Origin of the sequence: [Clostridium] aminophilum (assembly GCF_900101295.1) — a bacterium.
Classification (GTDB): Bacteria; Bacillota; Clostridia; order Lachnospirales; family Lachnospiraceae; genus Clostridium_R; species Clostridium_R aminophilum_A.
In genome coordinates this window covers 1-45,207 of record NZ_FOIL01000026.1, presented here as the reverse complement: position 1 = coordinate 45,207, position 45,207 = coordinate 1, and the positions used below count along the sequence as shown (strand labels likewise).

General features: G+C 45.3%; 39 protein-coding genes and 1 pseudogene. 39 read left to right on the top strand and 1 reads right to left on the bottom strand.

Going from position 1 to position 45,207, the window contains the following annotated elements; translation table 11 throughout:
* Positions 1 to 594: 594 nt before the first annotated feature.
* The 39 genes and pseudogenes from BMW41_RS08240 to BMW41_RS08050 all read left to right on the top strand — a co-directional run.
* Positions 595 to 1,416, top strand: coding sequence for a glycosyltransferase (locus BMW41_RS08240; RefSeq protein WP_074649685.1), 822 nt, complete (start codon positions 595 to 597; stop codon positions 1,414 to 1,416).
* A 275-nt stretch (positions 1,417 to 1,691) separates the two neighbouring features.
* Complete coding sequence (locus BMW41_RS08235) at positions 1,692 to 3,131, top strand: flippase (protein ID WP_074649684.1); 1,440 nt, start codon at positions 1,692 to 1,694, stop codon at positions 3,129 to 3,131.
* Between the two features lie 156 nt (positions 3,132 to 3,287).
* Positions 3,288 to 4,424 carry a glycosyltransferase family 2 protein gene (locus BMW41_RS08230; protein WP_074649683.1) on the top strand — a complete coding sequence of 379 codons (1,137 nt, stop codon included), beginning with the start codon at positions 3,288 to 3,290 and terminating at the stop codon, positions 4,422 to 4,424.
* 21 nt (positions 4,425 to 4,445) lie between these two features.
* The gene (locus BMW41_RS08225) at positions 4,446 to 8,408 is read left to right on the top strand and encodes an RHS repeat domain-containing protein (protein WP_074649682.1); all 3,963 of its coding nucleotides are present in this window, start codon (positions 4,446 to 4,448) and stop codon (positions 8,406 to 8,408) included.
* 104 nt (positions 8,409 to 8,512) lie between these two features.
* On the top strand, positions 8,513 to 9,952 hold the full coding sequence (locus tag BMW41_RS08220) for a sugar transferase (protein ID WP_207646876.1): 1,440 nt from the start codon (positions 8,513 to 8,515) through the stop codon (positions 9,950 to 9,952).
* The gene (locus tag BMW41_RS14145) at positions 9,949 to 11,088 is read left to right on the top strand and encodes a glycosyltransferase (RefSeq protein WP_083378842.1); all 1,140 of its coding nucleotides are present in this window, start codon (positions 9,949 to 9,951) and stop codon (positions 11,086 to 11,088) included. The genes BMW41_RS08220 and BMW41_RS14145 overlap by 4 nt, the downstream gene beginning before the upstream one ends.
* Positions 11,089 to 11,173: 85 nt before the next feature.
* Entirely contained in the window at positions 11,174 to 12,556 is a 1,383-nt protein-coding gene (locus BMW41_RS08210) for an oligosaccharide flippase family protein (protein ID WP_083378841.1), read from the top strand.
* Positions 12,553 to 13,674 (top strand): non-hydrolyzing UDP-N-acetylglucosamine 2-epimerase, encoded by a 1,122-nt coding sequence (gene wecB / locus BMW41_RS08205; RefSeq protein ID WP_074649679.1) that lies wholly within the window; start codon positions 12,553 to 12,555, stop codon positions 13,672 to 13,674. The genes BMW41_RS08210 and wecB overlap by 4 nt, the downstream gene beginning before the upstream one ends.
* 68 nt (positions 13,675 to 13,742) lie before the next feature.
* The gene (locus tag BMW41_RS08200; RefSeq protein WP_074649678.1) at positions 13,743 to 14,561 is read left to right on the top strand and encodes a sugar transferase; all 819 of its coding nucleotides are present in this window, start codon (positions 13,743 to 13,745) and stop codon (positions 14,559 to 14,561) included.
* A 22-nt stretch (positions 14,562 to 14,583) separates the two neighbouring features.
* On the top strand, positions 14,584 to 15,372 hold the full coding sequence (locus BMW41_RS08195) for a glycosyltransferase family 2 protein (RefSeq protein ID WP_074649677.1): 789 nt from the start codon (positions 14,584 to 14,586) through the stop codon (positions 15,370 to 15,372).
* Between the two features lie 110 nt (positions 15,373 to 15,482).
* Entirely contained in the window at positions 15,483 to 16,565 is a 1,083-nt protein-coding gene (locus tag BMW41_RS08190; protein WP_074649676.1) for a glycosyltransferase family protein, read from the top strand.
* A 353-nt stretch (positions 16,566 to 16,918) separates the two neighbouring features.
* A complete protein-coding gene (locus BMW41_RS08185) occupies positions 16,919 to 18,337 on the top strand; it encodes a YveK family protein (RefSeq protein ID WP_074649675.1) in 1,419 nt (472 codons plus the stop codon).
* A 208-nt stretch (positions 18,338 to 18,545) separates the two neighbouring features.
* Positions 18,546 to 20,504 (top strand): polysaccharide biosynthesis protein, encoded by a 1,959-nt coding sequence (locus BMW41_RS08180; protein ID WP_074649674.1) that lies wholly within the window; start codon positions 18,546 to 18,548, stop codon positions 20,502 to 20,504.
* A gap of 156 nt (positions 20,505 to 20,660) precedes the next feature.
* Positions 20,661 to 21,971 carry a DegT/DnrJ/EryC1/StrS family aminotransferase gene (locus BMW41_RS08175; protein WP_143050835.1) on the top strand — a complete coding sequence of 437 codons (1,311 nt, stop codon included), beginning with the start codon at positions 20,661 to 20,663 and terminating at the stop codon, positions 21,969 to 21,971.
* A 239-nt stretch (positions 21,972 to 22,210) separates the two neighbouring features.
* Entirely contained in the window at positions 22,211 to 23,869 is a 1,659-nt protein-coding gene (locus BMW41_RS08170) for an acyl-CoA carboxylase subunit beta (RefSeq protein WP_330386967.1), read from the top strand.
* A gap of 16 nt (positions 23,870 to 23,885) precedes the next feature.
* Positions 23,886 to 24,530 carry a PglD-related sugar-binding protein gene (locus BMW41_RS08165; RefSeq protein ID WP_074649672.1) on the top strand — a complete coding sequence of 215 codons (645 nt, stop codon included), beginning with the start codon at positions 23,886 to 23,888 and terminating at the stop codon, positions 24,528 to 24,530.
* The gene (locus BMW41_RS08160) at positions 24,527 to 25,111 is read left to right on the top strand and encodes an acyltransferase (RefSeq protein WP_242870317.1); all 585 of its coding nucleotides are present in this window, start codon (positions 24,527 to 24,529) and stop codon (positions 25,109 to 25,111) included. Before BMW41_RS08165 ends, BMW41_RS08160 begins: the two co-directional genes overlap by 4 nt.
* Positions 25,081 to 25,746, top strand: a complete 666-nt coding sequence (locus tag BMW41_RS08155) for a sugar transferase (protein ID WP_278280333.1) — start codon at positions 25,081 to 25,083, stop codon at positions 25,744 to 25,746. The genes BMW41_RS08160 and BMW41_RS08155 overlap by 31 nt, the downstream gene beginning before the upstream one ends.
* A gap of 4 nt (positions 25,747 to 25,750) precedes the next feature.
* The gene (locus BMW41_RS08150; protein ID WP_074649669.1) at positions 25,751 to 26,680 is read left to right on the top strand and encodes a UDP-3-O-(3-hydroxymyristoyl)glucosamine N-acyltransferase; all 930 of its coding nucleotides are present in this window, start codon (positions 25,751 to 25,753) and stop codon (positions 26,678 to 26,680) included.
* Between the two features lie 21 nt (positions 26,681 to 26,701).
* Positions 26,702 to 27,463, top strand: coding sequence for an SDR family NAD(P)-dependent oxidoreductase (locus tag BMW41_RS08145; protein ID WP_074649668.1), 762 nt, complete (start codon positions 26,702 to 26,704; stop codon positions 27,461 to 27,463).
* 25 nt (positions 27,464 to 27,488) lie between these two features.
* Positions 27,489 to 28,187 (top strand): PIG-L deacetylase family protein, encoded by a 699-nt coding sequence (locus BMW41_RS08140; RefSeq protein ID WP_074649667.1) that lies wholly within the window; start codon positions 27,489 to 27,491, stop codon positions 28,185 to 28,187.
* A complete protein-coding gene (locus BMW41_RS08135; RefSeq protein WP_074649666.1) occupies positions 28,184 to 28,831 on the top strand; it encodes an acetyltransferase in 648 nt (215 codons plus the stop codon). Before BMW41_RS08140 ends, BMW41_RS08135 begins: the two co-directional genes overlap by 4 nt.
* A 4-nt stretch (positions 28,832 to 28,835) precedes the next feature.
* On the top strand, positions 28,836 to 29,762 hold the full coding sequence (gene fabD / locus BMW41_RS08130; protein WP_074649665.1) for an ACP S-malonyltransferase: 927 nt from the start codon (positions 28,836 to 28,838) through the stop codon (positions 29,760 to 29,762).
* Positions 29,759 to 30,379 carry an MBL fold metallo-hydrolase gene (locus BMW41_RS08125; protein ID WP_074649664.1) on the top strand — a complete coding sequence of 207 codons (621 nt, stop codon included), beginning with the start codon at positions 29,759 to 29,761 and terminating at the stop codon, positions 30,377 to 30,379. The genes fabD and BMW41_RS08125 overlap by 4 nt, the downstream gene beginning before the upstream one ends.
* A 12-nt stretch (positions 30,380 to 30,391) precedes the next feature.
* The gene (locus BMW41_RS08120) at positions 30,392 to 31,480 is read left to right on the top strand and encodes a 3-oxoacyl-ACP synthase III family protein (protein WP_074649663.1); all 1,089 of its coding nucleotides are present in this window, start codon (positions 30,392 to 30,394) and stop codon (positions 31,478 to 31,480) included.
* A 40-nt stretch (positions 31,481 to 31,520) separates the two neighbouring features.
* Positions 31,521 to 31,742: a phosphopantetheine-binding protein gene (locus BMW41_RS08115; RefSeq protein ID WP_074649662.1), complete on the top strand. Its 222-nt coding sequence runs from the start codon at positions 31,521 to 31,523 to the stop codon at positions 31,740 to 31,742.
* Positions 31,743 to 31,752: 10 nt separating this feature from the next.
* On the top strand, positions 31,753 to 31,992 hold the full coding sequence (locus BMW41_RS08110) for an acyl carrier protein (protein WP_074649661.1): 240 nt from the start codon (positions 31,753 to 31,755) through the stop codon (positions 31,990 to 31,992).
* Between the two features lie 17 nt (positions 31,993 to 32,009).
* Positions 32,010 to 32,759, top strand: a complete 750-nt coding sequence (locus BMW41_RS08105; protein WP_074649660.1) for an SDR family NAD(P)-dependent oxidoreductase — start codon at positions 32,010 to 32,012, stop codon at positions 32,757 to 32,759.
* A gap of 101 nt (positions 32,760 to 32,860) precedes the next feature.
* Positions 32,861 to 34,237, top strand: coding sequence for an AMP-binding protein (locus BMW41_RS08100; RefSeq protein ID WP_242870316.1), 1,377 nt, complete (start codon positions 32,861 to 32,863; stop codon positions 34,235 to 34,237).
* 16 nt (positions 34,238 to 34,253) lie between these two features.
* Positions 34,254 to 35,516 (top strand): glycosyltransferase, encoded by a 1,263-nt coding sequence (locus BMW41_RS08095; protein WP_074649658.1) that lies wholly within the window; start codon positions 34,254 to 34,256, stop codon positions 35,514 to 35,516.
* Complete coding sequence (locus tag BMW41_RS08090; protein ID WP_074649657.1) at positions 35,516 to 36,676, top strand: glycosyltransferase WbsX family protein; 1,161 nt, start codon at positions 35,516 to 35,518, stop codon at positions 36,674 to 36,676. Before BMW41_RS08095 ends, BMW41_RS08090 begins: the two co-directional genes overlap by 1 nt.
* A gap of 15 nt (positions 36,677 to 36,691) precedes the next feature.
* Positions 36,692 to 37,984, top strand: a complete 1,293-nt coding sequence (locus tag BMW41_RS08085) for a hypothetical protein (protein ID WP_074649656.1) — start codon at positions 36,692 to 36,694, stop codon at positions 37,982 to 37,984.
* On the top strand, positions 37,944 to 38,378 hold the full coding sequence (locus BMW41_RS08080; protein WP_074649655.1) for a sugar 3,4-ketoisomerase: 435 nt from the start codon (positions 37,944 to 37,946) through the stop codon (positions 38,376 to 38,378). The genes BMW41_RS08085 and BMW41_RS08080 overlap by 41 nt, the downstream gene beginning before the upstream one ends.
* Positions 38,379 to 38,404: 26 nt before the next feature.
* Positions 38,405 to 39,469, top strand: a complete 1,065-nt coding sequence (locus BMW41_RS08075) for a DegT/DnrJ/EryC1/StrS family aminotransferase (protein WP_242870315.1) — start codon at positions 38,405 to 38,407, stop codon at positions 39,467 to 39,469.
* Positions 39,470 to 39,594: 125 nt separating this feature from the next.
* On the top strand, positions 39,595 to 41,046 hold the full coding sequence (locus tag BMW41_RS08070; RefSeq protein ID WP_074649653.1) for a glycosyltransferase family protein: 1,452 nt from the start codon (positions 39,595 to 39,597) through the stop codon (positions 41,044 to 41,046).
* Between the two features lie 34 nt (positions 41,047 to 41,080).
* The gene (locus BMW41_RS08065; RefSeq protein ID WP_074649652.1) at positions 41,081 to 42,520 is read left to right on the top strand and encodes an oligosaccharide flippase family protein; all 1,440 of its coding nucleotides are present in this window, start codon (positions 41,081 to 41,083) and stop codon (positions 42,518 to 42,520) included.
* A 14-nt stretch (positions 42,521 to 42,534) separates the two neighbouring features.
* Entirely contained in the window at positions 42,535 to 43,155 is a 621-nt protein-coding gene (locus BMW41_RS08060; RefSeq protein WP_074649651.1) for a CatB-related O-acetyltransferase, read from the top strand.
* Positions 43,156 to 43,185: 30 nt separating this feature from the next.
* Entirely contained in the window at positions 43,186 to 44,223 is a 1,038-nt protein-coding gene (locus BMW41_RS08055; protein WP_074649650.1) for a hypothetical protein, read from the top strand.
* Positions 44,156 to 44,613, top strand: a pseudogene (locus tag BMW41_RS08050) (sugar nucleotidyltransferase); the annotation flags it as partial. The gene BMW41_RS08055 and the pseudogene BMW41_RS08050, both read left to right, overlap by 68 nt.
* A gap of 250 nt (positions 44,614 to 44,863) precedes the next feature.
* Here the strand turns inward: BMW41_RS08050 and BMW41_RS08045 are convergent.
* Positions 44,864 to 45,207 (bottom strand): transposase (locus BMW41_RS08045; protein WP_177171197.1); only part of this gene is annotated, 344 nt, incomplete at its 5' end.

Below are 45,207 nucleotides of genomic sequence, written 5' to 3'. Positions count from 1 at the left end.
TGCCATGCACCTGCCTCGTCCTTCTCCCAACCAGCGGCGAAGGATGTCATAGATGCGCCCATAGCAAGAAGAGCTGCTGCAGAAAGAACTGCAACATATTTAGTCTGCTTTCTCATTTAATGCACACTCCTTTTTCCTTTGTGTTTTTGTAAATGCTTTTTCTCAAAACGCACAAAAGAACAAAGGTAAAAAACACAGAACAGAATATAGATGTTCATAAGCGAAGCGGATACAGAGAGGCGATGAATTTAACAAGTGCAAATGCCAGATGGCTTTCTGTTTCGCAGAAATAATAAACTATAAAAATGCGAAATGAATCAAATATCAAGGTCAAGGCCCATTTTTTAAAACGAAGGGAGGGCGCTGACTGAAAAAGACAGATCATCCGGTTGCTGTCTGTGCTCGATTCACATGGAAAAAAACACTGATTTAGGTTAGAATTGAGAGTGTTGGGTTTGAATATTCGGACTTTTTTTACTCAGACTGGCAAACAGATAGTTTCGGCGGGCTTCATACGGTTTGCCCGTTTTTTTCAGAGCTGAGTGGTTTTTGATAGTTTTGGGTGATAACAGACGGTTGGGGTAGGTGTGGCGTATGAGTTTAAAATATTCCGTCCTCATGAGCGTTTACTATAAAGAAAAGCCGGACAATCTTCGGACGGCCATGGACAGTATATGGAACCAGACAGCCGCGACAGATGATTTTGTACTTGTCTGCGACGGGCCGCTGACGAAAGATCTGGATGAGGTGATTGCAGAAATGTCGGAGCAGCACAGGGAACTGAATGTTGTTCGACTCAGCAAAAACCTTGGCCTCGGCCGGGCGCTCGATCATGGACTGAAAAAATGCAGAAATAATCTGGTCGCGAGAATGGACAGCGACGATATCAGCAGAAAAGACCGCTGCGAAAAGCAGCTACGAGTGTTTGAGAATCATCCGGACGTAAGTATCTGCTCCGGAACGGTGGAAGAGTTTTCAGAAACGATACAGAAGATCAGTGCGCGGCGTATCCTTCCGGAGAAAAATGCGGCAATCCGGGAGTTTGCCGGACGGAGAAATCCGTTCAATCATCCCTGCGTGATGTACAAAAAGAGCGCGGTTGAGCAGGCGGGAGGATATCGAGACTTTTACCTTTTGGAGGACTATTATCTCTGGATCCGGATGCTGCAGATGGGGTGCGTCGGATACAATATTCCTGAGCCGCTGCTGTGGATGCGTGCCGGTTCCGGGATGTATAAGCGCCGGTCCGGTTGGAAATATGCTAAAAGTCAGATTCGCCTTTTCCGATACATGAGAGATATTGGATTTATCGGCAATGCAGTGTTCGTGAAATCCGCATTGCAGCGAGTGATTGTATCCATTGTTCCCAACCGGATGAGGAAGCTTATTTTTCGGATTTTTTTAAGAAAAGAGTAACTCAAATAATAAAAGAAGTGTGCGATAGTAGGGGACGTAGGTGTCGGAACGTAGGTGTCCTGATAAAAATGAAAGTGAACATCTGACATATACATTGATCTTATGGGCTTGAGCTTGTGTGTGAACCGGTGCGTTTGAAATTGACAATGGGAAGATTTAATTCATTATGCATGTGGAATGTACGAAGCACAATGCGACAGGCACTCGAAATGGATAGAAATTACTCTTTGCACAGAGAGTACTTCGTATTTTGTAAAACATGACGGTACAGGAAAATGGCGAGAGGAAGTATTAAAAAAAATTACATACTAAACGTCAGCAATCAGCTGATGAATATACTGGCTCCGCTGATCACGACGCCATACACGTCGAGGGTTCTCACCACGGAAGGTGTCGGTGAGTATTCTTATTCCGAGTCAATCACGTCCTATTTCGTCCTTTTTGCGATTTTGGGAACCGCGACCTATGCCCAGCGGGAGATTTCCTACGTCCAGGATAATGAAAATGAACGAAGCAGGGTGTTTTACAACACGCTGGCGCTTCGACTATTGACGACGGCGCTGATGCTTGCGGTCTATCTTGTCGTACTGCACGACAAAATTTTATTTGTCATCCTTGCGATCAACATTCTCAACGTCGCCTGCGATGTCACCTGGTTTTTTCAGGGAATGGAAGAATTTGGCAAAATCGCGGGGCGAAATGTTGTATTTAAGCTGATCAGCATCATTTATACCTTTGCAGTTGTAAAGACAGAAAAAGACCTTCTTCTGTATGCGATCGGCATGGTCGGACTGAATCTTCTGGGCAATGTGTCTTTATGGCGGCATGTCGGCGGATATGTTACAAGACCGAATTTATCGGCGATTCGGCCGTTCGAGAACGTTTATGCGATTCTGTCGCTGTTTGTGCCGACGATCGCGATACAGATCTACACTATTTTTGATAAGACCATGTTGGGGCTTTTTACGGAGACATCCTATGAAAACGGATGCTACGAGCAGGCCATGAAGGTCGTGCGTGCGTTGCAGATCATCGTCTGCGCGATCGGCACGGTGATGGCGCCGCGGATCGGGTATTATTTTGCGAAGGACGACCGGGAAAAAGTCCGGGAGTATATGCTGAAAGCGTACCGCTTTGTCTGGCTTGTCGGCATTCCGATGGCGTTTGGGCTGATCGGCGTGTCGGACAACATGGTTCCATGGTTTTTCGGAAACGGTTATGACAAAGTGAAGATTCTTTTGAAAATCCTGCCGGTTCTGGCGGTGGTTATCGGCATGAGCAACGTCACCGGTATCCAATATCTGATTCCGACCAAACGGCAGAACATTCTCACCGGGACTGTTGCCTCCGGAGCAGTTGTGAACTTCTGCCTGAATCTTATTCTTATTCCGCGATTCTTCTCTGTCGGCGCGGCATTGGCATCGGTTGCCGCGGAGACGGTGATCACGGCCCTTCAGCTGTGGTATGTCCGAAATGAGATTGACCTGAAAAGCATCTTCCGGTCCGGACAGAAATACATTCTGGCGGGGGTGATGATGCTTGGAACGCTGCGGATGATGAGCCGGTGTCTGTCGGGATCGCTGCTTCATACCGTCTGCATGATTGTCACCGGAACAGCAGTGTACGTCGGTGGGCTGCTTTTGACGAGAGACGAGTACTTCCTGGAAAACTGCCGGATGGTTGCGGACCGATTGCGCAGGATATGGAAAAGATGAAGGTTGACGAATCATTTTGAGAAGATTGATTGTTCCGATGCGAGAGGGATGGAAGGGAACACAATCCTTCATCATCGAGGTCAAGTTGAAGAAAAGACAGACATCCAATACAGGCGAATTTGCAGATTAAACATTACAACAAAGGAAACACAGAAAATGAATAAACTACTGACCGTTGTGGTACCTTCTTACAACGCAGAAAAATATCTGAGACACAATCTTGACTCGTTGTGTCTCGAAGAGGTGCTGGGAGAACTGGAAATTATTGTAGTCGATGACGGCTCCACCGATTTAACTGCGCAGATCGCAGATGAATACGCGGAAAAGTTCCCGGGGACGGTTGTGCCGGTACATAAGGAAAACGGAGGCCACGGCTCCGGAATCAACACCGGGATCCGGTATGCCACCGGCATGTATTTTAAGGTGATCGATGCAGACGATTGGGTGGATGCGGAAGATTTAAAGAATCTGATCTGCTTTATCAGAGAGAAGTGCAGGAAACATCTTTGTGAAGCGCCCAGGAGCAACAATCCAGAGTTTGTTTCAGAAGATATTACAAAAAAAACGGACAATAACCCGGATAACGACACGGATATAGCCAGAGAAAATGACATAGCAGAATCGCTCCCGGATATCATTGCGGGCGGTTACTACTGGGTTTACGGACAGAGCGAAGATGCTCCGAAAAAAGAAGAATTTGATAAGCCGTTTGAGGGAGTGGAATACGGACACATTTATTCTTTCGATGAGATCGCGGAGAAAGCTTATATCAAGATGCATTCCATGACGATCCGCACGGATATTTTAAAGGAAAAAAATATCCGGATCGACGAGCATCGCTACTATGTGGATACGGAGTACATCCTGTACCCCATCCCGTATGTGAAAACAGTGGTTTTCCTGAACGATCATCTGTACCGGTATTTCATCAGCCGGGAAGGTCAGAGCATGAGCCCGCAGCAGATGACGAAGAATAAGGTTCAATACGACGGAGTACTCCAGTCATTATACGAATTCTACAAAAATGCTCTCACAAAAAAAGAAATGACGGATGCAAAGAAAACATACATCGAGCATCTGATTGCCAGAGTGTATGCCAGCCGAATCAAGATCCTTCTGTGGGACCGGATCGCTCCGGCGACAAGGCGCGAACTGATGACAATGGAGCAGGAATTGAAGAAGAACTATTCGGGGATCTATCACAGCAACCGGAACAAAGCGGTGGCGATGCTCCGAGCAAGCGGATATTGGCTGTATTATCCGGCGGCAATGGCACTGAGGATGAGAAAGTAGAAATACGAGGTAACGAAAGTGTTGGAAATCGGGAATTTAAAAGACAAGGCAGAAAACTTTCTCGGCTATGTTCTGGTTACGGCGATCATTCTGGAGTGTAATTCTTTGCTTCGGCTTGTGACCTGTGAGGAGAGCAGCATCAACATGACATACATCTTCGCCATGGTGATCGGCGGAGCTGCATTCTGTCTTCTGACGATCAAACTGATGAATCCGGAAATCCGAAAAGCGTTCAAAAGAGAATTTCTTCCGGTTTTGATTCTGTTGGAAGGATATGTGATGTTTTACTTTCTGTTCGGCGTTGTTCGTACTGGGAGTATCAAGAGCATTGCAGATTATGCGGCAAAATTTATCATCGTGCTGCCGGTTCTGGCATCGGTTCTTTTTCTGGACAGAAAAGAAGGTCATGCCGCAAGACTGCTGAACCGGTTTGCAAATGTCATGTCTGTGATCGCATTTCTGAATCTGATTGTCTACTATACCTCGACATTCCATGTGAATGAAGTATATTCAGAGCAGACCTATCTGCACTGGTATAATCGCGGAAACATTTCTTCCCTGGTCAACTGCCTCAATTTCTGCTTTTTGAAACCGGGGGCAATGGCCCAGTCTTTTAAACTTCAGAATTTGCGGGATTTTGGTCCGTTTTCCGAGCCGCTGATGTTTCTGATTCCGCTGGGGACGGCATTATTTACCGTACTCTTTTTGTGCCCGGAGACGGACAAATGGAGATTTTGGAAGCAAATCCTCCTCAGTGTGACGATCTTTACCGTCCAGTCCACCAATGGCCTTCTTATGCTGGTGATCGCCTGGGGATTAAAATTTCTGTCGATGTGCAGCAAAAAGGAATGGAAGTTATCCCTGATACCGGTTGCCGCGGTGATCGCAGCGGGAGCCGGATATTTTGTGAGGTATAAAGCCGGACAGAGAAGTTATGGAAATGTGATCGAATTCATTCAGAAGAATAAACATTTTACCGACTACGTCTATGCCATGAAGTCCTTTTGGCATAAGCCGTTTTTGGGCGGCGGATATCTGAACGATGATTATATCCTCTCATTTTTTGAGGACAATGCAAAGGGCGACGCCGGACTGAGCAATACCATCTCTGTCGTTTTGGGACAGGGAGGCATTGTACTCGGTCTTCTGTGCATGATTCCGTTTGTGCTGTGTCTTCTTCAGCTGCGCAGTAAAGAAAACCGGAATATCGCCGTTTGGGTATTGGGGCCGCTGTATCTGTATACGGTCACGATCTTTCATTATCGTTTCCTGCTGATCCTGATGCTGGCGTTCGGATATTCTCTTCTGGAGGCAGGGAGAATCCGTAAGAATGCAGGGATTTCGACCGAAGAAGACGAGAGGGATGCTGTTGCTGAGGGCTGGAGTGCGTCCGTTCCCAAAAAACACAAAGTCACAGACCATATCATAACAAAGGGGCTGCAGCTCCGCATCGTAAACAGCGAACCGATCGCAGCGTATGGAGCAAACGAAGGATCTTTTTGGAAAAATCTCAGAGCGGAATTCCGGAATACCGGATGGAAGCGGCCGCTGGCTTTGGGGATTGCCGCTGTCGTTCTGGTATTTTATGGTACAGACGTCTGGAATGAGTGTTTCAAACTTCTGTACACATTCCAGCTTACGATCGGTCAGTCCGCGCTTCGTGTTTTTTATGCCGTAATTTCGCTGATCGCGTGCGCTTCGTGGTATCATTTTGTCTGGGATGCGGGTTCTGCAGCTTCGGAAGATACCGAAAATACACTGCCGATGGAGGAACATAATTCAACGGATACTGCAAATCGGACGTTGAATGCCGGATCGCACAGAATTTCCGGAAATTTTCCGGGAATTCTGTATGTTACCGTATGCAATGTCTGTTACGCGCTGTTCTATCCGATCCTGTACTCCTATGTTGATACTGCGACCGCAATCTGGCTTCGGGATATCGAACTGATCCGGGAAACGCTGATGCTTCTTATGTATTTCGTGTTTATCACAGCAGCGCAGCTTCTTTTTGCGAATGTGTCTGCTCTTATGAGAAAAGATGAAGCAGAACCGATGGCGAATCAGAATCCGGATATGAATGAGAATCAGAACCAGAATAGAATTGGGAGTCCAAGCCTGAATCAGAACATGATCCGGAACCAACACCAAGATCAGAACCGGAAACCGGATCGAAATCCGAATTCGAAGAAAAAGAACCTTCTGATCGTATCCTGCATTGTTTCGTGCACAAGCGTTTGCCTTGTCATTGGCGTCTCGGTGAACCATCTTCTGGATTCCAAGGCAACCCTGATCGCGGATGAACTGGAGCCGATGAAGAAAGTCCTTGAGGTGTCAGACGGGAAGGTTTACTCGGATGTACTGCCGGTGCTGTATCGGCGTGCGATTCCTGGAATGTCCGGTTCCGCGGCCAAAGGAAACGGATATCGTTTCTGCAGAAATGCAAGCATTCTGGAACCGATGGGAAAAGAACTGACGCCGTTATTCCAGGAAGGATATCAGGTTACAAAAATATCCGAGGACTCCATTCTGTATTCGAATGATGAAAACGTCATCACGAAACTGACCGGAGAGGGATACACTTTTTATCGGTATTATGCATTGGCGAGGGAGTATGAGTTTAATCCGATTCCGCTGACCGATGAGTTAAATGATCAGGAGAATGTGGCGGATGATTCGCTGAAAAAGGGAGAGAACGGCATTGTGTACTCGGCTCAATCCGGCGATCTTCTTCAGACCGGACGGTATACTGTTACTTTTGAATTAAAGAGCGACTTGCCAGGAATAGAGAATACGGATAAGGATACTGTCGTCTGCCGGGCACAGATCACTCATGGTGACGGCAAAACGATTGACCGGACGGTTGACGTCACAAAAGGCGATTTTGATGAAGCGGGAAACGCAAAGATCGAAATCGTACTGACAACCAAAACCGTTACCGAGAAATATGAGTATCTTGTGAAGCCGGAAACGGATTATGATGTCGAGGCAGATAAAGTCAGCGTTCAGCAGACTCCGCTTCAGATCACACTTTCCAAGTATAATGTGCATCAGCAGCCGATCTATGAGGCGTATTACGATAAGACCGGAACTCCGACATTGACTTCCAAAGGATATGCAGCCAGAGAATGCAGTTATAATCCGGCGGATAAAGTGACGGAGATCCGATATCTGGATGCGAAGAATCAGCCGGTCATGACAACTGACGGGTATGCGGAAGTACGCTATGAATACGACTCAAAGATGAGAGTGACGAAGGAGGCTTGCTTTGATGCAAACGGCGAGCCTGCAACTCTGGAAAAAGGGTATTCCTCCATATCGTATCAATATGACAGTAAGGGCAACCGGATTGAATACCGGTATTGTGATGCACAGGGAAATCTTGTGAACCGGACCGATGGATATGCAATGATGCGTTATCAGTATGATGACAAGAAACGCTGGATCCGTCGCACTTACTATGATCGGGATGAGAACAAAGTCCTTCTCGAAGCCGGATATGCAAGTGAAGCCTGCGAATATAATGAGAAAAACCAGAGAACGGTGATACGGTATTACGGAACAGAAGATGAGCCGATTCTCAGGCCGGAGCTCTATTCGGAAATCCATTACCGCTACGATGACAAGGGGCGGATTCTTCGAACGGAGTATTATGATACCGAAGGAAACCGCACCAAGTTAAAGAACGGTATCTCCGCGATCGAATACGAAAGAGACGGCAATGGAAATCCGGTATACGAAGAGTACTTTGGAACAAACGATGAGAAAATCGCTGCTTCTTCCGGTGTCTCGTCGGTGAAGAGGAAGTACAATAACAAGAATCAAAAAATATCCGACAGCTATTATGACATTGATGAAAAACCGCTTCTGCTGTCGAAGAAGTATTCAACCATAGTGTATACGTATGACAGTGCCGGAAAACTGATCAAAAAGACGCTGAAGAATCCGTCGGGCAAAGTGGTTGGAGAAATCGAAGTAAAGTAAAGCAGATAAGTTAAATATACCCCATTGGCTGCTGTGAAGGCTGATTACGGGAAGAAACTGCAACGAGGGAAAGAAACGTGAGTAAGGAACAGGCAAAACAAAATGTGAAAAGAGTATATGTGCTGATCAGCAGTATGATTGCATTCTTTACCGCTGTCGCGCTTTGGTATTGGAATGTCGCGCCGGGATGGGAGAAGGGATATTTTGGCGTCCGGACACTGCTTGCGGTAGGCGTTCTCTATACCGTAGTCTACACCTTTTTTGCCCGGATGTATGACGCCCACAAGATCGGACTCTACCGGCTGGCGGAACTGCTCTTTTCGCAGATGCTTTCCTTTGTCATCGCGGACACGTTCCTCTTTGTGGCTGCCTTCTTCTGGTTCCACAATTTTTCCAGAATCCGGATCAGCATCTTTCTGTTCGGCGTGCTGATCCAGTTTCTCGGTGCCGGATTCCTGATCTTTGTGATGAACCGGCTCTATGCGCGCTACGATGAACCGAGAAAGATCATGATCGTGTACGGAAATGAAGAGTATAAATACTTTCTGCCGAAGCTTGGCGAGAAGAGACGGTACCGGATCACGGCGTGTCTGAGCGAACAGGAAGGACCGGACAGGATTCTGGATTGCCTTGCGGATTGCGAGGATGTCTATCTGATCAACGTGGGACGGGAATTGCAGAATCGATTGATGCTTTATTGCGATGAGAATGGAAAAGACATCCATCTCTCGATGTCGCTGAATGATCTTCTCCTGTTTCGAAGCGACATTTCCCATTCCTTTGATACTCCCTTCCTTCGCAATAAGCGCAATCCGGTGGCATGGTATTATCCGATGGTGAAGCGCGCTGCGGATATTATTCTCTCGGTGTGCGGACTGGTGATCCTGTCTCCGGTGCTGTTACTTACCGCCTGTGCGATCAAACTGGGCGACGGCGGACCTGTCTTTTACCGGCAGCGGCGGATGACCACCGGCGGAAGAGTCTTTTCCATCCTGAAGTTTCGCAGCATGAGAGTGGATGCGGAGAAGAACGGCGCAAGACTCGCGTCGGAGCACGATGACCGGATCACGCCGGTGGGAAAAGTGATCCGTGCCTGCCGGATCGATGAACTGCCGCAGCTGATCAATATCCTGCGCGGCGACATGTCCATCGTCGGACCGCGTCCGGAACGCCCGGAGATCGCGGAAGAATATGAAAAAGAGCTTCCGGAATTCCGGCTGAGACTGAAGGTGAAGGCCGGCCTTACCGGATACGCGCAGGTGTACGGCAGATATAACACCACGCCGCAGGATAAGCTCCGGATGGATTTGATCTATATCCGGGAACGTTCGATCCTCTTTGATCTGCAGCTGATCTTCTATACGCTGAAGATCCTCTTTATTCCGGAGAGCACGCAAGGGATTGAGGACGGGCAGAAAGACGCACTGAAAAAGTCAAAATCCCCAGTACAAACGCCGGAAGAAGATTGTACTGGGGGAGGGCAGACGGATGCGGGAAAGAAAAGATGCGGCAAAGAAAAAAGGATGAAGCAGGTTGAGAAATGAAAGTCTTGATTGTTCACTATGGAGATGTGGATGACTTTCCGCCGGTGAAAAGTTTAATCAATGCCGTGCTTGAACTCGGCCATAAAGTTACGGTTGGCTGCTGCGACAGGAATGGGTATATTCTGGAACTGGGCAAATCGAAGGATATCCGGCTGATTGATTTTGGACGGTATCACGAGAAAACGGGCATAATCAACCATGTTGTGAAACCCTTTCGATTACGGCAGTGGATTGAAGCGGCGGTTTCCGAAGCGGATCTTACCTGGAGTACCACTTTTTGGACCGGTATTCTCTTCCGGAAGGCGTTTTCCGCATCTTCCCGGCATGTCATGCAGCTGATGGAACTGCAGGAGAACAGCGAGTGGTATAATCTGAAACGATTGTATCTTGGAGACAGTATCAGGGGGACGATCGGCGAATGCGCGAGGAGATCGTGGAAGGTTGTCGTGCCGGAATACAATCGGGCGCATATCGTCAAAGCATGGTGGAATCTGGAAGAAACTCCCACCGTTCTGCCGAACAAGCCATATTTCCCTCATAACTCGGCAGCGGACAGGATATTACCGGAAAAGATATCATCCGAAGTCCAAGAGAAGATTGACTTCGTCCGTTTTCAAAAGAAAAAGATTGTACTGTATCAGGGAGTATTCTGGGCAGAACGAAATCTGAATGTCTTGGCAGAAGCAATCGAACAGCTTGGCGATGAGTACGTGCTATGCATTATGGGAAGGGACAATGCAGAACGGCAGCGTCTATGCAGGGACCACCCTGGCATTGTCTATCTGGGATACATTTCAGCACCCTGTCATCTGGAAATTACGAAGTATGCACATATTGGAGTTCTCACATATTATCCGCAGAAATCTCAGGAACTGAATGCGCTGTACTGTGCTCCGAATAAATTGTTTGAATATGCTTACTGTCAGATTCCCATGATTGGAAATGATATTCCGGGGCTTTCCTATCCGTTTGAGAAGTATGGGATCGGAAAATGCAGCCGGCGTCACAACGCAAAAGATATCTGTGATACTATCCGGGCGATTGAGGAACATTACGATGAGATGAAGCGAAATTGCATGGAATATTATAACAGCGTAGATTTTAAGGCGGCTGTTGCGGATATTCTGCAAGCCTGATGGTATTGCAACGGGATGGTGAAAGATGCGTTGGAAAACGGTTGCCGTCGGCAGAAAACACGGGAGTGAGACGTAAAATAAAGAGATGCATTCACATTGGACGTTTCAACGAATGATTGAAATTTTGGGAAGAAAATCAGCAAAAAACGGAATATGGATGTATTTTCTGCAGTTTTTCGATGCCGTCGTGCCGCTGTTTACACTTCCCTATATTACCAGAATTTTAGGGAAGGAAGGCTACGGCGTTTTTTCGGTTGCACTGAATATGATCCTCTATCTGCAGGTGGTGGTTGAATATGGATTCGGCATGTCTGCAACCAGAAAAACAACCCTGATCTGCGCAGGTAGCGGGACGAAGCCTGCGGATGCAAAGGAGCCCGGCCATTGCTGCGATAAGGAGCGAAAACCCAAAAGTGTGTTTGAACCCGGTGATGGTAAGCTGCTGAACAGACTGTTCACCTCCGTATGGATCTCAAAGGGATTACTGTTTGCCGGATGCAGTATGTTTCTGGGAATCTATTGCTGGATTTGCAGGGCGGAAGCCGAACGGTGTGTTTGCATGGCTGTTTTGATGCCGTGCCTTTTGGGAAGCTGCTTTCAGGTAAACTGGCTTTTTCAGGGACTTCAGGATATGAAGTTTATTTCTCTGACGAACATCGCCGCGAGGACTATATCGGTGATCTGCATTTTTTCTTTTGTGCACCGAAAGAGTGATCTGGTTCTTTACTGCGTCTTGTACGCAGGCTCGCCGCTGCTCAGCGGAATCCTGGGATTTCTCGTATCTGCAGTAAAATACCGGATACGGTTTGTCAAAGTATCCCTTCATGATGTGGTGCAGGAACTGAGGGATGGGTTTTATGTGTTTTCCACGCAGTTAAGCGCAAAAGTTTTTGCGGCTGTCGGGATTACATTTTTGGGAATGTTTGCTCCGTATTCTGAAGTCGGAATGTTTTCCGCGATCCAGAAGATAACAAATATCATGATCCTTGCCTGGACACCGATCACGCAGGTGTTGTATCCGGTCTCTTCCGGACGTGTCAGTGAAGATTTTGTATCCGGAAAAGAATTTGTTTTCAGGATAAGAAGATATATTTTGCCGGTGTTCGCTGCGCTGGCGTTGATGGTGGCACTGATCGCAAGGCCATTGATCGGTGTGATGTTCGGGGCGGAATATGCAGAGCATTATTACTGGATTTATCCGCTTTTATTGTGGCTTATCATTGCGATCAACAATAATTTTACGGGGATTCAGATCCTCCTGGGTGGAGGTTATGACCGGGAGTACAGCAAGTGCTTTCAGATCGGAGTAGTCTGCACGCTGTTGCTGACTTTTATTCTCACGTTTCTGTTTCACGGAGCCGGTGCAAGTGCCGCGCCGGCGTTATCCGAGCTGATTCTTGGAATTCTGCTTGCCGGTCAGATCAGAAAGATTGAGCGCGAACAATGCGTAGAAGGAAAAGTAATATGAAAAAGAAAATCATGACGGTATTCGGCACCCGGCCGGAGGCAATCAAGATCTGCCCGCTGATCAACGAGATGAAAAAGAGAAAGGGACTGGACGTTGTCGTGTGTGTCACGGCGCAGCATCGGCAAATGCTGGATCAGGTGCTGGAAACCTTTGGGGTTGTGCCGGATTACGATCTGAACATCATGAAAGACCGGCAGACACTCTTTGATATCACGATTAACATTTTGAACGGAATAAAAGCGGTGCTGGAAAAGGAAAAGCCGGATGTGGTCTTGGTACACGGTGACACGTCGACCACCTTTGCCGCCGCGCTGGCCTGCTATTATCTTCAGATACCGGTAGGTCATGTGGAGGCAGGACTGCGGACGTATGATATCTATTCGCCCTATCCGGAAGAATTCAATCGTCAGGCGGTCGGGATTGTCAGCCGGTATCATTTTGCCCCGACGCGGCTGGCTGCCAGGCATTTGATCAAAGAGGGAAAGAAGCTGGACACGGTGTACATCACCGGCAATACCGTGATCGATGCGATGAAGCACACGGTTCGGGATAATTACACGCATCCGGAGCTGGACTGGGTCGGCGACGGGAAACTGATTTTTATCACCGCGCACCGGCGGGAAAACCTTGGCGAACCGATGCACCATATGTTCCGGGCGATTCGCCGCGTGCTGAATGAACACCCCGAGTGCAAGGCTGTCTATCCGATTCACATGAATCCGGTGGTAAGACAGGCGGCGGAGGAAGAGCTGGGCGGCTGCGATCAGATCCATATTATTGAACCCATCGAAGTAGTTGACTGCCATAATTTTGAGGCGAGATGCCATCTGTGTCTGACGGATTCCGGCGGGATTCAGGAAGAATGTCCGTCCTACGGGAAACCGGTTCTGGTGATGCGGGATACCACCGAACGCCCGGAGGGCGTCGATGCCGGAACACTCAGACTTGTCGGCACCGATGAGGAGACCATCTATAAGAATTTCAAAGAACTGCTGGAAGATGATGCGGCGTATCACAAGATGTCCCATGCCTGCAATCCGTATGGCGATGGAAACGCCTGCAGGAGAATTGCGGATATTCTGGAATTCGGGAAATATGAACCGTGGGAGATGCGATAGCGCAAGACGGACAAAAGCCAGACGAAAGATTCCATTCGCTCTTTACAAAGGCGGATCCGGGATTGGGGATGGAACAGAAAAAAGGAATGGTTTCAATGCATCTTGAGAGAAAAATCGGTTTCTATGAGAAGTATGTAAAACGTCTGCTGGATATTATGTTTGCCCTGGTTTTCATGGTTGTATTCTGCTGGCTTTATGTACTAATTGCCCTGCTTGTCCGTGTGAAGCTGGGGAGTCCTGTTTTATTCTGCCAGCCGAGACCGGGAATCATCGGGGAGAGCGGAGAAACGCTTTTTGATATGTATAAATTCCGATCGATGACGGATGAACGGGATGAAAACGGAAATCTGCTTCCGGATGAGCAAAGACTGACAAAGATCGGGGAAGTACTGCGTAGCACAAGTCTGGATGAACTTCCTCAGCTCTTCTGTGTACTGAAAGGCACGATGAGTCTTGTCGGCCCGAGACCGCAGCTGGTGCGGGACATGCTGTTCATGACAGATGAACAGCGTATGCGTCACACCGCAAGGCCCGGAATCACCGGTCTCGCTCAGGTCAGAGGAAGAAATGCGGTTACCTGGGAAGAAAAACTGGAATGGGATCTGCGATACATCGAATCGGTCAGTTTTTGGAATGATGCAAAGATCTTGTTTGAGACTGTGGCCGTCGTGTTCCGGCGGAATGGTATTACGGACGGAGAGGCTGCCACGTCCCTGAATTTGGGAACGGCATTGTGGAAGGCAGGGAAGATAACTCTGACTCAATATTATTCAGGGTTGGTATCTTCTGAAAAACTGATTGCAGAATATGAGACGGAAAAAGCACAACATTCCCGGGGCAGGAAAAAAGCCGCGGGAGGATGTGCAGGAGAATGTGTAGAAGAATGAGGGAAGGCGGAGAGGTGATTCCATGAACGATCTGGTATCTGTTATCATGCCGTCGTACAACACCGGTCAGTACATTGCGGAAAGTATCCGGTCCGTTCTTTCTCAAACCTACGAAAACTGGGAACTTCTGATTGTGGATGACTGTTCCTCGGATGACACGGATGCGGTGGTTGAAAGAATCGAAGACCGGAGAATCCGGTATTTAAAAAATGCGGAAAACAGCGGCGGCGCAGCGAGCAGAAACCGTGCGCTGAGAGAAGCGAAGGGCAGATGGATCGCGTTTCTCGACTCGGATGATCTGTGGCTGCCGGAGAAGCTGGAGCGGCAGATCCGTTTTATGGAGAAGAACCGGTATCGTTTTTCCTACACTGCATATGAGGAGATCGATGCCGCCGGGAAGCGAACCGGTGTCAGGGTGAAAGGACCAAAACGGATTACCCAAAGAGGAATGTATAATTATTGCTGGCCTGGATGCCTGACAGTCATGTACGACGCAGAGAGAATCGGACTGATTCAGGTTGCAGACAGGCTGAAAAATGATGACTATGCCATGTGGCTGAAGGTATCCCGCAAAGAGGACTGCCATTTGCTGGAAGAGTGCCTTGCACGGTATCGCAGAGGAAGATTGGGAAGTGTCAGCAGCCGGGGATTTATGACGAAAATTGGCTGGCATTATAAACTGTTTCGGGAAGAGGAACAGGAAAATCCGATTCATGCACTCGCAAATACGGGAAGAAATATGCTGTGGGGATGCTACAAGAAGATACGCTATGTGGAGAAGTTAGAAGATTTGGAAAAGATCACGCAATAAGCGCTGCTTTCTTTCGGATGAGGACTTCGAAAAGTATGGGATGTGAGCATCGGACCTGAATTTTGGGGGTGAATGAAGAAAACACCCGATGATATGGAGAAAAAGTAAGAATGATAAGTGTGGTTTTCTGCGGAGATCTCCGGTACTGTCCGTATCTGGACAGATATACCGAACGGCTGAATGAAGCACAGACCGAATACGAAGTTCTCTTTTGGAACCGCTCTTCCCTGAAGGTGGATGTGCCGGAAAATTATAAATTTTATGGCAGACCCTCTGCGGAAAACCTGGGAAAGGCGAGAAAACTGGCGGATTTCTGGGGATTCCGCAGATGGGTTAAGAAACGGCTGTCCGTTTCCAGACCGGACGGGATCATTTTTCTGTCCACACTCAGCGGCGTTTTCCTGTGGGATGTGGCGAAACGATATCGGAAGAAGTATATTTTTGATATACGGGATTACAGTTATGAGCACATAGCGCCTTTTTACAGGACAGAGAAAACAATTATCCGGGACAGTTTTTTTACAGCCATATCTTCTAAGGGCTTTCTGGATTTTTTACCGGAATATGATTATGTGATTGCGCACAATTTTAATCGCAACGATATGACGGAGTCTTTTTTGTTTGAGAGACAGCCCAAACCATATCCGATTGTCTGGAACGGCACGGTGAGATACTTTGATTATCAGAAAAAGTTCCTGGATGTATTTAAGAATGATCCGCGTTATCTTATGGTCTATCACGGAACCGGTGCAGAGTTGGACAGATATAAGGAATATTGCCGGGAAAACGGAATCACCAATGTCCAGTTTACCGGTCCGTACGATAACCGGGATAAGAGAAAACTGGTCCGGAATGCCGCATTTCTGAATAACTGCTACGGCGGCAGCAGCGTCGTCAATGAAGTGAAGTATGCGGTATCCAACCGGTTTTACGATGGTCTGGTTTATCACATTCCACAGATTGTGGAGTGCGGCGGATATAAGGGGGATGAAACAAAACGTCTTGGAGTGGGATTCTGTGCGGAACCCACAGAGGACCTGCCGGATAGACTCTGGGAGTATTACAGATCGTTTGACGCACGGCAGTTTGACAAGGCTTGTGAATGCGCAATCCGGGAGATCCTGCAGGAAGATGATCTCTATATACAGAAAATCGATGACTTTATATATTATATTGAGAAAAGGGAATGTTGAAAACCACGGGGTCTGAAAAATCGAAGTTTGAAAAAATCGAAGCCTGAAAAATACGGAGATGGAAATGGCTGTGAAGATTCATCATGCGGTAACATCATGCGGACATCATCGTGATACGTTGAGAGAACTGCCGGATTGTGTTATAGTGAAGAAACTTTGTTTCTTAACGATTTGTTAAGAAGGACATAAGAAAGCGCGAAAATTCATTCGAACGTGAGCCGTTGTGCTATACTACAAGTCAGAGTTTATCTGCGCAGGATGAATACCACAATCGGAGCGCATGCAATCAAGACAGGAGTTTCCCGAAACGTGCGGGAGATTAACCGGATATCAGAAAGAGGAGACAGGAACGGATGAACGAGCAGGGAATGAGAAGCATACAAAACCATAATGCGGAGGTCGAGATCGATCCGGTCAATCTGACCTATCACATCGCCCGCCGGTGGAGATGCGTGCTTGCAGCCGGCGTGATCGCCGGCGCGGTTCTGGGCGGATACAAGGGTGTGACCGGTATTCAGAATCTTCGGAATAAGGCGTATCTGGAATCGCAGAATGCGGAGTATCTGAAACAGAAAGCCAGCTATGACTCTTCTGCCGAGTCGCTGCGGCGTCAGATCCAGAATATCACGGACGAGATCAACACCAATCAGGAATATCAGGAGTCGTCCGTGCTGATGAATATCGATCCCTATGACGCGTACCGCGAGACGGCGACATTTTACATCTCCTCCGATTATCAGATCATGCCGGGGATGACATATCAGAATCCGGATAAGACGAAGAGCATCATCAGTGCCTACCTCGCCATCGCACAGAATGGTCAGCTGTATAAAGATGTAACCTCGGAGCTGAATGATGAGATGACCATCCGCAATCTGAAGGAACTCATCAATGTGAGCGCGGATTACGACAATAATCTCCTTTCTATCGTCGTATACGGAAAAGACAAGGAGATGGCGTCAAAACTGATGGAACTGATCCGGGATCATCTATCCAATCAGGAAGACCAGATCGCCAACGGAGTCGGGGAACACACGATCAAACTGATCGAAAAATCCAGTACCAACACTGTTGACGAGGATCTGAAGAAAAAACATACGGACTTCAACAATAATCTGACTTCTCTTCAGAACAGCCTGACGGATCGCCAGAAAAAACTGGCGGACCTGGCCGCGCCGAAGGGAACACTGATCACGAAGGGAAGCGTCGTCAGGAACGTGCTGAAGTTTGGAATCATCGGAGGCATCCTGGGCGTGCTTTGCGCTGCCGGATGGATCTGTGTAAGCTATGTTGCAAAGGGAAGAATCCATACCGAATACGAGATGGAGCGGTACGGTGTTCGTGTTCTCGGCAGTTACTATGAGCCGGTTCGGAAGAGAATGTTCTCGTTCATCGATTCACTTACGGAAAAACTTTCCGGCGCATCTGCAAAGAACCGTGATCTGAGCCGCGTCTGCGAGGCGGCAGCGGTTCGCCTTGAAGGAATGGTGAAGACGGAAGGCTGTGAAGGCGCGAACATCTGCCTGGTCGGAGGAATTGATGAGAAAGATCTGAACCGGGTGAGAGAAGCCATGATGGCAGATGACCGGAATGTTTCTCTGGAGGTTGCCGGTAACCTCGCTGATGATCCGGATGCGATCCGGAAAGTGCAGGCTGCGGATGGCGTTCTGCTTGTGGAACAGAAGAATGTATCCAAAAAGAGCGATGTCGAGACCGAACTGGCTATGCTGGAGGATTTCGAAAAGCGCGTATGGGGCGCGATGCTGATCTGAAGAGAATCTGCGCGGGTTATGCCGGTACCGGCAGTTAGTGCTGAAATACAGTCCTGCAGAAAAGACGATGTGCGGTGGAGCAATCCATAAACCAAAAAAACGGCACGAAACCGATAATCTGTATCGGATGACATAACAGAATACGAAACATTCCGGGTTTGTAAAGCTCGAATTGCGGAATAAATGATGAACAAGGAAGAATGAGACCATGAAAGAACGTATGAAGTTAAAACACTGGCAGATCATTGAGATCATGCTGATGATCTATGATATCGCAGTGATTACTGCCTCCTTTTTTGTGGCGTTGCTTCTGCGTTTTGACGGAAGATATTCACTGATTCCCAAACGGTACATTGCATCCTATTATAAGACGATTCTTGTCTATGCCGTCCTCTCGATCATCGTCTTCTGGTGTGTGAGACTTTATCACAGCATCTGGCGATTTGCAAGTTACGTGGAACTGATCCGGATCAGCGCGGCGACGGCGATCACTTTTTTTCTTCAGATGGTGGTCACGCTGGCGCTTGGAATCTGGATGCCGCTTTCGTACTATGTCTGGGGAACTGCGCTGCAGTTCCTCTTTGTTGTGGGGGTCCGGTTCAGCTACCGGTTCATCCTTCTGGAGCGCGGACGAAGAGAAAAAGCCACGGAATCAACCAAACGGATCATGCTGATCGGTGCCGGAAATGCCGGACAGCAGATTCTCCGCGATATCAACCATGCGCGGGAAACCAGCAATGAGCGGGTGGTCTGCATCATCGATGACAATCCGAACAAGTGGAATCGCACGATGGACGGGATTCCGGTTGCCGGTGGCCGCGATGACATTTTGGCGAATGTCGAAAAATTTAAAATTGATGAGATCTGCCTCGCGATCCCGAGCGCAAGCCTTCAGGCAAAGAGAGATATCCTGAATATCTGCAGCGAGACGGACTGTAAACTCCGTCAGCTTCCGGGTATGTATCAGCTTGTCAAAGGAGAGATCACTGCCAGCGCCATCAAGGATGTGTCGGTGGAAGACCTTCTTGGAAGGGCTCCGATCCGGGCGGATATGAAGGAGGTCTATGAGTTTATCTCCGGCAAGACGGTTCTCGTCACCGGCGGCGGCGGTTCCATCGGAAGCGAGCTCTGCCGCCAGATCGCGGGACATGGTCCGAAACAGCTCATCATTTTTGACATCTATGAGAACAACGCTTACGAGATCCAGCTGGAACTTCGGGAAAAACATCCGGATCTCGATCTTGTCACCATCATCGGTTCTGTCCGGGACAGCCGTAAGGTCTTTCAGGTGTTTGAGCAGTATCATCCGCAGGTTGTCTACCATGCGGCGGCCCATAAGCATGTTCCGCTGATGGAAGACAGCCCGTGCGAAGCCATCAAGAATAACGCCATCGGAACCTACAAGACCGCCTATGCTGCGATGATCCATGGCTGTGAGCGGTTTGTTCTGATCTCCACCGATAAGGCGGTGAATCCGACCAATATCATGGGGGCCAGCAAGCGTCTCTGCGAGATGATCATCCAGAGTTTTGACTACATGGTTCAGAATCACCGGGCGGCGGAGCTTCCGCAGCTCTATACCCATGACGGTTCTGAGTTTGCGGATAAAGAGGGAACCGGAGAAGTGTTCCGGAATGCAAAAACCCAGTTTGTGGCGGTGCGCTTTGGCAATGTCCTTGGAAGCAACGGATCGGTGATTCCGATCTTCAAAAAACAGATCGAAAAGGGAGGACCGGTGACGGTCACCCATCCGGATATTATCCGTTACTTTATGACTATCCCGGAGGCGGTGAGCCTCGTGATGCTGGCGGGCACCTACGCAAAGGGCGGTGAAATCTTCGTCCTTGATATGGGAAGTCCGGTGAAAATTGATACTCTGGCAAGGAACCTGATCAAACAGAGCGGATTCAAGCCGGATGTAGATATCAAGATCGAGTATACGGGACTTCGACCGGGTGAAAAACTGTATGAAGAAAAGCTTATGGCGGAGGAAGGCCTGAAGAAGACGGAAAATGATCTGATCCATATCGGCTGCCCGATTCCGTTTGACATCAAAGAATTCCTGGATCAGCTGCATGACCTGATGGATGCCGCTTATGCGAATAAGCGGGATATCCGGGATCGGGTATGCAGGGTGGTGTCGACCTATCATCCGGAAACACGGTGAGCTTTTGCGTAAGGCAAGAGCATTTTGAAGGAATGAAGAAGCTTTGGGACATTTATCATATAGCGATTAGCCAAGATGGATTTGGGTTAGGGATTCGCTTTGAATAAAGGGATGTTTGCAGAATAATCTATAAACATCCGCAAAGGAGAGATGAATATGCATGACTTTCTTGCAGACAAGCGTTTTGAGGGATTAAAACCGTTTGAGAACAAACTGTGGCTCAGCAGTCCGACCATGCACGGTGAGGAGCAGAAGTGGGTGGATGAGGCAATCCGGACCAACTGGGTCAGCACGGTCGGCGCCAACATCAACGAGGTCGAGAAACAGACCGCAGAGTATGTCGGCTGCAAATATGCTGTGGCCTTGTCCTGCGGCACATCCGCTCTTCATCTTGCGACCAAACTTGCCGGTGAAAAACTCTATGGACAGGCGAAGCCGGATCAGGGAACTCTGGCAGGACACAAGGTATTCTGCTCAGACGTCACTTTCGACGCAAGCATCAATCCGGTTGCCTATGAAGACGGTGAAGCGGTCTTTATCGACACGGAATACGATACCTGGAATATGAGCCCGGAGGCGCTGGAAAAAGCTTTTGAACTCTATCCGGATGTAAAGCTGGTGGTGATCGCCCATTTGTACGGAACGCCGGGAAAGATGGAAGAACTGAAGACAATCTGTGACGCACATGGTGCATTGATCGTGGAAGACGCGGCAGAGAGCTTTGGATCAAAATATAAACTGTGTGGACAGTGGGTGGAAACCGGAACACTGGGAAACTACAACTGCATCTCCTTTAACGGTAACAAGATTATTACCGGATCTTCCGGCGGAATGTTTCTGACAGACAGCGAAGAAGATGCGAACAAGGTTCGGAAGTGGAGCACCCAGAGCCGCGAGGCCGCTCCGTGGTATCAGCACGAGGAGATTGGCTACAATTACCGCATGAGCAATATCATCGCTGGAATCGTCAGAGGACAGCTTCCGTATCTGGATGAGCACATTGCTCAGAAACGTGCCATCTGGGAGCGATATGAGAAGGGGCTGGCGGATCTTCCGATCAGGATGAATCCGTGGGATCGTGAAAAGAGTGAGCCGAATTTCTGGCTGTCCTGCATGATCATCGATGAAGATGCGATGGCTCCAATGGTCCGCGGAGAGCAGGACTATCTGTATCAGAGTGTGCCGGGAAAGAGCAGTCCGCAGGAGATTCTGGATGCGCTTACCGCGTTTAATGCTGAGGGGAGACCGATCTGGAAGCCGATGCATATGCAGCCGATATATCGGACAAATCCGTTCGTTACGGTTGAGGGAAATGGTAGAGGCAGCACAAATGCTTACATAAAGGGCTCTGGAATCGATGTAGGAGCCGATATTTTCCGGAGAGGGTTGTGCTTACCTTCGGATAACAAGATGACGGAAGAGCAGCAGGAACGGATTATTGAGATCATCCACAGGTGCTTTCTTTGACTGTCCTCGCATCGGCTGAATGTGAATCAGGCGGTCAGATTGTATCGGCTGAATGTGCATGAGGCAGTAAATAGTATCTGCCACATATGCATTGGGTGTTAAAATGTATCGGCTGAACATGAATCAGGTGGGGAGATAACATCTGCCGCACATGAATCAAGTAGTCAGATAGACCATTGTCCACATGGGCCTATAGCGAAATATAGTTTAGATAGTCAGAGCGTTTCATGAGGTGAAACATGCCAATTGAGATTGGAAAACCAATTCCTTATAAATTTGAAGGAAACCAAATATCAACGGCAAAACAGAATAAGCCGGAAAAAGAGAGCACTGTAAGGGAAGTAATGGAAGATATGTGGGATCCAAAGTATTTTGAAGACTTAGAAGCTCGCCGCGCTAAAGCAAAAGCTGGTGGTGGTCAGAAGCGTATCTACGCTCAGCATGGGAAAGGTAAGCTGACTGTCTGGGAGAGAATCAATTACCTCTTTGATCCCGGCTCATTTCAGGAAGTGGGTTCTCTTGTCGAGTCCCGTTTCACTGATTTTGGAATGGATAAGAAAAGGCTCCCCGGAGATGGTGTTGTCACTGGATTTGGAACCATTAACGGGGAAGCCGTTTATGTAGCTGCCGAAGACTTTACGGTTATTGGCGGTACCTATGGCGAATACCACAGCAGGAAAATCGTCCGTATCATGGATATGGCTTTCCAATCAAAAGCTCCTTTCATAACCATCAATGATTCCGGCGGGGCGAGGATGGAGGAGGGCATCGCAGGCCTTGATGGCTATGGTGATATGTTCTTGAGACATACTCGGGCGTCTGGAAAGATACCTCAAATTGCTGTGATTATGGGACCATGCGCTGGCGGTGCATGCTATGGTCCTGCCCTTTGTGATTATGTCTTCATGGTTGAGAAGACCAGCCAGATGTTCCTGACCGGACCTGCTGTAGTTAAGACTGTTATGGGTGAGGATATTAGTACAGAGCAGCTCGGCGGAGCAGAGAGTCACAGTTCATTATCCGGTGTTGCTCATTTCAAGTATCCTTCGGAATATGAATGCCTGGATGGGGTAAAGAAGCTGCTTTCCTATCTGCCAAAGAATTATAGAGAAAAGCCGGTCAGAATTATAGGTAAAGCACGAGATCACTCAGAAGAACTACAGGAGATTGTCACGGACAATCAGCGCCGCGCTTATGATGTCCATAAGGTGATTGACACTTTTGTGGATGAGGGAAGCTTCTTTGAGGTTCATCAGGATTTTGGAAAGAGCATCGTTGTAGGATACGCTAGATTGGATTCTGAGGTCATCGGAATCGTAGCGTCTAATCCCATGTGGCTAGGTGGATCTCTTGATATTGATTCTGGCGAAAAGGCCGCACGCTTTGTCCGTTGCTGTGACTGCTTTGGAATTCCGCTTTTAACCATGATCGATGTTCCCGGTTTCATGCCGGGAAGCAAAATGGAGCATGGCGGAATTATTAGACGCGGAGCAAAGCTTCTCTATGCTTATTGCGAGGCAAGTGTGCCGAAGGTTAGCCTTATTCTGCGGAAAGCATATGGCGGAGCCTATATCGCTATGAACAGCAAGGGAATGGGAGCGGATATCGTTTACGCCTGGCCCATTGCGCAAATTGCTGTTATGGGAGCTGAAGGCGCAGTTGGCATCATGTACAAGCATGAGCTTGAGGAAGCAGCTGATAAAGAGGCTGTAAGAGCTGAGAAGATAGCTGAGTATAATGACAAGTTCATGTCACCCTACATCGCTGCGAAGCTCGGTATTATCGATGAAGTGATAAGCCCGGAGGAAACAAGGCGAAAAATCAGAACTGCTTTTGAGAGCTTGAGTTCAAAGGAACGGTCTGAGCTTAGTTATTCACACGGCAACATCCCGCTGTGATAGGAGGTCGGTGAGCATGAAAAACATAGTGATTATTGGTGCTGGCGACCTCGGTAAGGAAGTCGTGTGGCTTATTGAGGATATAAACAAAAGAGAACCAACTTACGTAATCCTCGGATTCTTGGATGACGATAAGGATAAGCTTGGTGGAGAGTTTTACGGATATAAGGTATTGGGGGGCGTTTCAGATCTCGAAGCAATTAGCAGTCAAAGGCAGTGTAGTGCTGTAATAGCAATCCAGAATGGGAACGTCAGGAAAAAGATAGTTGAAGAACATCAGTCGTTTAATTCTTGGGAATCGATCATCCATCCCACAGCTGTGATCGCCTCGACCAGTCCGGTGGGAAATGGAAGCATCGTCTTCCCTCAGGTGACTGTATCTGTTGATACAAAACTGGGAGACTTCAATCTTTATTATATCCACAGCACGATATGCAACGACTGCAAGATCGGTTCTTTCGTTTCCATCATGTCCGGAGCTTCTGTTTCTGAACGCGCAGAAGTAGGTGACGAGTGCTTTCTGGCGGCGGGATCGTGTGTCTATCCACACAAGAGATTAGGCAGCAGAGTTGAAGTTGGTGTAGAAGCTTCAGCCAGTCGTGACTACGCCGATGGAGCTGAAGTTAATGAAAAAAGCAGCGGTTTTTCGCTGTTTAAATGAGGACGAAGAATATGACTCCAAATAGGCTATGGCATACAGTGATGCTAAATGTGCAGCGAAACGGGTACAAACGTGCGAATTATCTGAGGGAACATAATCTCTTCCGTCATATAGGGGAGAAAGTGTACATTCAAGGGAGAAAACTTCCCCTGTATTCAGAACTGATTTCATTAGGAGACAATGTCAAGATTGCGTCTCGCGTTAATTTTATTACACACAGTATAATTCATTTGATGCTGAATTCAGCAGAGAATTTGCCGATTGCTGATAAAGTACAGGAACAGGTCGGATGCATTGAAGTTGGAGATAATGTCTTCATAGGGGCAGGAACAACAATTCTTAGCAACGTGCGAATAGGGTCAAATGTGATCGTTGCTGCTGGAAGCATGATTACAAAAGATGTACCCTCAAATTCTGTTGTCGGGGGGGTGCCAGCAAGAGTTATTGAATCACTTGATGTGTATCTGGAGAAGCTTGGAAATAGAGAAAGATATCCTGGAGAACTGGCACCGAAGAAACAATCCGTATCGCATGAATTAGCTGATTTCCTGTGGAAGCAATTCATAGAAGAAAGGAACTAAAAATGATTTACTCGAATTACGTGAAAAGGTTACTAAGTATATGCCTCTCATCTGTTGGTCTAGTATTAGCATCACCAATAATGCTAATAACGGCGATCCTTATTCGAATAAAGTTAGGTTCCCCTGTGATTTTCTCACAGGAGAGACCGGGTTATAAGGAGAAGATTTTCAGACTTTATAAATTCCGCTCCATGACCGATGCCCGTGATGAATCTGGTGAGCTTCTCCCTGATAAAGAGAGACAAACAAGGTTTGGACGGATATTAAGGAAAACGAGCATAGACGAATTGCCTGGCATGTGGAATATCTTGAAAGGAGACATGGCTTTTATTGGACCGCGACCTCTTTTGAAGGAATACTTGCAGGTATATACGCCTGAACAACATAAAAGGCATAATGTCCGTCCAGGAATGGCGAACATTTCTGCAATCAAGGGCAGGAATAAACTTGACTGGGAAGAAAGGTTGAAACTGGATGTCTGGTATGCGGAAAACATATCCTTTTTACTGGATCTGAAAATATTCTTCCAAACCATTAAAGTCGTGCTACTGCGGGAAGGAGCTCCGGACGCAAATGATTCTACCCGGGGGCGTCTAGATGTGGCTGTGACGGGAAAAAAGTTGAAGGGAGAATGACAAAATGAAGAGTTCAGAAATACTTAGCTTTCTTGACCAGGAAGGAATCGAATATGAAGCAGTAAGAATCTCGGATGTTGAGATTGATGGTTATTCCAGCCTGTTCAATTATAGAGAAAGGACAATGACCTTTATTGTTCCTGAAAGACATTTTGCAGATTATGCAGAACAATTTAGCACGATCAAAATTCCCTTTATGATTATCGGAGAGACAGAAGAAGATTCGCCTGTTTTTTCCTCTGTCATACGAGTCAAAAGTCCGAGAAGAGTGTTCTTTGCACTTTTAGATGGATTGTTTGAGAAAGCACCAGGAGCAGACATTACTGGTATTTCCGCAGATCCAGAGGTGTATAAGAAAAATTCCTATATTGCTCCGACCGCTACGATTGGCAAAAATGTCAGAATCGGTGTAGGCTGCGTAATTGAAGGAAATGTTGTAATCGGCGATAATACTGAAATCCATCATAATGTTGTTATTCGGAACAAGACCAGAATAGGGGCCAATTGTACGATTCACTCGGGAACCGTGATTGGGGAGTACGGGTTTGGCTATGTAAAAAATGAACAGAACGAGAAAACAATGCTCAGACACTACGGTGGAGTTGTTATCGAAGATGATGTTCATATCGGTGATAATTGTGTGATTATCCGTGGCGCAATTGATGACACCATTATTCATAAGGGCGTGAAAATCAATACTATGGTTCATATAGCCCACAATGATGAGATTGGCGCAAATACCCTTATTACATCGCCCTGCCATGTCTGTGGAAGTGTAAAAATCGGAGAGAATTGTCATATCGCCGGAGCTACCATTAGAAATCAAAGGAATGTCGGGGCAAACGCAACGGTTGGATTAGGTGCAGTTGTAGTTAAAGATGTTGATGGAGGACTAACGGTTGTTGGAAATCCAGCTAAACCGTTAGTTAAGTGATTAATGTCAAGGTGTATTTGAATGAAAAACATAATTGACTTATCAGATAAAACAATACTGATCGCCGGGGCTTCCTCAGGCATGGGAGCTGAGACTGCTATGCTCTGCAGCGAGCTTGGCGCGAAGGTTGTGCTGGTAGCAAGAAGAGAAGATAAGCTGCTTGAGGTAATGCAAAAGCTCCAAGGAGAAGGACACAGATATTACCCGTTTGATCTCAATGAGCTTGATAATATAGAGGCCTTTGTGAAAGGCACAATTAAGGAAACCGGGGCTCTGGACGGGATAGTATATTCAGCGGGCATTCCCGGAACTCGCCCGCTGAAGATGCTGAAGCCTGCTGCTCTGAGCGAAGTAATGAATATCAACTTCAGCGCCTTTGTTGAGCTTGTCAGGTGCGCCTCAAAGAAGAACATGTTCAACGCTGGAATGAGCATCGTGGGAATCTCATCTATTTCTTCTACAATGGGAAGTCTGGGCAAGACGGCGTATTGTTCTTCTAAAGCAGCAATGGACTCGGCTGTCAGATGCATGGCCAAGGAGCTGGCTCCGAATGGAATCCGTGTAAACACGGTTTGCCCAGGTATTATTGAAACAGCTCTTTTCCAGACATTCCAGGACAATGCTGGCGATAGCCACGATGCACAGGCGAAGATAGAGCGTCAGTACTTGGGTCTTGGTAAACCTATTGATGTGGCAAACACGATAGCATTTCTTCTGTCGGATGCTTCCCGTATGATTACGGGAGCCAATGTAGGAGTAGATGGAGGAATGCTGTCTTCGTAAATATATAACCTTTGGAGAGAAGCAGATGAAGATTCTGGTATTTGCCCCGCATCCGGACGATGAAGTGCTTGGCTGCGGCGGTACGATGGCACGGTATATTGATCAAGGAGCGGAGGTAACGGTATGTATCGTTACAAGCCCTCAGCCGCCGGTTTATGTTTATAAGGACAACTTGGCGGAGAAGAACGGTTGGCCACACATCATATATCCTCAGATTAAAGCCGCACATGAACTTTTGAAGATTAAGGAGACGGTTTTCCTTCAGTTCCCATGTGTCCTTTTAGAGAATGAACCACGACATGTTGTGAACGGTAAGATCAGCGAGGTTATTCAAAAGGTCAAGCCGGATGTGGTGTTTATCCCGCACTTCGGAGATATGCAAAAGGATCATACGATTGTTTCAGAGGCAGTAATGGTAGCTGTGAGACCGAAATATGCTCACATTCCCCGTTATGTCTATTCATACGAGTGCCTTTCGGAAACAGAGTGGAACATACCCCATGTGACGAACTCGTTCATTCCGAATACTTTTATTGATATTACTGACTATCTGCCGAAGAAACTTGAAGCCATGGCCTGTTTTACTTCGCAGGTTGGTGAATTCCCTAATCCCAGATCTATTGAAGCCGTGGAAGCACTAGCGAAACTGAGAGGTTCAACCTCTGGCTTTAAAGCGGCAGAAGCATTCTCCCTGATCCGTGAGTATAGGGGGATTGATGGATGAAAGATATCGTTTTGTATGGAGCTAGCGGCTTTGGCAAAGAAGTAGCTTATATTATTGAACGAATTAACGAAGTGGCGCCTACCTATGAGCTCCTTGGCTTTCTTGATGACGGCTCCCAGTATCATGAAGGTGTAATCATTAACGGATATCCGTGGCTGGGAACCGGTGAATGGATCATTGAGCATAAGGACGAGTGTGTGTGCACATGCACGATCGGGTATCCAAGGACCAAAGCAAAGATACAGCGGCGGCTTACGGAACAGGGTGTACAGTTTGAGACTATTATTGCTCCGGATGCCCGTATTTCATCTTTATGTACGATTGGAGTCGGCAGCGTGATCTATGGATACACGAGCATTTCCGTCAACTGCAAGATCGGGGATGGAGTCCTTCTGAATGGCAGAGTATCCGTAGGACATGACGTAGAGATAGGCGACTACACAACGATTATGGTAGGCACCGGAATCAGCGGCGGCTGCAAGATCGGCTCGGAGACCAATATTGGAGGTCACGCGTTTATCATCCCGGAGAAGAAGGTCGGAGATGGAGCGACAATCGCTGCGGGAAGTGTTGTATTTACGAATGTGAAAGCCGGCGTTACGGTGCTTGGTAATCCGGCAAAGAGAATGAAAGAGTTGGAGTAAGAAGATGAAGATAGCATTCCTTTTTTCGGGACAGGGTGCTCAATATCCTGGTATGATGCATGATCTTTACCAGGAGGAGCCTGTCGTAAAGGATGTCTTTGATAAAGCTGATACAGCCTTGGGGCGTTCAATTTCAGACCTGTGCTTCAAAGGTACACAGGAGGACTTGAATTTAACACATAATACACAGCCTTGTGTTCTTGCTGCTGATTTAGCTACTAGCGAATTATTAAGGGCGAAAGGAATCGTTCCGGAGGCTGTCGCGGGATTTTCTTTGGGCGAGTACGCTGCGCTTACTTTTGCCGGAGTGATTCCCCAGGACAATGTTTTCCCAATGGTGCAGGTTCGTGCGGATTCCATGCAGGAGGCGGTACCGGCAGGGCAAGGCGCAATGGCCGCTCTGATTGGCAAGGACTCCGTTCAGGCCGCCGAGATCTGCGGATTGGTGAAATCAGGATATGTGATTCCGGCAAACTATAACAGCCCTGTGCAGACGGTCATTTCCGGAGAGTCGGCGGCTGTTGATGAAGCTGTGAGCTTAGCTGAAGAGCGCGGAATAACTTGTATGAAGCTGGCTGTAAGTGCTCCGTTCCACTGTGAAATGATGAAACCAGCAGCAGACAAGTTGGCTGAACTGTTCAAAAACAAGGTATTTTCAAATCCTGTAATCCCAGTCTATATGAATGTGGACGGAATGCCGGTTACTGAAGGAGATAAAGTTGCCGATCTGCTTGTTCGGCAGGCAATGTCACCGGTGCAGTGGGTAAAGACGCTGCAGAATATGCAGGAGGCCGGAATCGACACTTTCATCGAATGCGGTCCGGGAAGAACATTGTCCGGGTTGGTAAAGAAGACACTTACAGGTGTGAATATATACCGGGTGGAGAACCTGAAAACGCTGAACGCTACACTGGAAGCGCTGATCAAATGAAAGTAGAGCGATATGATTCAGGGCTTTTGGATTCCAGCATGTATGTTGTTTCAGATAACGGACATGCGATTGTAATTGATCCTTGCTTAGATACTGTCGCGGCGGAGAAGTTTGCCATCGACTACCTTTTCATTACACATGAACACTATGATCATATCTTTGGCGTGAATAAGTGGAAGGAGCGAACCGACGCACCGCTGGTGTGCAGCAAGATTTGTGGAGATAGGATAGAGAATTCCAAGAAGAATCAGGCCAGACACTTTGATTCGTTTTGTGAGATTCAGTCTTTTTCTACAAGGTGGAACCCGGAATTCTTTGATTTGGATTATACCTGCGAGGCAGATATAACCTTTGAGAAGGAGAAAAGCTTTGATTGGCAGGGGCACATAATCCGATTGATTGAGATTCCGGGCCACTCTCCGGGAAGCATAGGTATTTGGATTGATGATATGTTCTTTTCTGGTGACAGCCTCCTGGAAGGGAAAGAAATAGAGCTGCGGTTTCCGGGCGGCAGCAGCAGGCAATGGGAAGAGAACGGAAAGAAGGTCATTGATTCCATTCCGGATGGAACCTTGATCTATCCGGGGCACTTCGATTGTTTTGTATTAAAACGGTGAAGGAGATAGTTTATGTCAGTATTCAAAAGCAGCGGAATTGGTATCGCGGGAATCGCGTGTGCTGTTCCGAAAAATAATGTTCCGGTAGAAAGCTTCACTTCTGTGTTTGGCGAAGAGGTGACGAGTAAATTCACCTCCGGTACTGGAATTAAAGCCACCTATAAAGCACTTCCTGAGCAGACTGCCAGTGACCTGGCTGTTGCGGCTGCGGAGGAATTGTTTTCTCATATACCCGTAGATAAGTCTGAAATCGGTGCCATGTTCCTTGTCACCCAATCGCCGGATTATCGCAGACCGTCAAGTGCAAGTATCGTCCAGCTTAGGCTGGGTCTTCCTATTGATTGCTCTTGTATGGAGATTAATCTGGGATGCTCGGGTTTTGTGTATGGACTGCAAACCGCGATGGCCATGATGTCTTCTTCCGATTACAAGTATGGCCTGCTACTGATGGGTGAGACAGCAACGAAACTTGTTGACCCCTTGGATAAATCCATTGTCATGATGTATGGTGACGCAGGCGCCGCTATTCTTCTTGAACGGCAGGAAGGGACAGAGACCACAACACTTCTGAGAAGTGATGGAAGTCGGTATAGGGCAATTGTATTACCCGCAGGCGGATTCCGTGATATGAATCCCGGACATGAACGGTTTATGTGCAGCGATGGCATAGAACGGTCGCTCTATGACATTTTTATGGATGGCACTTCAGTGTTTTCATTTTCCATTTCGGATGTGCCTGAAGCAATCACGGATTATCTGAAGCTCACTGAGACAACTGTGGCCGACTACAATGCCTTTGTATTTCATCAGGCAAATCAGTTTATTATCAAGCAGCTCATTCGGAAAATGAAGCTTCCGAAGGATCAGGTTCCGCTTTCTTTGGACAGGTATGGTAATACCGGTGGTATTTCGATCCCACTGACGCTATGCGATGCTTATGGAGAGAAGGACGGAGAGAAATTAAAGGCTCTTATTTGCGGCTTTGGTATTGGTTTGAGCTGGGGAGTTGCCAATATTGAAGTAGAAACTGACAGGATATACCCTGTTGTGCAAACCGAGGATTACTACAAGGATGGAAAACTCATCCCGGGACAGTACTAAGATGTAAATCTCACAAAATGAATTTAGGAGGAAATCAAAAATGACTAATCAGGAAAAACTGGCTCTTATCGAAGAAACTCTCGAACTGGATGAAGGCACGCTGACTCCGGAAACGGTATTGGCAGATCTGGACGAGTACACGTCTATGGCAAAGCTCTCGCTTATCGTTATGTTTGATGATGAGTTTGAAAAGAAGGTAACTGGAGCTGAAGTAAAGGGCTTTGAAACTGTCGCTGATATCATGGCTTTGATGGAAAAGTGAGGAGCGGCTAATGGAAAATTTGAAGAAATATAAGGATGTTTTCTGTAAAGTGCTGAATGTAAATGAATCTGTATTAAACGAAAACTTTACATTTAAGGATGTTCCCCAGTGGGATTCCGTTGCACATCTCTCCTTGATTTCAGAGCTTGAGGATGTATTTGATGTTCTGTTTGAATCCGAGGATATTCTTCACTACGGCTCCTATTTGAACGGGATTGAAATCCTCAAGAGGTATGGAGTTGAGTTCTGATTGATAGGGGAATACCAATGGAACTTTTGCAAAACAAAGTCTGTATCGTAACCGGTGGTAGCCGCGGTATTGGCAAGGCTATCGCACAGGTCTTTGCCCAGAACGGCGCGATTGTTTATGCGGTCGCAACTCGTGAGGGATCTGTAGAAGAATGGTCTGAGGAGTTTAACAAAGGTGTGGGCGGAGAGGTTCGTCCACTGTACTTTGATATTTCAGACGAGAAGGCCGTTAAGGAAGGTGTGATGCAGGTTAAAAGGGCTTGTGGCCACATTGATGGCTTGGTCAATAATGCCGGTGTGGAGTTCAATGAGCTGATCGGTATGATTAGCCGGGATAACATGGAGAAAATGTTCTCCGTGAATGTCTACGGAACCATCAATATGCTCCAGATGGTGAGCCGTATAATGGGACGCCAGGAGAATGGCGGCAGCATAGTCAACATTACATCGATGACTGCTCTGAGGGGAAATAAGGGGCAGCTTGTATATTCTGCGACTAAAGGTGCTGTTATATCCCTTACCAAGTCCGCCGCGAAGGAGCTGGCAGAAAAGAAAATCAGAGTCAATGCCATTGCCCCCGGACTGACGAACACAGATATGATGAAGCAAGCTGATCCAGAGAAGTTGCAGAGTAGAATCAGCAATATCTGCATGGGAAGATTAGCTGAACCGGAGGATATTGCCAAAGCTTGCTTGTTCATGGTTTCGGATCTTTCAACCTATGTTTCCGGGCAAGTCTTAGCAGTTGATGGCTGCACTATTATGTAAACTGCCATTTGCGGTGATAGGGAGTATAAGAAAATTGTGGTAAGCCACGCAAAGGAGTTAGTGGGATGTTTTTAAATGTCGATAAGCACAATCAAAATAAAATGGCAATCAAGGATGACAGCGGTTTTACGCTGACCTATGGTGATGTGTGCCGGACGATAAAAGAGTTTTCTGCGTTGGATCTTCCCCGCAGTGTCATCTTCTGCCTGTGTGAAAACTGCGCCGGTTCTTTGATTGGATACATGGCATTTGAGAACAACAAGCAGGTGCCTCTGTTACTTAGTGCAGGCTTGGATGAGGAGCTGCGTAGTCGCCTGGAATCCATGTACACACCGAGCTTCTACTGGGTTCCTGAGAGGAAGGAGCAGGAGATCAAGGGTGAGAAGATATTCTCCGCCTATGGCTATGTTCTGCTGAGGACTGAAAACAAGCCCTATCCGCTCAATGACAAGCTCTCCATGCTCTTAACGACCTCCGGTTCTACTGGCAGCCCAAAGCTCGTGCGGCACAAGTACGGCAATCTGGAAGCCAATGCGGAGAATGTGGCGAAGGTATTCTCCTGGAGGCCGGATGAGGAAGTCGGCATCTGCGATCTGCCTATGAACTACACCATGGGGCTGAACGTTATCAATTCTCATCTCGTAGTAGGTGCTTCTGTCCTTATGGTAAAAGCCAACCTTATGGACCCGGATTTCTGGGAATTCATCAAGGTGAACGGAGGAACAAGCTTCTGCGGTGTTCCTTTCAGCTATGAGGTTATGCGTAGAGTGGGCTTTGACAAGATGGATCTGCCGAAGCTTTATACTCTGGCCGAGGGCGGCGGTAAGCTGACCGACAAGATGTTCAAGTGGATTGCTACCTATGCCAAAGAGAATGGAAAGCGATTCTGCGCAACCTTCGGCACAAGCGAGTGTAGTGCTCGTATGGCTTTCTTAGACCCGGAAATGGCACTTGAGAAGATTGGCAGCATGGGGAAGGCCATCCCTAATGGTGAACTGTTTCTTCTGGACGAGGTCGTCGGTGAGAATGGAACTGTTACTGGTGAACTGGGATATCGCGGCCCCAATGTCACGATGGGGTACGCACTGAACCGTGATGACCTGATGAAGGACGATGAGTTCTGCGGTGAGTATCACACGGGGGATATTGCCAAGAGAGATGCTGATGGCTTTTATTTTATCATCGGCCGGAAGGGACGTTTCCTGAAGCTGTTTGGTTTGCGTGTAAGCCTTGATGAAACCGAAAGAATTCTTAAGACTCAGTATCCGAATGTAGATTTCTGCTGTACAGGTGATGACAAGCGGATGAACATTTTTGTGACGGATGCAGGACTTAAGGATGAGATTATCCCATTTATCAGCGGAAAAACAAACCTGCATAACTCAGCATTCCGTGTGTTTGTCATCAATGAGATTCCGAGGAATGACTACGGAAAGGTGAAGTTTGCCGAGCTTGAAAAGATAGCAGGGACAAAGTGAATTTAGGAGTGCCAATATGAGCAAATTGTATTTATTTTCCATGGGGTTTCCATATCCAGGAAAGAGCATGGAAACATACTTGGAAACAGAATGCCAGTATTATGGAAAGTTTGAAGAAGTGAATATATGTGCTCTTGAGGTACTAAAAGCTGATCTGGATAAAAAAAGGGATATATGTTGCGGCACTAAAACTAATGTGTATCCGATTTTGTTCGGCAGTAAGGTAAAATATCTTTTTTATTCAATTCTCTCTGTGCTTGACAAGAATTTCTATGTAGAGTGTAGAAAACTTATAAGAGAGAAAAAATTTGATTTGGGCAAGATAAGGCGGTTGGTCAAGTTTTTTGGTCGTTCACATTGCGATGCAAATCAGGTAATACAAACTCTACATCTTAATAAAAGTGAAAAAGTTAAGAATGCTGTAATTTACACATATAGATTTGAGTATCAAGCTTATGTTTGTTCGTTGCTTTCTAGATATTTTGATAACCCTGTTCTTATTGCTCGGGCGCATGGATATGATTTGTATGAAGAAAGAAACTCAAATCAGTATATTCCATGTAGGGAACAACTGCTTAAATCGTTTGATCGGATTTATCTGATTGCAAAAGATGGCATTAAATACCTAACGGAGAAGTATCCTCAGTATTCTAAAAAATACTTTTTATCATATTTGGGAACACAGGACAAGGGCATAGAGGAGTATGAATCAGATGATACATTTAGGATTGTCAGTTGCTCCAACATATTGCCAGGCAAACGTGTAGACAGAATCATCGAAGTGCTCTCGGAGTTAACAAGTCCTAATATTGAATGGATTCACTTTGGAGACGGTCCATCCGAGGGAGACATAAAAGAATTGGCAAAAAATAAATTGCAGGGAAAGATCAAATATCAGTTTATGGGAAGACGTTCAAATACTGATATTTTGGAATATTATAAGAATAACAGTATTTCGCTGTTTATAAATCTGAGCGAGTCCGAGGGTTTACCTGTTTCAATAATGGAAGCCATGTCGTTTGGAATCCCTTGTGTAGCAACTGATGTCGGTGGAACTGGTGAGATAGTAATAGATGGTTATAATGGTTGGTTAGTCAACACTGAAGATGCATGTCAGAAAATAGCCAATATAATCGATAACTTTTGCTCATCTGTGGCACAAGTAACACACTTCAGAACTAACGCAAGAAACACATGGGAAAAGTATTTTAATGCTGATACCAACTATAATCGGTTTGTACAAGAAATAATCGAAACAGCTGAACAGGAGAATACATAATGAAAATCATAGCATTTTACCTTCCTCAATTCCACAATATACCTGAAAATGATGAATGGTGGGGAGATGGCTTTACAGAATGGGTGAATGTAAAAAATGCAAAACCTTTATATGAAGGTCATGTTCAACCAAAGGTGCCGTTGAATAATAATTATTATAATCTGCTTGAGGATGATGTAAAACTTTGGCAAGTGAAATTGGCAAAAAAGTATGGGGTGTACGGATTTTGCTATTATCATTATTGGTTTAACGGAAAACTTCTTCTTGAGAAACCAATGGAGCAAATGTTGGCAAATAAAGAAATAGATCTGCCGTTTTGTATCTGCTGGGCAAATGAAGCGTGGACGAAAGCATGGGTAGGATCGAATGAACCATTGATTCTTCAAAAATATGGTAGAGAGAAGGAGTGGAAGGAGCACTTTGATTATTTGCTGTCATTCTTTAGGGATGAACGATATATCAAAGTCGATGGGAAGCCATTGTTCATCATATACAAACCAGAAATAATCGGATGTGGAAATGAAATGTTAGATTATTTTCAGGAGTTGGCAAAAGCGGCAGGTTTTCCGGGAATTGCCACTGCCTATCAGCATGGGAATATGGACTTCAATTCAGCAGCCAAAGATGATAGTAGATATGATTATGATATCGAATTTCAGCCCATTTATGCAAAATACGAATACCAAGAAGAAAAGCGAAGAATAGGAAGTAAATCAAAGTATTTTCTAAGGAAATACTATAACAGATTATCGGATTGGATGGGAAAGAACATTGGAATAGATTTAAGAGTATTGCGTGGAGTGAAAAACGAAAATGAGGTTAAGAAATATGATTATGATGAAATGTGGAAGAGAATAATCAATGCACCTGTTGTAGATTCAAAAAGGTTACCCGGCGCATTCGCTATGTGGGATAACACTCCAAGACATGGTATGGGCGGCCATGTGTTCACAGGAGCAACACCAGATAAGTTTGAGAGCTATTTAGAACAACAGATTATTAAAGCAAAAAATGAATATCATAAAGATATGATATTTATCTATGCTTGGAACGAATGGGCAGAAGGTGGATATCTAGAGCCGGACGAGGAAAACGGATATGGATATCTGGAAGCCATTCGAACAGCATTGCTGAATACGGGGGAATTCCCTAATTACTAAGGCGTGGTAGTGTATATGGTTAAAATAAAGGTCAATCCTGGATTTGCAATAAAGTTAATTTATTCTCTGTGCATTTTTTTAAATTCATATTGCTATTTTATGTGGGATACATTCAATAGCAGGCTTGTCATTAAAGCACTCACATGTCTTTCTTACGGCAGTATTGTACTCCTGTTTGCATTCATGATAATTTGGGGGCACGGAAGTGGAAAAGTAAATATCAAAGGATTCTTCCTTCTGCTTTTATGCTTCCTTCTCATGATGCACATGGCGTTTTTTGGGAAAAATCCACAGTACAATATTATTTTATCAGATGTCTTTCTCCTGTTGAATCTTATAACTTTGATCCTTATGAGCGGAGAAGACGGGGCTGATATTTTCAAATTTATTGTAAAAATATTTGCTATAGCATGTTTACCAGGTGTTGTATTTTTTGTTCTAAGTTTGGCGGGGATTAGCATACCTCATGGAATTCTTCTAAGCGCGCATGCTGGTAAGCAGGTCATGGGCGTGTATTATGAACATTATCCTTTGGGATTGATTATAGTGAATCCATTTCATCCACAAAGATACTGTGGGATTTTTGATGAACCTGGCGTTGTTGGTACATTATGTGGTTTGCTTTTTGCCGGTGGTTATAAGCGTATAGACAAGAAATGGATGATTATCTTGTTTATAGAAGGGATGTTCTCCCTATCCATGGCATTTTATCTGTTAGTTATTGTTTTTGCAATCATAAAGTGTTTTCATGCAGGACTTCATAAACTTGCTTTTTTGGTCATCTTTCTTGTAATTGGAGTAAGTGCTTTTATGAACATGGAGTTCGAGAATCCTCAGCTGGCACAGCTTCAGAGCAGAATTGATTTGACATCAATATTCTTTGTTGAGGATAACCGAACAACTTCATCTTATGATTATGAGTACAAGAGATTTCTTGAAGATGGCGGTGACGCTTTAGTCATGGGGGAGGGTCGTGGCGTTATTGCTAAAACACCTGGTATGACAGCAGCTGCTTCTTACAGAAACCTGATTTATGAGTATGGATTTGTCGGCTTTGGCATGTTAATAGGTTTTATTATATTAGCTTATTTCTATTACGGCAGGTCGCCAGATTCATTGGCATTCCTTATAGTTTTTATAGCGTCGATATATCAGCGACCATGGGTTTTTAGTATCGAATATATGACGATACTGTTTACTGGCTTTGCTTTTCTAAAAGCAACTGAACCAATTCCCCTCAAGGAGAAAGAAGAGGAGGTCAAGAAACATGCAGGTCATAAAATACGTTTTTCAACCACACGGAGATGAACGTGGCCAGCTTGTGGCATTAGAAGAGTTTAAGGATATCCCTTTTAAGATTAAGCGTGTCTATTACATGTATGACACGGCAGAAGGCGTGACAAGAGGATACCACGCTCACAAATCGTTACAACAGATTTTGGTGTGTATTCATGGCAGCTGCAAGATTAAGCTGGATAACGGAAAAGAAACAAAAATTATTCCTCTTGAAAAACCTTATGAGGGGCTATATGTTTCCAACGCCATGTGGAGAGAAATGTTTGATTTTTCACCCGACGCTGTACTTATGGTTCTGGCGTCAGAGCTTTATGATGAATCAGATTACATAAGGAACTATGATGAATTTTTAGAATATGTAAGGAACTGCGGTGACACAACATCCGCAAAGGAGGTAGCAGAGTGAAGATTCCATTTGTATCATTTCTTCCAATGGAGAAAGAACTGAACAACGATTTAAGAGGAGCCTTTGATCGAGTTTTCACAAGATCATGGTACATTGAAGGGGTTGAGGATGAGACATTTGAGAAAGCATTCGCTGATTACTGCGGTACAGAATATTGCGTAGGTGTTGGTAATGGACTGGATGCTTTGATGCTTAGTTTGAAGGCATTAGGAATTGGTAACGGCGATGAGGTGATTGTTCCTTCGAATACCTATATTGCAACAGCTCTGGCAGTCACCTATGTAGGGGCAACGCCGGTGTTTGTGGAGCCGGATATCAGAACCTTTAATATCGATCCCTCACGGATAGAAGATTCGATTACAGATAAAACTAAAGCCATCATGCCGGTTCATCTTTATGGTCAGGCTTGCGAAATGGATCCAATTATGGACATCGCCAGAAAATATGATCTGAAAGTGATAGAAGATTGCGCACAGGCACACGGTGCAACTTACAAGGGGCAGAAGGTTGGCACGTTTGGTGATGCCGCAGGTTTTAGCTTTTATCCTGGAAAGAATCTTGGCGCACTTGGTGATGCAGGTGCAGTTGTTACCAATGATAAGGACTTGGCTGATAAGATCCGTGCACTAGGAAATTACGGTTCGGATTACAAGTATCATCATATTTACAAAGGGAACAATAGCAGGCTTGACGAACTTCAAGCGGCATTCTTAGCAGCTAAACTTCCTCATCTTGACCGGATGAATGAGGAGCGTAGAAGAATCGCAACGATGTACACAGAAGGGATTAAGAATTCCAAAGTAACAGTTCCCTATGTGCCAGATTATTGCGCACCTGTTTGGCATATATACGGGATTCGCTGTGCTGATCGGGATGGCCTTGAAAGACATTTGAATGAAAAGGGGATAGGAACTAATAAACATTATCCGATTCCGATGCACCTGCAGGAATGCTATAAAGACTTGAATCAGCCAAGGGGAGCATACCCTATTGCGGAAGAAATCAGCGCCACTGAACTAAGCATTCCTATGTACTATGGAATTAAAGATGAAGAAATACAATATGTAATTGATGCCGTTAATGAGTTTTGACTGGAATAAGTGAAGAGTATTATATATGGGATAAGATAAATCCAAAGTTATGCCATTCAAAAAATCTTGTGTGAAAGAGAAACATCAGGTTTTATTTATGGCAGGCAAAGAATGGGAGATATAAGATGTACGAAATTGAGCAACTGAAAGATGCAATTGTACAGACGTACAACAAAAGCCAGTATGAAGATTGCCTGTGCCTTATGTCTTCCTATGCAAATATAATGTACCAGTACAATCAAGAATACATAGATGACGAGTTGGAAGACATCTTACAAGCAATGGGTTCGTCAATATGTGTAGGACAAACCGATACCATAAAAACAGACAAGCCTATAGATGTGCTATTCTATGACGGCTTCGGACTTGATAACAGAGGCTTAGCGCTACAGTATTTGAGTGCTTTGATAAAGAGTGGATTACATATCGCATATGTAGTTAAGAAAGCCGCAATTGAAAAGATTCCAACGATAACGAGTATTCTTAACACTGACCAGAAATCTGTGATCCTAACTTATGACGAAAAAGAATCATATGTCAATAAGTCGAAGTATCTTTATTCTTTAACAAATAAAATTTCGCCGAAAACACTGTTTGTCTATATGCACCCTGCAGATGTTAGTGCTGCTCTAGCCTTTAATTGTATTGGTAATGTATGTGAAAGATACTATATAGATTTGACAGATCATGCATTTTGGATTGGGAAAAATGTTGCGGATTATTTTATTGAATTCCGAGAGTATGGAGCCAATGTTGCACGGCAGTACAGGCATATACCTGAAGAACAAATAATCATGTTGCCTTTTTATCCGTTTGTTAATCAGTGGAAGAAATTCGAGGGTTTTCCATTTGATAGAGATGGGAAAATAGTAATCTTTTCAGGAGGATCCCTATATAAAACGTTCGATGGTCAGAATAATGCTTATTACAGAGTGATAGAGAATTGCTTAGACCGCAACGATAAAATAGTATTTTGGTATGCGGGTAGTGGGAATAACAGCGAATTATTAAAGTTAGAATCACGTTTTCCAAATCGTGTAGTTCATACCAAAGAAAGACAGGATTTGTTAGAAGTCTTAAAGAACTGCGATATTTACTTTAACACTTATCCACAAACGGGCGGATTAATGATGCAATATGCTGCTATTTCAGGAAAGGCGCCTATAACTTTAGAAAGTAGTGTGTCTGGTGGTGGAGAATTAATAAATGAAGATAAACTAGAGATAAAATTCAAGACCGTAAATGACACTGTGGATATATTGCTGAGGATGTCAAGTGATTCTTCTTTCCGCAAAGAAGTTAATGAAAGGGTAAAGGATTCAGTTATTACAGAAAAGTGCTTCCAGGAGAATCTTGTTTCTATTATTAATGATAGAAAGAGCCAATTTGACATAAGCTATAAGGAAATTGATACTGCGGATCTAAGGGATGTTTATTGTAAAAGGTTTGGTAAGAATTCCTTTGAAAGACATTTTCATAATGACGCATTAATGCCTTTTCTGAAGTGCAGCCCAATTCTTACGTCAAGAATTTTTATATATAAAGTCAAACAGAGACTGATGAAAAGAAAAATGTGATAAAGGATCACATTTTCAGGAGATATAAGGCCAGATGAAAAAAAGTAAACTGTTTGTAGAGAATATGCTGGTGTTTGGCTTTGGAGGTGTGATCTCTAAGCTGATACCAATCATTATGGTTCCAATAGTAACCAGACTGTTTCCAGATACAACGTATTATGGATTGAGTGATCTTTGCTCCACCATGCTGTCTTTTGGAAGAGCAATTGCCGTCATGGGAATGTATGATGCAATGTTTCGGCTCTTCTTTGACCGCGAGGACGACTTAGACCATCAGAAACGAGTTTGCTCTACTGCGATAGGTTTTACAATTTTGACTTCTTTATGCGTGTTTTTGATAATGGTTGTCCTACAGGAGCTACTGTCTAAATTCGTATTTAAAGATTCTCAGTATACTTATTTAGTTTTGATGGCCGCTGTAGGTTCTGCAATTACCGGCACCAATACAATAATGGGTGCTCCCACAAGAATGCAGAACAAGAGGAAGACCTATTTGATTGTTAACGCATTAGTTCCATGCATAGCTTATTCATTGGCGATTGTGCTGATTTTAAGAGGCTACTACATCATTGCTATTCCTCTTGCTACGATTATTGCGGATACTTGCGTAATTATAATTTACTATTTTTTAAATCGACAATGGTTTTCAATTAAAAAATTTGACCGGAGTATTTTGCCTTCACTTCTAAAAATGTCAATACCACTGGCACCTACGTTCTTGATCTATTGGATCTTCAGTTCCAGCGATAAGATTATGATAAGTAATCTTCTGGATGTAGCGCAAGTAGGCATTTACACCGCTGGAGCAAAATTAGGCCATTGCAGCCAAATAATTTATTTAGCATTTTCGGGTGGTTGGTCATATTTTGCTTTTAAGACTATGAAAGATAAAGATCAAGTAGAAACTAGAGCACGAATTTTGGAATACTTGGGGGCGTTATCGTTTGTAACTGGAATATTCGTATTTGCATTATGTAAGCCACTATGCGCATGGTTTTTCGATGGAGATTATGAGAAAGGATATATTGTCGCTCCATACTTATTTATGGCACCTCTTATGCAAATGCTATTTCAAGTAAATGCGAACCAATTCACAATAAGAAAACAAACATGGCTTACTACTGTGACTTTGCTTGTTGGTGCGGTATTTAACGTAGTACTTAACTATTTTATGATTCCGATCATGGGGATTGAAGGGGCAGCATTAGCATCAATGCTGGGATACATAATTTCAACAGCAATTGCAATTGCTATCTTACTTCATCTCAAATTAATACGCTTATCCAACAGGTTTCTATTAACAATTATTATAACTGTTGGCTATATCCTAATATGGAGATTTTTGCTGATTAATAATGCAGTTATTTCAACTATCCTAGCGGCTGCTATAGCAATGGTGTTTTTCGTTCTCTACCGTACGGATTTGAAAGCGATATTAGAATCGCTGATTCCCGGAAAAATGAGAAAAGCATAATTAAGGGGAGCATTATGAGTCTTTACATTGCAATAAAAAACAGGCTTGTGCTTACAAGTATAAGGCGAAAATGGAGAGCACGTAATCGTCACAATTCAACACATATAAAAAAGGCTGTAAATATTGATCTGATTGATGTTGGGAAATATACATACGGTGAATTATATGTATCAGCATATAATGATAATAATCGTATATCCATTGGGAATTACTGTTCAATAGCTCCCGAAGTAGCCTTTTTATTAAGTGCAGACCATTATGTTGACCATATCTCCAGCTTTCCGTTTCGGGTTAAAGTTTTAGGCGAGAGGTTGGAAGGTGTTTCAAAGGGAGATATTGTTATAGAGGACGATGTGTGGATAGGTTATAGGTCTACAATCTTATCTGGAGTTCGTATTGGACAAGGCGCCATTGTGGCTGCTGGCGCGGTGGTTACTAAGGATGTTCCTCCTTATGCTATTGTCGGTGGTGTCCCCGCAAAAGTGCTAAGGTATCGTTTTGAACCTCAAACAATTGAGAAGTTGAAAAGAATTGATTACAGCAAGATTGATAGAAGCCTTGTAGAGAATCATATTGATCAGCTGTACAAATGTGTAACCTCGGAGGATGACTATACCTGGCTTCCTATGAAGTGAGTTGCTACCCTAATGGCGGGAGGAAAAGTTATGGATGACACATGGATAATTGAAAAAGTTAGTCCGGAAGAGTATTCAAGATGTTTGCCTGAGAACACAGCATTTTTTAATTCTGTCAGGTTTTGCGAACTGAATAAAGGAAAAGTGGATGAAGTTCTCTATCTTATTATAAAGAAAGGCAACTCAAATCGATTTGGAATGATAATTGGTGTGAAAGATTCTGCAGGGAAGTGCCCATTTTCTGCGCCATATTCATTTCCTGTTGCACTCAACTCCAACAACGGTGTTTCAGACTATGACTCTGCCATACAAGCTATAGACAATTTTTGCCGGGGAGAGGGGATTAAAAATCTGCGGTTCACTTTACCTCCTTTGACTTATGATGAGCATCATCTGGCGGCTTGGGTTAGCTCTTTTTACCGCCACGGATATCGAATGGTGAATATGGATATTAATTACATACTCGACTTAAAAAAGTTGAATGTTGATAATTATGAACAGATTATCACAAAGAAATCGCGCAGTCATCTGAGGAAGGCAATTAAGTCAGGAATGTCGGTTTGTAATTGCCTGACTGAGGATGAACTTCGTGAAGCATATAACATCATAAAGATTAATCATGATTCCAAAGGACGTCCTACGTGGATGACGTTCGAACAGATATACGAGACAATGAAACTGACAGAATATGCTGCTTTTATTGCAATATTAAACGGAGAGAATATTGCGTCAATGATTTATTATTCAATTGATAATAGAGTGGCGCAATGTATATATAGCGGATTGATTCCAGGCTATGAGAATTCAGGAGCCATGAACTTTCTATCTTGGCATGCTATCCGATATTTCGGTAACAAGGGATATAGCATTATTGATAGGGCCATTGCTACCGAAGACAGTATTCCAAACTATGGATTATGTGACTTTAAAGAGAGTATTGGAGGCGAAAGAAGCCTGAAGTTTACATTCGATAAATCGTTTGAAAAACAAGGAGTAAGTAATGAAAGGCATTATCTTAGCAGGCGGAGCAGGAACAAGGTTATATCCGCTAACAATGGTCACAAGTAAACAGCTCCTGCCTGTTTACGATAAGCCTATGATTTATTATCCGATATCCACGCTGATGCTTGCAGGGATTAAGGGATTATGATCATCTCCACACCGGATGATACACCAAGATCTGAACATCTTCTTGGCGATGGTTCACAGTATGGCGTGAACCTAATCTATAAAGTTCAACCTTCTCCCGATGGCTTGGCGCAGGCATTTATTCTCGGGGAGGAGTTCCTTGGTGGTGAACCGGGAGCGATGGTGCTGGGTGACAACATCTTCTACGGTAACGGCTTTAGAACGCTTCTTAAAGCTACAGTTAGAGATGCGGAGGAAAATGGTAGGGCAACTGTCTTCGGTTATTACGTGACGGACCCGGAGCGCTTTGGTGTTGTAGCTTTTGATGAGAGTGTGTGAAGGATTCTCTGTAAATAGGACATCCTGTGATGAATTTTATGCCTAACAGACTATAAAAAGAAGGATTATTAGTCATCAGGCAGGTTGCTTACTTTATAACGGATATAAGTTGGTATGTCAACAGCGGGCGGAGAAATCCGCCCGTTTCAGTTTTTTGTTTATCGTGTCATTCGGGAAGCTGCGTTTTGGATAGTGTCAATAATTTTTCGCAAATTCATTTTCACCCGTCGGCTCACCATCGTTAACTGACTGCAGACTGATCGTCAACCTTGTGCTGAAGTTCCAGGTCGAAGAGGTGATTCATGTTCAGATATCGTTTGGATCCCCAGTTTGATGCGGCCACATGGCGCAGGCGAGCGCAGACCAACATCAGGGCACTTTGACCGTCCGGGAAAGCCCCAATCGCTTTTGTACGGTGCTTGATTTCCCGGTTAACCCGTTCTGTTGTATTGTTGGTTCGGATCCTGTTCCAGTGTTCGGTTGGATAGTCCATGTATGTGAGCGTCTCTTCGATGCCTTCTTCAACTTTATGCGCAGCTTGGGAAAGCTTCATTTCACGAAGCTTTTCAGCAACAGCGGCTGCTT

Coding starts and splice junctions, on each gene's coding strand:
- BMW41_RS08240 (WP_074649685.1), top strand. CDS start 595: ATGAGTTTAAAATATTCCGTCCTCATGAGCGTTTACTATAAAGAAAAG.
- BMW41_RS08235 (WP_074649684.1), top strand. CDS start 1,692: ATGGCGAGAGGAAGTATTAAAAAAAATTACATACTAAACGTCAGCAAT.
- BMW41_RS08230 (WP_074649683.1), top strand. CDS start 3,288: ATGAATAAACTACTGACCGTTGTGGTACCTTCTTACAACGCAGAAAAA.
- BMW41_RS14145 (WP_083378842.1), top strand. CDS start 9,949: ATGAAAGTCTTGATTGTTCACTATGGAGATGTGGATGACTTTCCGCCG.
- BMW41_RS08210 (WP_083378841.1), top strand. CDS start 11,174: ATGCATTCACATTGGACGTTTCAACGAATGATTGAAATTTTGGGAAGA.
- wecB (WP_074649679.1), top strand. CDS start 12,553: ATGAAAAAGAAAATCATGACGGTATTCGGCACCCGGCCGGAGGCAATC.
- BMW41_RS08200 (WP_074649678.1), top strand. CDS start 13,743: ATGGAACAGAAAAAAGGAATGGTTTCAATGCATCTTGAGAGAAAAATC.
- BMW41_RS08195 (WP_074649677.1), top strand. CDS start 14,584: ATGAACGATCTGGTATCTGTTATCATGCCGTCGTACAACACCGGTCAG.
- BMW41_RS08190 (WP_074649676.1), top strand. CDS start 15,483: ATGATAAGTGTGGTTTTCTGCGGAGATCTCCGGTACTGTCCGTATCTG.
- BMW41_RS08185 (WP_074649675.1), top strand. CDS start 16,919: ATGAACGAGCAGGGAATGAGAAGCATACAAAACCATAATGCGGAGGTC.
- BMW41_RS08180 (WP_074649674.1), top strand. CDS start 18,546: ATGAAAGAACGTATGAAGTTAAAACACTGGCAGATCATTGAGATCATG.
- BMW41_RS08175 (WP_143050835.1), top strand. CDS start 20,661: ATGCATGACTTTCTTGCAGACAAGCGTTTTGAGGGATTAAAACCGTTT.
- BMW41_RS08170 (WP_330386967.1), top strand. CDS start 22,211: ATGCCAATTGAGATTGGAAAACCAATTCCTTATAAATTTGAAGGAAAC.
- BMW41_RS08165 (WP_074649672.1), top strand. CDS start 23,886: ATGAAAAACATAGTGATTATTGGTGCTGGCGACCTCGGTAAGGAAGTC.
- BMW41_RS08160 (WP_242870317.1), top strand. CDS start 24,527: ATGAGGACGAAGAATATGACTCCAAATAGGCTATGGCATACAGTGATG.
- BMW41_RS08150 (WP_074649669.1), top strand. CDS start 25,751: ATGAAGAGTTCAGAAATACTTAGCTTTCTTGACCAGGAAGGAATCGAA.
- BMW41_RS08145 (WP_074649668.1), top strand. CDS start 26,702: ATGAAAAACATAATTGACTTATCAGATAAAACAATACTGATCGCCGGG.
- BMW41_RS08140 (WP_074649667.1), top strand. CDS start 27,489: ATGAAGATTCTGGTATTTGCCCCGCATCCGGACGATGAAGTGCTTGGC.
- BMW41_RS08135 (WP_074649666.1), top strand. CDS start 28,184: ATGAAAGATATCGTTTTGTATGGAGCTAGCGGCTTTGGCAAAGAAGTA.
- fabD (WP_074649665.1), top strand. CDS start 28,836: ATGAAGATAGCATTCCTTTTTTCGGGACAGGGTGCTCAATATCCTGGT.
- BMW41_RS08125 (WP_074649664.1), top strand. CDS start 29,759: ATGAAAGTAGAGCGATATGATTCAGGGCTTTTGGATTCCAGCATGTAT.
- BMW41_RS08120 (WP_074649663.1), top strand. CDS start 30,392: ATGTCAGTATTCAAAAGCAGCGGAATTGGTATCGCGGGAATCGCGTGT.
- BMW41_RS08115 (WP_074649662.1), top strand. CDS start 31,521: ATGACTAATCAGGAAAAACTGGCTCTTATCGAAGAAACTCTCGAACTG.
- BMW41_RS08110 (WP_074649661.1), top strand. CDS start 31,753: ATGGAAAATTTGAAGAAATATAAGGATGTTTTCTGTAAAGTGCTGAAT.
- BMW41_RS08105 (WP_074649660.1), top strand. CDS start 32,010: ATGGAACTTTTGCAAAACAAAGTCTGTATCGTAACCGGTGGTAGCCGC.
- BMW41_RS08100 (WP_242870316.1), top strand. CDS start 32,861: ATGGCAATCAAGGATGACAGCGGTTTTACGCTGACCTATGGTGATGTG.
- BMW41_RS08095 (WP_074649658.1), top strand. CDS start 34,254: ATGAGCAAATTGTATTTATTTTCCATGGGGTTTCCATATCCAGGAAAG.
- BMW41_RS08090 (WP_074649657.1), top strand. CDS start 35,516: ATGAAAATCATAGCATTTTACCTTCCTCAATTCCACAATATACCTGAA.
- BMW41_RS08085 (WP_074649656.1), top strand. CDS start 36,692: ATGGTTAAAATAAAGGTCAATCCTGGATTTGCAATAAAGTTAATTTAT.
- BMW41_RS08080 (WP_074649655.1), top strand. CDS start 37,944: ATGCAGGTCATAAAATACGTTTTTCAACCACACGGAGATGAACGTGGC.
- BMW41_RS08075 (WP_242870315.1), top strand. CDS start 38,405: ATGGAGAAAGAACTGAACAACGATTTAAGAGGAGCCTTTGATCGAGTT.
- BMW41_RS08070 (WP_074649653.1), top strand. CDS start 39,595: ATGTACGAAATTGAGCAACTGAAAGATGCAATTGTACAGACGTACAAC.
- BMW41_RS08065 (WP_074649652.1), top strand. CDS start 41,081: ATGAAAAAAAGTAAACTGTTTGTAGAGAATATGCTGGTGTTTGGCTTT.
- BMW41_RS08060 (WP_074649651.1), top strand. CDS start 42,535: ATGAGTCTTTACATTGCAATAAAAAACAGGCTTGTGCTTACAAGTATA.
- BMW41_RS08055 (WP_074649650.1), top strand. CDS start 43,186: ATGGATGACACATGGATAATTGAAAAAGTTAGTCCGGAAGAGTATTCA.